Raw genomic sequence first — 48,681 nt, forward strand, 5'->3', positions numbered from 1 at the left:
GATTCATTATTCTACTCAAGCCTCCTCATCATCATTTGAGGAGGCTTTTGTTATTACTGAGAATCGTCAAGTTTTGACTAATCAAGCAGAATTACAAAAGATTTCGACGAACCATTTTTTCAGGTTTGGTAAACTTTGAATTTGCTTGTTCTTCTTCCGCCATTACATCCAATGTTAATTTAACTCCCGTATGGTAAACCCGGTTAATCAAAGTAACCGTAGGATTTTTACCTTTAAAAGTTCAAGTTGAAGCAAACTATAGTACAGTATCAACGCTCAAAACTCAACTACCGCTCCAATGTTGTTCAAGCCATCTGAAGGCTCGTTCAATCGGGTTGTATTTACTGTGGTCAGGTGGATAGTAAGCTAATTGGATGTCAGTTGAAATTTCTGGGCAAATTTAAGAATACGAAACATAAATTGAGTTCGCCGAGAGTTATTTTCCGGTCCATTGTCTTGGTTGATAACTATTTTACGAATGTGAGAAAAACGGTCTAGAACACTTAACCACCAATCTTCCAGTGGCTCAACAATACAATCAGCAGTCAGTTTGGACTGAACGAAAAATAAAAATAGCTCACTCTCTTGAGGCAAAAAAATACCGTAGGGAGTTCAAGTTGGACAATCGGAAAAGTCATGATCCAACGCAACAGTCGGGATATATAGTACGTCTATTCCAGTCTAATTCCCTTTCTGCGATTATTTGTCCCTATTTTATTGATTTTCGATTCTCTTGGTGCGTCCATCCAGAAGCGGATAGCCTTGTTCCTAATGAACTGAGTTGTACGAATAGCTTCCTCAATAGCAGCCGTCTGATTTTTGCTGACTACTGCTTTGTAGTCTAATACTAACACTGCGTTACCACCTCTTTGTTTTAGTTTACTATACTCTAAATACAGAGTATTTTTTGGAGGATATCAAGTGGCTAGACAAAGAAAAATGCAGTTTAATGTCACTGAAGAGGAGTATCAAATCCTCAAGGAATACTCGGAGAAAAAAGAACTATCTATGGCTGAAATCCTTAGAGATTATATTAAAACCCTAGCGCCATCTTCCAAGAAATAGCTCATTCCTCATACATAATCATCTCTGTGTTGCCTGCGGCGATTGAATTGTTTACAGAGAAACAATTCAATCGCCGCTATCCATCCCCTGAGCTATAGACCGATGGGGTTTTCCGCGAATCCTGATAAAATATTCGCGGAAATTCAGGGTAACTTTAAACTTGAGGAGTTCTATAACCACGCTCTTTGAACCCTGTGCTTGCTAATTTGCCAAAATAGAGATGTAGGCTAGAATAACTACGCTTTTAGCATAGTTATTCTAGCCTACACTCAGGAGCAAGGGTCGGCTGGTTTGAAATAAGTAAGAGGAAGGAATGTATGGATAGCAACAACTGGTTGCAACAGTTAATGATGGTGGGTCTTGGCACAACGTCTCTAGTAGGAGAAAAACTGCGCCAAGTTAGTGATGATTTAGTTAAAGACGGTAAGCTAAATCCTGAGCAAGCTAAGGCGGTAATAGATGATATTGCCCAGCAGTTAAAGTCGGAACAGGGAAACTTCGATGTCCAAATGCAACGGCAAATGCGAAATATGATGCAGGATTTGGGGGTGGCTCGCCAGTCGGAAGTGGACGAACTGCGGGGCAGAATTGACCGTTTAGAGCGTCAACTCCGTGATTTAGAAAATAAGCTTTGGCGTTAGAATGCCCTTTGTGATTTAAACTAATTGTGTCCTGTTGGTAATGTTTTTGCCAGGATACCTAAGTAAGGAGAACTGATTTTGAAACCTATTTTCCTCAGCGTGGCGTTCATGCTGGTATGTGTCGTGATTTTGGTTGTGGGGCAAGTAAGCAGTAAACAGAATACTGCCATTGCTGCCCAGTTTACCCAAACACCGCCAGCGCCCACAACTGTAACTGAAAATAATACTCTAATTGCGAGCAATACTATGTCTGATGCTAATGTCGTAACTACCCCCTCTGGATTAAAGTACGTCGAGGAAAAAGAGGGGACTGGGGCGACTCCTCAATCTGGACAAACGGTTGAAGTTCACTATGTCGGCACTCTAGAAGATGGTACTAAGTTTGATAGTTCACGTGATCGCGGCCAACCCTTCAGCTTTAAAATTGGCGTTGGACAGGTAATCAAAGGTTGGGACGAAGGACTTAGCACGATGAAAGTAGGCGGTCGTCGTCAGTTAATCATCCCCCCAGAGTTAGGTTATGGCTCTCGTGGTGCTGGTGGCGTGATTCCACCTAACGCCATTCTGCATTTTGATGTGGAATTGCTGGGAGTTAAATAGGAATTGGGGCATTGGGCATTGGACATGGGGCATTCGCTTCTCCCAATCCTCAGTTCCCAATCCCAATCCCCAATTCAATGGCTAAATTTTTAAATTTTGAAACTTTGTAAATTGGGAATTGAACAAAAGTTTCGCAGTACCTGTAGGTCCGTTGCGATGTTTAGCTATAATTACTTCAGCAATGCCGCGATCAGGAGTATCGGGAGAGTAATATTCGTCGCGGTACAACATGATTACTAAATCCGCGTCTTGTTCTATTGAGTTGTGGACTATAATATTATTCGCAACAAAATTATGCAAACCAGGAACCGTAAGATCAAAGACTTCTTCCTCGCCGCTATATTCAATTGAAAGTATCTCGTCCCAATAAACATCACTTTTGGCAAGAGTAACCAGTTTAGATGATTGAACAACGTTGCCGAGTTTTAAAGCTCTTTCTCGACTTAAATTTACTTTGTAAAGAGTAGAGCCACAATACGAAACTCCAATGGAGGCTTGTAATATCCGTGTGGTGAAGCCTATAGCTTGCATCGCCGGTAGAACCTCTATTTTCCAAACATCCTTCGGAATTATATCTCTATTAGGATTGTGAATAGTATTTTCAAGGTGTTGGAAAATATCTTGGAGTGAACGTAGCTTATATTCTCCGACTGCTCCAACATGAATAATAAATAATTGGAGATCAGGCTTACCAGTGATTATTACATGATATTGATTTCTGCCTTTCCCAACTTGAGGAACTGTCCTGAGTGTTGCGTTAATACCAAGTCTTAACAAAAGTGTCTGTATATCAAAAGCTAGTCTCTGGCTACTAGTTGCATAATATGCAATAGGTCTTAAGTTTTTTCCTGCAAGCAATTTTATACAGCCATCTGTACTCCAAAGGTGTCTTAGAAAGCAACCTATTGACTCTTGAGGTTGTGAGAAAAATTCTTGAGGTACAAATTTTTCATAAGACCTTAAACCAAAAATACCGAGAGAGTCTAGCCATTTGGCTATTGGATTTCTGACACGATGAGTTAGATTTTGTGCTGCGGATAAGTAAACTTGATACCATCCATGTTCAGGTGAAATTCTAGGAACAATTGAATCTCCAAAAACTTCTGTTGCCAAGAAAGCAACATTCTGAGCTAAATCTATCTCTCTGGTGGTGTACTGTATGGCATGACGTGGCAATGTACAACCGTCGCCAATTAAATGCCCTAATAATGCGACTTCGGCATAAGTCATTGTTTGTTTACCAGAACTGCAAAGATGTCTTGGTAAACATAGATGTTGTTTAGGAGTTAATTCATCAAGTCTTTTCCAGCCATTAATTGTTAAAAACTTGTGATTACCTGTAGCACGGATTTTTCGGCCTAATCGAGTTGTTAAAGTAAATAGAGGCTTCGTACCTGTGGAAAAAGCATTGCTAACAATTGCCTTTTCTAGGTGCATTGTAGCTTCGTTCAACGCCCAAACTGCAAAACCAGATTTACCTACTAATTCCCTAATTGGTACTTGCAGTCCGCTATCTGGTAATGTCACCAAACTATCGCCTGCTAAACAACCTGATTCTCTCAAATCTGACAACATCGGACGCTTGTTAGTGCGTGCTTCCACCCCTCGACTCAACTGAGATAAAGCAATTACTGGTACAGATAGTTCACGCGCTAAACCTTTGAGTTGACGTGTAATTTTTGATAATTCTTGTACGCGATTATCGCCTGCTCCTTCCATCAATTGTAAGTAATCTATTACAATCAAACCTAATTCAGTTCCCTGTTCTGCTTGCAGTCTTCTTGCCTGACTACGAATTTGTGTAACTGTAATATTCGGCGTGTCGTCAATATAAATCGGCATCTCGGAAAGGATACCAATAGCACGGCTTAAAGGTTCCCACTGTGTTTGGGACAGGCGTCCAGTTCGCAGATAACTACTTTCAATTTGCGCTTCGCTAGCTAATAATCGTTGCGTCAGTTGCTCTTTTGACATTTCCAAGCTGAAAATAGCAACTGGTAATTTATAAGAAGCGGCGATATTATGAGCAAGGTTCAAGCAAAAGGCGGTTTTTCCCATTGATGGCCTGCCAGCGACAATAATCAAATCAGAACGCTGAAAGCCGCTCGTCATGGCATCTAAATCGTAAAATCCGCAGGGAATCCCAGGTAAGGCGATGCCTTGATTTCGATCTTCAATATCCTGGAAATTATTAATTAGAGTATCAGAAATATGAACTAAACCCGATTGGGGACGCTCTTGAGTGACTGAGAATACTTTCTGTTCTGCCTGATCTAAAACAATTGGTAATTCGGTTTCTGTCTCGTAACCAAGATGTACAATTTCATTACCAGCTTTAATTAAGCGCCGCCGCAGGTATTTGTCCATCACTAACCCTGCTAAGGCGTCGATGTTCACGGCTGACACTGTGCGGTCTACCAGAGTTACTAACTTATTTCTGCCACCAATGTGGGCAAGGATATCATGGTCAGTCAGCCAACTTGTGACTGAGAGTAAGTCTGTGGGTTTACCTTGAGCATGGAGCCTCACAGCTGCTTGATAAATATCTTTGTGAGCGCTAATATAAAAAGCTTCTGGAAGGAGGCGATCGCTAACTCGACTAATCGCTTCTGGATCTAGTAAAATACCCCCCAAAATCGCTTCTTCCGCCTCAATATTTTGTGGTGGGAGGCGTAGTTTACCGCCGTAGGCATCGCTACCATCGCCTTGAAAACTCAATTCTTCAGCCATAAACGATTTTAGTTTTGAGATGAAAGCTAGTCGGGAGTTGGGAGTTGGGAGTTAGGAGTTAAGAGTTAGGAGTTAGGAGTTATTATTCACCTTTGCTTCCCTTGCTCCCTCATCCCCCTCATCCCCCTCATCTCCGCGTCCCCCTCCTGAGTTAGCTAGCGACTACTTGAATATTGACTTGCGCCGCTACTTCCGAATACAGCTTGATTTCGGCTTGATAAGTACCAAGGTGGTTAATATCGGGGATGGTAATACCACGCCGATCGACTTCTTGACCGGTGGCTGCCTTAATTGCATCTACAACATCTTGGGTGGTGATAGTACCGAAAATTGCTTCGTTTTCACCAAGTGGCTTGGCAATTGTCAAGCTGCCAACTTTTTCTAAAGATTCTTTTTGCTCAAGAGCTTGTTGTCTGAGTTCTAATTGCCGTTGACGCTCTTGCTCACGACGGCGTTCTACTTGCTTGAGAATACCAGGAGTGGCATTGGTTGCCAATTTCTGGGGAATCAGATAATTACGAGCGTAGCCAGGAGCTACTTCCACTAAGTCGCCAGATTTTCCCAGCTTACTGATATCCTGATTTAAAACTAACTGCACACGTTTCACCATCGGTTTTTGTTTTTCCTGTAAAATCTGATTAATTTGGGTTTGGGCAGCATAGCTCACAATGTCACTGCTGTATTCCAAGCTTCTTTGCCTAAATACCCTAAAGCTTACAGATCCTAGCGAAAGGAAGGGTGCGATCGCAACTATTAGCGCTAAAAAATTGAAGGAATGCCGGGAGTAGGGAGTAGGGGAGATGAGGGAGATGGACTTTTCTCTAATGCCCAATACCTAAAAGTTATTTCTCATTTCCCGTATCCGCGCAAAGGTTTGCACTGCATCGCCACTCTTAACAGTTAATTGTAATGATGGCTGATCCCAACGTAAAAAGGGATTGGTTCGCTTCTCCACTCCAAGCAACGAGGGTATGGTAGCTTCTCCTCGACTACGGTAAGCCTTTACTTCATTGAAGCGCCTTTGTAAGTCGGTGTTGTCACCATCCACAGTTACGGCAAATTGCAGATTTTTTAAGGTATATTCGTGGGCGCACCAAACGCGTGTATCATCGGGTAGCGATCGCAGTTTACTTAAAGAATCCACCATCTGGGTCGGTGTTCCTTCAAACAAGCGACCGCACCCGCCAGAAAATAAAGTATCGCCGCAAAATAAATCGCCTGTCTCACCAGCTTTTTCGGGGGGAAAGTAGTAAACGATGTGAGCGCGGGTATGTCCGGGAACGAAGATAACTTCAGCTATGCGGTCTGCAAACTGGACGCGATCGCCTGATTGCAAAAACACCTGCTGTCCGGGAATTCTACCACGATCCTCGATTCCCCCGTAAACTATCACTTGCGGGAATTCTTCTATTAACTGCTTATTACCACCCACATGATCGTTATGATGGTGGGTGTTGAAAATTGCTACCAATTCAGCTTTTAATTCTGCCAGTTTCTTTAATACTGGTTGAGCCTCAGCTGGATCGACAACAGCAGCAATACGTTGCTGTGCGTCGTACAGCAAAAATATATAGTTGTCTGAGAGTGCCTCAAGACGGATTACCTGCATTACCTTTACCTCCCTTATAAATGAATATCTAGTCTCAAAAAATATCATTTCTACGTGAAATTTCGGTAGACGAACTAGCCAATATGACGTTAGCTTTATTTAGGCTTTTCTTGAAGCTTGATATCTAAGGTTAACTAAAAATATCCACTTTCTGATAATTGATGACAAATTCAAGGCTGATTCATCCTTCCCCTGAAAAAATTCCCAAGTCAGAGATAGCCTATATTAAAACCATTTCCTAGTCTATAAAACTTTAGTTATCGAATAATTATACTGAGAAAGTTTTGTCAACAAAAATCAAGTAATATTTTTTTTAGCGCCAAATATCCCACATCTGATAAAAATTTCATCCAAAACTATATTAACGTTACAAACCTTCTATGTACAAAGAATCTCGTCAACAGGTAATTTCAGCAATTCGGGATGCCGTGAACAACGTCCGATATCCCAAGCGCATCCTTGTTGTGCGACAGTCAGATCACCAGTCTACATACAATGACTACTTTCTTTATTGGGTCAGTCAAAATGTACCTGAGGCAGCACATCTGTTTGAACTCCATTATCTCCCTTGTGAGATAAAAGACTGGGATCGCTATGCACTATTTATACCTTGGTTACAAGATCCCCTCAAAGAAAGATTTCCGCATATTTATCAATATGCCCAACCAATAGAAGCAGAATGTAAAAAACGCAACATTCCCATTGTTAATTCCATTGATAACCTCTCAAATTCAATTAAATCACTGGCAGCACAGAAGATTGGTAGCGTAGAGGGCATTCACACCGCCAAAACAGTGCCGATTACTGATATAGAAACTTTCAAAAAGACACAAGGAGGATTGTCAACTCCCTTCTTTATTCGTGAAGACTGGGTGCATGGCTGTCAAATCTTTTTCGTCCAAAATCTTGATGAGTTGGAAAACATCCCTTTTGAAAAGATGCTTGCCCCGATTGCAGTAGAATTTCTGGATGTTAGGGGAGAAGATGGTCTGTATCGTAAGTATCGCTACTTCGCTATGGGAGATGAAGGTGTCCCTGGCCCTTTAATGGTTTCCAAATCTTGGGAAGTACGCGACAACGATAATCGCGTAATTAATGAATCAATAATAGCAGAGGATATTGCTTATTTCAGTGGAGAAGACCCGAATCATCATCTTTTGCAGCAGGCACGCAAAGCATTAGGTTTTGATTTTATGGCTTTTGATTACAGCTATGACGAACAGAAAAACCTCATTGTCTGGGAACCAAATCCTTTCCCAGTCATTTGGGGTTCACATGACAGTGAACCTGAGAAAAAGTATGCAATGCCATCAAGAGACCGTATCTATACAGCACTTCTCAAATATTACTTGCAGCGTGCCAACATCTCAATCAAAATACCAACTTAGTTTATTTACCAATACTTAATTTTATCCGGCGTGAATTTTGAACTATACCTTTTCAACAAGAAGAGTGTTTAATCAATGACTCCACTTGTTTCAATCGTTGTTACCTGTTTTAATCAAGCCAGCTACCTAGAACGCTCAGTTAAAAGCGTACTATCACAAACATTTACTGACCTTGAATGTATTATGGTAGATGATGGCTCTACTGATAATACCCAAGAAGTTGCTCAACAATTGATCAGTCTAGATTCAAGAGTCAGCTACTTCTATAAAGAAAATGGCGGAGTATCCTCAAGTCGGAATTTTGGCTTTAAACAGGCACAAGGTAAGTGGATTCAGTTTCTAGATGGAGATGATTGGATTCATCAAGATAAAATTAAATTTCAATTAGATCATTTAACTGCCTTGGATGTTCAAGAAAATACCGTTTTTTATACGGATTATGAACGGGTATTTATAGACAAGGAACAGCAAATTATCAACAGAGAGGAAAATATAGTTGGTTCTTTATCAAGAGAGCAATTGATTGAGCGATTACTCATTCCTGATTTTCTAGCTGATTCTTCATTTCCATTACTTCAGCAATGCCTATTGATGAGTAGAGATGTGCAGGATAAAAAAATATTTGATGAGCGCCTAAAAGCTCTGCAAGATAGAGATTTTACAATAGACCTTTTAATTGCCAATGTTAATTTTGTCTACACACCGATGATCGGAGCATATTATACAAAACATCAGTCTAATAGAACTAATAACTGGTCTTATATGAAAGCTTATTATATTTTGTTATATGAGACAGTGTGTAGTAAACATCATGAATTAATCCCTTTATGCCAAGTAGGTATAGATTTTTTGCTTAAAGAAGCAATTAGAGAAAAAGAGCAAGATAATTTTGCTCGGCTAATTAAAATGTTTTCCCCTCCTTTGTACTTATTAAATAAAAAAATCAAAGTTAATCATAGCTATTTACTCAAGCTAATTTATCAAACTCGGCTAATTATTCCCAGCTTTGTATTATATGAAAAATATAGAGGTCCACGATCGCAAAAAATTATCTCGATTTTTTCGCAGTTCATCAACTTGTTTAAAAAATCAAAACGCAGTTATGCAAATAGTGACTAAAGCAATTAATATATGAAAGGAAAAGTTTCGTTAGTTGTCAGTGACTTGTCTGGGGGAGGCTCAGTTAGAGCGTTTTTACTAGCTCAAGTTCTAAAAAAAATCGACTATGAAGTTGAAATTGTCGGATTTTTATTTGGTCAAGAATTGTATGCTATTCCCCCTAGAGAAATACCAGTAGTTGCTATTGATGGTAAAAACTATCCTGAGTTTTTTACTTCAGCTAAAAAACTTTGGCAAAAACTAGATGGCGACATTATTTATGCAGTCAAACCTAAACCGACAAGTTTTGGTGTGTCTCTACTGCATAAATTAGCTAGTCGTCGTCCTTTGCTTTTAGATATGGATGACTGGGAACTTAGCTGGCATGGAGGTTTTGAATGGAAGTATCGCCCCAGTATTAAGCAATTTGGCAGGGACATTTTTAAGAAAAATGGTGCATTGAGATTTCCCGATCATCCACTTTATCTCCAGTGGATGGAAAGTTTAGTATCTCGTGCCGATGAGATTACGATCGATACTCAGTTTCTTCAAGACCGCTTTGGGGGTGTTTATTTGCCTAATGGCAAAGATACCGCCATGTTTGACCCGGAAAAATATAACCCAGAGGTCAGCAGAGAGCGTTATGGTTTGACAAACTATCGAGTTCTGATGTTTCCTGGTGCGCCAAGACCTCACAAGGGAGTTGAAGATGTCTTAATAGCGTTGGATCAGTTGAATCAGCAAGATTTAAAATTAGTAATTGTAGGAGGCAGTCCTTATGATGATTATGATCAACAGCTGATTCAAAAATGGGGACGCTGGATTATCAAGTTGCCAAAATGTCCTGTAGAGGTTATGCCTGATGTTGTAGCAGCTGCTCACGTTGTAGTTGTTCCCCAGCGAGATAGCATAATTGCTCGTGCCCAATTTCCTCTAAAGTTAACAGATGGGATGGCAATGGCTAAACCTGTGTTATCCACACGAGTGGGAGACATTCCCGAAATTTTAGGAGAAACTGGTTATTTAGTTGAACCTAGTTGTCCCCAACAAATTGCTGCACAAATTCAACTAATATTTGCGGATGTAGAACAAGCAAAAGAGCGAGGTAGAAAGGCTAGAGAAAGATGTTTAGAAAAGTACAGCTTAGAAACTATGGCATCTACCTTATCTGAGTTAATTTCCCGCTTGTAAGGATGGTGCATAGTTATAAATCTCTGATTAATCTAGATTTAACTCAATTGAAAATCTCGTAACAGGCAGAGTATATCTATCATGTAAAAATCGCTCTGCATTGATAGAAGTTGTATCTATAACATTTTTTATTCCCGGTATCAAATTATAAATTTATAATCTAAATCCCCAATGTCTAACAACAAACTACTAGTAAAATTTGCTAAACCTTATCCAGCTAGGATATTTTTTACAATCTTGTTCGGATTTTATAGCGCTTTATTTAACGGTGTGGGTACGACACTGATTGTACCAGTAATTCTTCAAATAGTCGGTCAACCTGTAGATTTAACAGGCGCTCCACCAATTATTAAAGCTATTGTCTCTCCCTTTGATCAGGTTCCGCAAAGTTACCGCCTAGCAGTGATGGCTGGCTCAATTATATTTACAATTATTTTAAAAAATTTAGCTGGCTATGTGGGTACTTTGGTGTCGAGCTCTTTAACACGAACCTTGACATCAGATATGCGAGAAGCCGGCTTGAAGTTATTACTAGATATTGACATAGATTATTACAGCAAAATGAAAGTTGGTGATCTAATCAACAGCCTTGGGGGAGAAATTAGTCGTGCTGCTAGTGCTATAGGCGGTGTGATCAGGTTAATCATACTGGCAATTACGATTTTAGTTTTTGTGGCTTTGTTGCTATCAATCTCCTGGCAGTTGACCATTGTCACTACAATGTTGCTAACTTTGGTGACGTTCGTAAATCAGTATGCAATTTACCGCTCAAGAGATTTCGGTGCCCAACTTTCGGAGATGTCTAAAGCCTATTCCATTTCTGTGTTAGAAATGCTAAATGGAATTCGCCTAGTAAAGGCAACTGGAAATGAAAACAGAGAATATAAACGAATTCAAAAGCTAATTCGTGACCGAGAAAAAGCAGATTTTCAGTCTCAGGTAAATTCTGAGGCGATTACACCAGTTAGCGAGGTGACGGGCATTGTCGCCTTAATAATGATTGTCTTTTTGGGTCGTACCTTATTTGCCGACGAGCTTAGTTCCGTCTCAGCCGTTTTGATTACATATTTATTGTTGCTATTGCGACTGCTACCGTTTATTTCTCAGTTAAATACTCTTCGGAGTAGCTTTGCTAATACTGCTTCTAGTGTGGATATTGTCGCTGATTTTTTACGACAAGATAATAAGCCGTTCATGAGTAGCGGGATAATTCCTTATGAGAAATTAAAAGAGGGAGTGCATTTTAAGCACCTCTGTTTTTCCTATCCTAATCATCAAAATATAGTACTTCAAGACGTAGATTTATATTTACCACGCGGTACTACTCTGGCTTTGGTGGGTAGTTCTGGTGCTGGTAAATCAACAATGGCAGACCTCTTACCGAGATTTTATGACCCGACATCTGGCTGTATTACCCTAGACGGAATAGATTTGCGAGATTTCGATTTGAAATCGGTGCGAAAGGCGATGGGAATTGTCAGTCAAGATACGTTTCTCTTTAATGATTCGGTGCGGAACAATATTGCTTATGGACGACCGGAGGCTAGTGATGATCAAATTCTCACAGCCGCAAAGCGAGCAAACGCCTATGAGTTTATTAGCAAATTGCCCCAAGGATTTGATACGCAGGTTGGCGATCGCGGCGTGATGCTATCTGGTGGACAAAGACAAAGATTAGCGATCGCTCGCGCATTACTCCAAAATCCCGAAATTCTGATTTTAGATGAAGCCACCAGCGCTTTAGATACCGTTTCCGAACGCTTAGTACAAGCTGCACTTGATGATTTGAGCCGCGATCGCACCACCCTAGTAATTGCTCACCGCCTTTCCACAGTCCAAAAAGCCGATCAAATCGCCGTCTTAGACCAAGGAAGTGTAGTAGAAATCGGCACCCATAAAGAACTTTTACAAAAAGGTAGTTACTACTCACGCCTCTACTCAATGCAATTTACTGATCAGCCGGAAATTTCCACCAGAACTAATCCCAGCTTTAACCAAATTTCTCACGAACTGCGGACAAGGCTTAACTCCATGATTGGTTTCCTCGGACTATTAGTTGATGATTTAGTAGAGAATTCCGAAGAGCGGCAGGAATTAATTGAGGAATCATACAATTCAGCCTTAAGAGTTCTCAACGCCATTGATGTCTTCGACGATGTAGTTAACCTGAAAATTAACCAGCAGTTCTCGTCAGATGTAGACCAAAATCAAAATGGAAATAACCAGTATCAAAACTTTAGTTATATATCATCTGAGTTTCACACACGTCTCTATCCCCTCCTGATCTCTCTGCACTTGCTAGTCGATAAATTAGAATCCGAACCCCAAAAAGAAAATCGATTAATTGCAGAATCTTATCACTCTGCTATTTACTTACTAGATACATTAAAGCTTTTTGAGAATAGATAATTTGAGTTAATGCAATTAACAAAAGCATTTTTAACAAAATCTTGAAAAACCTATAATCAAAAACAATGATAAATTATTCAAAAAAAAATCAATATATTTTTTACACCGGAGAGCCATCACTACAACCAGACACAGCACACGAAATTCATGATGTTCTGTGTGCCAATGCAGCAGCTAATTTAGGCTACTCCTCAGTTTTAATCTATCCAGATAAAAAATCTTCTGTTAATCTACTATCGTTAATTTATCCTTATCAACCCAAAAGACCCCACAGAGAATTTATCGAATTTTACGATGTTCAAGAAAAGCTCAAAATTGCTGCATTGCCAATGCCTTGGCCTATTGATAAAATAGGTGGTAAATTTACTAACTCCAATACAGTAGTAACCAAATATTATTTACCGATTCATATCCTGCCTAATGCTAAAGTTATCCACACACGGGATTGGAACTTTGTCAAGGCCGCAGTCAAAAATGAAATTCCTACTATCTATGAACGTCACTACTTTCAAGACCAAAAATTTGAGCCGGAAATTCTCCACAGTCCTTATTTTAAAATAGCCATAACTCAGTCTGAACCCATCCGGCAAAGCTTAATAGAATATGGCATGCCATCGGAAAAAGTCGTTTGGCTACATAACGGATTCAATCAATCATTTTCAGTCAGACAGCCCCAAGAAGCCGAAACATGGCGTCAAGAATTGCTTATAAATGGACGTAAGCATTTAGTTGTCTATTCCGGTGCTTTGTATCCTTTCAAAGGTGTTAATCTCTTAATTGATTCTGCTAAAGAATTGCCACAAATTCAGTTTGTAATCACAGGAGGTACAGAAGCACAGGTGCAAGCATACCAACAACTAGCCAGAGAGAAAAATGTAGAAAACGTTAAATTATTAGGCTGGATACTTCCACGGGAACGATTAGTCAGCTTGTTTCAAGCAGCTGATATTTTAGTTCATCCTCACTGCGCTGGAAAATCAGCAGATTTCACGAATCCAGTTAAGTTTTTTCAGTATATGGCTGCTGGCACTCCTATAGTTGCAACTGAGATTCCACCTTTAATGGAATTCAAGACATCACCTTTAATTGCCAGTTGGTGTACGCCAGATAACCCGCATAAACTTGCCCAATCTATTCAACATACTTTAGAAACCTATCCCAGAAAAATAGAGGGTTATGCAGCTAGTATAGATTTTGCCCAGCAATTTTCTTGGGAGAATAGAATTACCAAAATATTAAGCTACTTAGAAGAAGATCAGCGTCCACCAATTCTGGGATGACGGTACAAAAATTAACTGAAAACTAACTACGAATAAATACGATTTATGACTATCAAAACTGTTGGCATGATTAGCAGCTATTCAGGTCTTGCTAAAACCAGAGATTGGTTATGGCAACAAACCCCGCACTCCTTTGGTGTTTGGGACAACATCCAAATGTTGAAAATAGCGGAAAAGCCAGACTTTCTGTTGCTATATCAGTTTGATTTTCCCCAACCATCCCCACAACCATCTTGGTTAGATATTGTTCGTAAACGACAACAAAAACCAGAAATAAATATAGAATCTCTATTATGTGGTGTGCCGAAAGAGCGGATTATTTATTCTCTCCGCGAACCGCCTTTAAACGAGATTGTAGAAATAAATAAGCGGAATTATCAGGAAGCTCAAAAGTATTGTGGTCATGTTTCTGGCCCCGATGACTTTGCGCCCAATCCCGATTATATGCCTGCTATTTGGTATCATGGCAAATCATTTGAGGATTTAAATGAAATGCCAACGCCGGAAAAAATTGCCCCATGCAGTTGGATTACTTCGGGAATTAACCGGACAGCTAACCATCGCGAGCGCTTAGACTTTTTGAAATCATTGCAAGCCAGCGAGACTAAGTTCGATTTGTATGGGCGGGACTTACCTGCATGGTCACCAACAAAAGGTGAACTTGGTCACAAATGGCATGGAATGGCACCATACTACTACAATCTGGCAATTGAAAACTATGCAGAAAATAGTTGGTATGTAAGTGAGAAACTTTGGGATAGTTTACTTGCTTGGTGTCTACCAATTTATTATGGTGGACCGGCGGCTGATAAATTATTGCCACCCGGTAGTTTTTTGCGGTTGCCCAGTTTAGATGAAAAAGGCATTGCCTACATCCAAGAAGTGACAGCTACACCTGATGCTTGGTATGCTGCTAAAGATGCGATCGCAGAAGCACGTCAAATCATTTTACGCAAATTAAACTTACTTAACTGGTTGTCAAACTTTGTTGCTCAACACTCATAAATTATGAATGGTATTTGTACCCTTGGCAATGATTATGTTTTCGATCAACTGGTGGCTTTGCTCAACAGCATTGATGTTATCTTGGGTTCAGAAACTCCTGTTTGTATCTATCCTTTCGATGATCAAACACAACGAATTGCTAATGAAATAGCTAAACGCCCTAATGTATTTCTTTACGATAATCAAGAATCAATCAATCGCTGGGATCAATTTATGCTAGAGGCCAGTCCTGCTAGTATGAACAAAAATAAATACAGAATTTATGGTGGTCATCGACGATTTTGTGCATTTGATGGGCCTTTTGATCGATTTGTTTATTTGGATGCTGATACTCTAGTGATGAATTCACTAGATTTTATTTTTCAGAAATTAGATGAATATAACTGTGTTGTCTACGATTTTCAGTTTAAACATCCAGATAAAGTTTATAAAATTCCTTCAGTTAAACTACTACAAGTTTTTGATGAAAATCGCATTAAAACAGAAATATTTTGTTCAGGATTTTACGCTTCTAAAAAAGGACTGTTTGAACCAGATAAATTAGATAAATTGTTATCTTATTTAAGAGCAGGTGAGAGGGAAATACTCTATCCAACAGGAGATCAACCAGTTATCAACTATATGTTTATGAGGTCTGACATTCCAGTTTATAACTTTGCCCATCACTTACCAAATCATCAAATTACAGGAAACTCTGTTACTTCTGAACATTTTGAAGAAAAAGATAAAATTCTTTATGACAAAGGTAATCGCCTAACTTACCTTCATTACATTGGGATTCCTCCTAATATCAATCAAGCAGTCTGTGCAGGAGAAAATCTTGAGTTTCCCTATCGAGATTTATTTCTCTATTATCGTTATTTACACGAACCAGAGAAGCGTCCAGTCTTTAAAAATCCTCCGAAGAATTATAATGACGCTCCAACACCAAATTTACTTACAAGAGCTTTGCGAAAACTTAAGTTAATTAACCAAGGATAATTTATGAGTAGGGGCATTTATATAGTTGCTAATGACCGCGTTATTGATAATGCGATCGCTTTACTCAATAGCATTCGTTACTATGACCCAGAAGTGACCGTTTATCTCATACCTTTTAATGAAAATTATCACAAAGTAGCAGAACAGCTTGCTACCTTACACAACGTCCAAATCTTCCCAGATTTAGAACTTATTGATACATTTACGAAACGCATCGGAGAAATTTTTGATCGAGATTTCCTCGCCTTACCCAACAAAATGCGTAAACTAGTGGCGTGGTTTGGGCCTTTAGATGAATTTATTTATATTGATACGGATATTGTCGTTTTTGAAAAAATCGCCGACAATTTAGACAAGCTTTCAGAAGTTGATTTCTTCTGCTGTGATTACCACCATGCTAATGATAAGCTGCGAAATATCTTTTCCCCATTTGTGAAAGAGCAGCAAATTTTTTCCGATGCTCAACTTCAAGACGTTTTCAACAGTGGCTTTTGGAGTTCGAGAAAAGGAATTATTACCGAACAGCAAATGGATGAAGCTTTGCGTGAGTGTGCAGCACATCGAGAATATTTCGATTTTTCGGAAGGAGTTACAGACCAACCAATTTTAAATTATCTTGTTCTCAAACTAATTTCTAAACGTGGAAATCTCGTCAAAATTCCTGGGGGAGGGCCTGGTAGTTGGGCGGGTTCACAAAATTTCCAACAGCAAGACTACGCCCTCTATGACCGAGGAAAACGACTAAAATATCTCCACTGGGCTGGTACGCGGATGAAAAGTGGTTGTCCCTATTGGCAATTGTGGGAACACTATCGCTATCTCCATCAGGGCAAATTGGCTTTCATCCCCAAACTGACTCGCCGTTTATTTCCCTTTGTTGCTGCCCATAGTTAATATTAGGAGTATCCCCAATGAGCGATGGCATTTACATCTTAGCGAATGATGTTGTCTATGATCAATTAGTTGCATTGCTCAATAGTATAGAAGCTAATGCTGGTAGAAAAATCCCTGTTTGTGTAATTCCATATAATGATCAGTTAGACAAAGTAAAGGCAGAGATTGCATCTAGAGATAATGTCACTTTATTTGAAGACTCTGATTCCATAGACTACTGGGATAACTTTGCTACCCAGATATGGAAAAATTACCCTAGAGCACAAAAAACTTGGCGAGAGTGGGGCTTCCCAGAACTCTATGTTCTACCAATGCACCGCAAATTGTGTGCTGTGGATGGTTCCTTTGATAGATTTATTTATTTTGATGCAGATACCTTGTTAATGGGGCCTGTAGATTATGTATATGAAAAATTAGATGCCTATGATTGGGTAGTCAATGATTTTCAGTATAAGTCTGATTTAAAATTTATTTTTGATGGTTCGGCAGAGCAGATGCAGCAAGTTTTCAACTCAGATAACTTGCAATCTAAAGTATTTTGTGCTGGTTGGTTTGCTACTCAGAAAAATATTTTTTCTAAAGCTTTAAGAGGCGACTTACTCGACAAACTAATAGCGGGTGAAGCTGAAGTGATGTGTTGTTTAGGTCCTGACCAATCTTTATTTAACTACATGGTGTTGAAAAGTGCAATTTCCTATTATAACTTTGCTTTTCATGACTGCGAACAAGCAACTGGTAATCACTGGAGTTCTCAATTTGATGTGGTAGATAATATCCTATACGACCAAGGTCGGAGGTTGACATACTTACACTATATGAGTATATCTTCTTCAGCTTTTACGAGGCTTTGTGGGAGTGAAGATGTTGATATTCCTTACCGCGATGTTTTCTTGTATTACCGCTATTTAAAATCGCCTGAAAAACGTCCTCAAAGCTTTACCCACCCTAGCCAGCTAACGCTGATGCAAAAGTCTATTATCAGTTTTATTCAGCAAAAAGTCAATAATATTAAGCTAAAATATCGTAACTTTAAGGATAAAATTACTCAATAATTGTGCAAAAATTAACTTAGAAGTTTTTTATTGAATTAGCTACTATGTGAATCATCTCAACATAGCTTGACAGCAATTTAGCCCAGCTAAAACGCTCATAAATGAACTTATGACGCTGATAAAATTTAGATTTATCTCCATTTTCGGATAGTACTTGACTAATTAAATCTGCCAAACTTCTCTTGTGTGTAAAATCGCCAAAATACCCTTCCTTTTCAAAGATGTAACGGGTGATGCCATAATCATGAACTATACAGGGTAAGCCGTATGACATTGCCTCTAAAAACACCCTTCCTAGTCCTTCGCTGAGGGAAACTAACACGAAAGCATCTGCAATTTTATAGTAGTTTGCAACTTCATTAGAGGCTACGGTTCTCCCTTGAAAATTTTCAGCGCCCAATAAGCTGTTACCTAGTTCAATAATTTCGGTTGAACTTCCATCCTGTTGGCCTAGCAGCAAAAGGTAAGGACGTGGTTCAGGTAAACTAGCAACTTCACGAATTAAATAATCCATACGCTTAGGTTTTTTGCTGATGTAACCTACTGAAAGAATTAAAGGTGTTTTCTCAGGTAGTCCTAGTTTATTTCTTAAAGCCTCTTTTTCAGAAGGCAAAAGTATTTGTAATTCAGCAGGTATTTCCGTCCCATAAGTAACTAGAGTTTGTTTCTGAGCAGGTATCCCTGCTTTTAAACAGTACTGAAGATGCTGAGGAGCAATTTGTTGTATAAAGTCACAGTTGGCAAAAATAGGAGACTTTGATCCGAGTGGCCCACCATTACAAAAAAGTAATTTATAGCTTTGTTTGGTAAAACGCCGCCAATGCGCGAGAAAATTACCAATGTCGTTATCACTAAAGTAAATTACATCTGGTTTCTCTGTTTGGATGTGTGGTATGAGACTCAAAAAAAAGGATATTTGCTCTACAAAATAGTTACTAGTTTTAGTGTATTTAGCTATCCTACAGGCTGTTCTAGTATCACGGGGGAAATTCCACAAAGGAATTTCTTTTGCTTTTGCTTTTCCACCACCTTTAAAAAGGATTATATCTAGAGAAGGCTCTTTTGATAGTGCCTGAAATGCTTGTTCGGCAAAAGACTCATATCCCCGCATAACGTGACCAAGACCTGTACATATCAAAAAGACTTTAAGTTTCATGATTTTAATCTTTAGTTACAAATAATATGTTTCAAAAAATAGATGTGCAATTTCTAGCATTTTTCGGTTGTGGTGCAATACACCCTGATAAGGGAAAGGGGCTAGATTAGTGTATTCCATCCACATCAAAACTGCTGTAATTATTTCAAAGCAGAAATACCTTGCATCTGCTGATTAGCGGTAATAAAAATTAAAGTTACTCAATGCTGCCAGTCTTAAACACAACGAACGATAGTAATAGTCGATAAATCTATCTATCCGACTATCCGATTTCAATTAAACACTATATTTACATATATAATGCGGGTAGTGACTACTGTAATAATACCTATTTTTATCCGATTACCAAATCCCATCTAAGTCCTAACAGATATGAAGACGTGATTAATAGCATCTCTACAAAGCCTTGACAAATCCTGATCCAAAAAGTATAAATGCTCACCAGTGATGGTGAGCATTTAGGTTGATTTGTATATTAGTAAACTGTCCTAGATATCAATACAGTTCAGTCAATAAGAACTTAACCATATTGTTTTAAATCTATGACATAGAATCTAAATCTAAAGATTGCATTCCTTCGCGTTCTATAAATGTCATCATACTTCCCAGCTGCAACCAAACTAATAAACAAGTAAACAGACTAATTGGTAGACCTACTCCTAAAGCTAAAGAGGAGGGGAAGCCAAATATTTCTAAACCTGAAGACAGAAATAGACAAGTACCGCCAGTTATGCCGATAAATGGCACAAGTAATTGTTTGAGTGAGGAACGGGGCTTAGTATTTTCTGTACGTTCGCTTGGCCATTTCTGCACAATAACTTTCAAAGTGCCAGATAATGCCAAACCAGATGTTAATGCTGTCAGAAAGCCAACAAGTAACAGAAAATAAGGGGGTTGCAGAGGAAAATAGTACATGAAAACTCCTGATTTATATTAAAGATTTTTTACTTTTTATTTGTTGATTGGTTTCCAGTAAAAGACTCCAGGAATATAGCTTTTGGGAGGATAGCAGCTGCGCCTTCTTTGGATAACTCTGTTAAAATGCTGATCGCTATATTTAATAAACGATCCGGTTTTAAGTCATCTTTAACGAGATTCCACAGGCGTTGGACATCTTCGGTGTGCAGGCGGTCATCTTCGGTGAGAGCAAGCACCATCTGTCGCCGCAGAAACTTGCCTTCTTCCGATATTAAATATTGGAACCCCATCTGGGCTGTGGGCAATACATCAAAGTTGTTATCAGTACGAGCGATCGCAATTAAATTCTCTAACCGCTGCCACTGAAATTTACCATCTTTGAATAACACATTCAATAATCGCCGCTGTAAGTCGGCCGATTCCCCTGTCAGCAACCGCCGTGCTATATAAGGATAACCGACTTCAACAATTTTGAAATTCGGGTTGAGGCTAAGGGCAATACCTTCTTGAGTCACAAGGGAACGAATAATCAAAGCAAACTTCGCCGGAACTCGGAAAGGATATTCATACATCAGTTCCGAGAATTCATCGGTAATAGTTTTAAAGTTAAAATCCTTGACATTTTTGCCAATAGCGTTTCCTAGCACCGCTTCTAATGCTGGCACTATCGGGCAAATATTCGTGTCTGGAGTCAAAAATCCCAATTTGACAAAATCTTCGGCTAAGTCGGTATAGTCTTTATTCACCAAATGCACTAGCGCATCTACCAGCGTTTCTTTGGTGGTTTCCTCCAACTGATCCATCATGCCGAAATCAATGTAAGCCATACGTCCATCAGGCATCGCAAACAAATTGCCGGGATGGGGGTCAGCATGGAAGAAGCCGTATTGTAAGAGCTGTTGCAATCCTGAAGTTACACCAATTTGGATGATCCCTTCTGGGTCTAAACCTGCTTCACGAATGCGTTTAGTGTCTGTCAGCTTGAAGCCATTAATCCATTCCAGGGTTAAAACGTGGGTATTGGTGTAACGCCAGTAAATGCCTGGAACTTTTACTTGCGGGTCGTTGCGGAAGTTGAGAGCAAATTTTTCGGCGTTGCGGCCTTCATTAATATAGTCAATTTCCTCAAATAACTTTGTGCCAAACTCGTCCACAATTAAAGTTAGGTTGTGACCGAGATTTAAAGGCAACCAGGGAGCTAGCCAACCTGCTCCCCAACGCATCAGATATAGGTCACGTGTGATTACTGGGTGTAAGTTTGGGCGTTGCACTTTGACTGCGACTTCTTCACCACTGACCAGACGACCACGGTATACCTGACCCAAGCTAGCAGCAGCTACTGGGTTAGGTGACAGTTCGCTAAAACTTTCGTGAATCGGGCGGTCTAGTTCAGTTTCGATAATCTGGTAAGCGATCGCATTATCGAAAGCTGGTAACTGATCTTGTAACTTGATCAGTTCTTCTAAAAAATCTTTGCGTATCAGGTCAGGCCGGGTGGAGAGGGCTTGACCAACTTTAATAAAAGTCGGGCCCAGTGCGGTGAGCAGTTCTCGCAACTGGATAGCTCGTTTACCCTTGTTCTGCTCAACTTGATCTTGCCATTCGTCCCACTTCAGACTGAGTATAAATCCTGCAAAAGACCAGATAATTCTCAGCAGTCGCCCCCAAGCTAACCAGGGACGGTAACTATAGTAGCGAGCGATCGCATCTGGATTATAGAGTTGTAGCTGAGTAGGTTGAAACTGACCCACGCCTTTATTTGCCTCTTCAACTGAAAAATTTACAATGATTGTTTTTCTCCTAAGCCACAAGTTAGTTGCAAGTTTAGGATAGCGGTAGTCTTTTATCTAAAACAACTAGAACTTTACCCTTTGGGGATAGTGTTCGAGACGTTTTTAGCTGATGTTACTGCCTAGATTTATTTATCTTTATTCTTAATTATACTTTATAAAACTACAACTAATTACTCCAGTTTCCGATGATTTTATCTTTTCTTAATTATACTTTATGTAAATATAAATATTTAATATGCAAATTTCCGGAGCATATGAGAACACAGTAACCGTGTTTGCTATCAGCTACATCAAAAATAAACTTTTGCCAGAGAGTGTAGATTTAGAAGCTTTTTGATTGATTATATTATGCAAATTTATCATTAAGATTATAGCGTTAAGTACAGCTTTGGTAATTGGTAGTGATTTTGCCACAATTACCAATTACCAATTAGCTACTTTTAATTATCATGTAGTGCTATTTAGATTTGGCCTCCAAGTTTTCTAAACGGCTTCTCAATTCTTGGTTTTGTTGTTTGAGTTGGTCGAAATCTTCACGCAATTGACGCAGGGTTTTTTCGGAACCAATGTTCTTTTGCACCTTAGAAATTTCTTCTTCAGCATAGCGACGTACACGCCCATCGGCTGTTTGTTCAGCTAGCGATCGCAAAACCCCCACTGCTTTAGGTATTTCCATTTGTCCTAATGCTGCTGCTACCGCCACTTGCGTTAAAAAGAAGGTTTCTTTGGCTAGTTCGGTTAATTTTTCTAAAATCCGTTCCAAATTAACCGGACTTTGACCTACAGAAATCTTTCCTAAAGCGCGAATTGTGGCTAAACGTAGGGGTTGTGGTACACCAAGTTTGGTATATTCGATCAGTAGATTTAAAGCTGCTTCCGAGGTTTTGAATTCAGCTAAACCGGCGATCGCACCACTCCGCACAACTTCATTCAAACTTGCCTTTTCTTCTAAAACGGATTTTAGCAGCTTTAATACCTTGTCTTCCTTGGGTTTATCCTCCAAGTTTGCCGATGCGATCGCCCCGATCACCCGAGAAGCTGCTGCTTCTACGTAGTAGCTAGGATCGCCTTTTTGCACTAATCCTTTCACAACTTTATAGCTTTCAGCAGTTTTGATTTGAGCAAGTGCTTCCACTACAGATCGTCGCACGTAAGCATTTTTATCTTTTAACCCCAGAACTAAGCCATCAAAGGCTTGGTCTAAATTAATTTTGGCTAGTTGTTTCGCCACTTCCACACGCACACTCCACAATCGCTCATTTTTGAGCGTCGCAGATAGGGCAATAGTCGCTTCTAACCCGCCTTTTTTCGCCAAAGCTTCTGCTGCATAGATGCGCGAAATCGGGTTAGGATCAAATTCTAACTGTGCTTTTAACTCCGATATTGGATACTCTAAAGCTACTGTTTTCAGGTAATTATTCCCCACATCAAAACTGATAAATTGGGGCTTATTTTCTAGGGGAAAATAGAAGCTTTGTTCACGTTCATTCACCCGCACGACAAAAGTTTTTAGTTGTGAGTTATTTTTAACTCCTAACTCCTGTACAGACGCGATTAATCGCGTCTCTACTGACTGTTGCGTATAGCCAAAACCAATAGGTATTTTTAGATCAAACAAATCCTTACTGCCATTTTTATCTTCAGCAGCTTGGGTTTGAGTTACCGTAATTTTTGCCAAATTAGCATCCCCATCCCAAGAGTAAGCTACTTTAAAATCGGGATGACCACCACGATAAACGTATTGGTCAAAGAGGAACAAAAGATTATGTCCGGTAGCCTTTTCAATCGCCCTGAGTAAGTCTACTGTTTCTACGGTTTTGTGGGCATTATCTTGGATAAATGTTTGAATTGCCTGCCAAAACAATTCATCTCCCAATTGCGCCCGAACCATGTGATAAACACAAGATCCTTTTTCGTAGATGTGGCGATCGTAAAGTTCAATAGCTTCTCGGTAAATATGTGTTACCATTGGGCGGCGGTAACGGCTGCTATCTTCACTGAAGTAACGACCAGCTTGCAATAAACGATAGCAAGCTGCTTCTTCTGGACTATATTCTTCTTCTGTCCACATCACCTCAGAATAGGAAGCCATCCCTTCCTTAATCCAAGCATGAGACCAATGCTTAATTACCACCAAATCACCAAACCACTGGTGCGCGAGTTCGTGGACAACTAAACTTTCGGTGTTGCGGTTATCTAAGGCGGCGCGTTCATCCAGCAAGCATCTATCTGTTAACAGGGTTGTGGAGGTGTTTTCCATCCCGCCAAAGATGAAGTCATCGACGCAAACTTGGGCGTATTTCGGGAAAGCATAGGGATAACCATACTTTTCGCTCAAAAATTCGATCATCCGCGGAGTTTTGCCCATGCTGCGTTTAGCATCTTCCTCCCGTCCCTTTTCTACGTAGTAGGTGACTGGTTTCCCCTGCCACTCGTCCCGAATTTCAGCAAAATCACCTACTGCCAAAGTCATCAAGTAGGTAGGATGAACTTGTTGCTGTGACCAATGGTAGATTTTGTAATCACCATCTTCTGTGGTGTCAATCAATTCGCCGTTGGAAATAGCTACCAGAGGGTTGGGAACACGCACGCGAATTTCAGAAGTAGACAATTGTCCGGGATAGTCAAAGCAGGGGAACCAAAAGCGAGAGTCTTCGTCTTCTCCCTGAGTCCAAACTTGGGTGGGCTTGTTTGGGTAGTGCTTGTCTGGTTGAATAAAATAAATACCGCGTTGCGGTTTTACTACTGAGTAGGCGATCGCAATCAGCAAGCGTTTACCAATCTGGGTTGCTTGCGAAAGTTGAATGGAAAGCTGTTCCCCGTCATAGTCAAAATTTTCTCGCACCTGATCCACTTGCACAGACTCGATATTCAGGTTAACAGCATCCAAAGTCAAACGGTCAATCCCATTACGGATTGGCAAGAGGCGAATGTTACAGCTGCCCTGATAGCTTTGCTTGGGGATATCCAAGCTGAGATCGAGAAAAATATGCTCTACCTGTCCGGGGCGATCAGGGTTGTAGTGTGGTCTTGCTCCCGGTAACTCAAAAGGCTTGTGTCCCTTATCATCTGTATCAAAATAAGACTTCGACATTGATCCTTACTGACCTTGTAATTCTGAAAACTCTGGCTTGAGTGGATGTAGTTAAGCAAAATTGCGGTGTCTAAATATATTTCCCTCAACAGGGCATTACGGAGGTGATAACTCCCCTTTGGGATTGGGGGATTGAAATTAATCTCACCCGAATTTCCGAAGATCGGCTGCCGATCTTTGGACTTTTTCCATATCCCTACCGCATTTACTTTTCCTGATATTTTGCACTTTTTTGTCATCGGGTCAAGAGTCTCTTGCACCTCGATCGATTCTCGTTAACTACAAAAACTCCTAATTATTCTTATAACTTAGGATAGCTTGCTACTGCTAAACAGGCTATTTTGTTTGAGATGAACAGCATAGCATTTGCGGATTCGCTCATCATCCCTTTGAAGTATTTTTTGAGAGTAATTTTAGACCGCTAACTTATAGCACTACTAATTTTATCAGTAAATACCGATCAATGAGCGAAAATTATGAACAAATCCGCAAATACAATGACACTTGTATAAATCTCGACGACAATCTGAGCAAAATGAGGATAACAAAATGCCTGAAAGTAAATCAAAGTTTTTCATTCCTGCTGTTGGTGCTGCTGTAGTTGTAGCTGGAAGTATAGCGGCTTACACGTATTTTAAAAGCCCATCAGGAGGTAGTTCCGACGCTCTAGACAGTGCGAAAGTTGTACCTTCAACAGCATTGATGGCAACTTATATTACTACTGACTCTCAAGGCTGGGCAAAGTTACAGCAGTTTGGCACTCCAGAAGCACAAAAGTTAGTGGCAAAAGGTCTGGAAAATTTCAATAAGCAAGTGTTCAGTAACAGTAACCTTTCTTATGAAAAAGACATAAAGCCTTGGGCTAGTGGTGTGATGATTGCTGTACTGCCAGCAAATCCTGTCAAGCAGGTGCAGTTAAACGTGCCATCTGGGGCACTTAATGTACCAACAAATTTACAGCAGAAACCGAATATCCTGATAGTGGTGGGAATCAAAGACAAACTCAGCGCCTTGAATTTTGCGAATAAATTGAAGTCAGAAAAAGGGGTGAAATTCCAGGAATCTGACTACCAAGGTCAAAAAATTATCGAAACTACACAAAATGGCAAGCCTACATATAGTGTAGTTTTAAATAATACTCACTTGGTATTAGCCCCGGAAAAGCAAGCTGTAGAAAAAGCAATTGACACCTTTAAGGGACAGTCTTCTTTTGCCAGTAAAGAAGATGCCAGCAGCATTCTCAACCAAGGAGTGGATGTTAAAAACAGCCTCGCCCAAATTTATGTACCAGACTATGCAGGCATGGTACAGCAATTATCAGCCGCAAGTCCGCAGGCAAAGCAGTTACCTGCACAAACCCTGACGCAACTTAAGCAGATAAAATCTGTGGTAGCGGGTGTTGGTGTTGATGATGCAGGAGTGCGGCTAAAAGCGATCGCCAATTTAGATCCGCAACTAAATAAATTTCAGTATCAATCAACTCCTGGGAATATAGTCGAGCAATTTCCGATTGATACCTTTGCTCTGATTAGCGGAAGTGGCATCAGCCGTGGCTGGGAAACGGTAGTAGAACAGTCCAAAGATTATCCCCAAATGAAGCAAGCTTTGGAACAAGTGCGATCGCAACTGAAATTTGTGAATATTGACCTGGATAAGGATATTTTTGGCTGGATGAATGGGGAATTCGCCTTTGGTGCGATTCCATCAAATCAAGGGGTGTTAGCAAGTGTTGGTTTTGGAGGTGCTTTAGTATTTGATACTAGCGATCGCAAAACTGCCGAAGCCACTTTCACAAAATTGGATATCCTCGCCAAAACCCAACAAATCAACATCTCCAACAGAAATATTGGTGGTAAAGATGTAACTGAATGGCAAATTCCCCGACAAGGAGCTTTATTGGCGCATGGTTGGCTGGATCAAGATACTTTATTTGTAGCTCTTGGTGGCCCAATTGCTGAGGCAGTGAGCGATCGCAAAAATCAATCTCTTGACAATAGCGACGCCTTCAAAGCCGTTACTGGTTCTTTGCAAAAGCCCAACGCCGGCTATTTCTACCTGGATATGGATAAAACTAAAACTGTGCCCCTGATCAATAGTTTTATCGGGAGGAACGCCGATACCATCACCATCCTGGGTTCCATTCGTGGTTTTGGTGTTACCGCCACTAGCCCGAATAAATCCACCAGTCAATTGGAGATGTTGTTAGCTCTCAAGCCTAATACTGTAAAATAGGGCATTGAGCATTGAGCATTGGGCATTGGGCATTGGGCATTGGGCATTGTTTATTCTCCTCGTCTCCCTCATCTCCCTCGTCTCCCTCATCCCCCTCATCCCCCTTGTCTCCCTCATCCTAGCCACTCGACAGGAAAGAAGAAGCTATGAGTCAGGAACCTGAAATAACAGCCAATGATGAGATGAGACCTGAGTACGATTTCTCAGGCGGTGTTCGTGGCAAGTACTATGAAGCTTATGTGCAATCAAGTAATGTTGTGGTTCTTGATCCAGATGTAGCAGAGATATTTCGAGATTCGGCTTCCGTCAATGAAGCATTGCGATTGCTTGCGAAGATTGCGAAGTCTGTCGCGATCTAACAATCGCTTTGCAGCCGACTGAAGGAAGCCTCTGGTGCTGAGTTCAAGGTTATTTGCAGCCCCTGAACGCAGCTCGCCAATCTCCAGATGTCAAGTTTCTATTTACTTCTAGACTGCTGTCCAGCAAGTATGTCATAAGTAGAAAAGGCTGTTAACTGCAAACTGATTTATGACTGCTGCTGTAAACACTAATCTTGGCTTTGCTTCCCGCTTGGTGAATGGAATATTGGCAATCAAGCCTTTAGCCAACCTAGCCAAACATCAAGCTAGACAAATGATGATTAAACGTGCCGAGACAATTGGTGTGCCTTGGACGCAAGAAGTCGAGACACTACAGGCGCTTGATTGGAATGCTGATCTAGCTCAAGTAGAAAATCCCCAGCTTTCCTACCCCGATTACTACGTCACCTCATTCCATGCCTACGAAACCGGAAATCTCAGTTGGCAAGCCGCTTTTGAGGTAGAACCTGCTGCTTACGCTGTCCACGCTAAGATTTGGCAGGACGCTGAAGCACAAGGCGATCCGATGCTGCGCCAAAGTTACCACAATATCCTCAAAAGTCAAATCCCTAACGAGCCGCAAAATATCTTAGATGTAGGGTGTAGTGTTGGCTTGAGTAGTTTTGCCTTACAAGCAGTTTATTCTCAAGCTAAAATTATCGGCTTGGACTTATCTCCCTACTTCTTAGCCGTTGCCAATTACCGCGCCCAACAACGTCAAGCTAAAATCAACTGGCTTCATGCCCAAGCTGAATCTACTGGACTACCTGATGCCTCTTTTGATTTAGTTTCCATTTTCCTGATGTGCCACGAATTGCCCCAATCAGGAACCCGACAGATTTTAGCTGAAATGCGGCGTGTGCTGCGTCCGGGTGGCTACTTGGCAATCATGGACATGAATCCCAAATCTGAAGTTTACCAGAAAATGCCAGCTTACATTTTGACGTTGCTTAAAAGTACTGAACCGTATTTAGATGAATATTTTGCTTTGGACATTGAGCAGGCTATTGTTGAAGCGGGTTTCCAAACTCCCACTATCACTAACAATACTCACCGTCACCGCACAATAATTGCTCAGGTGAGTGGTTGATTTATCTCTACTGCTATGGGCAGCAATACCACCGTTGCTGCTGCTAGGCTACTACTACTATCGGGTGCCATTTGCCCCACCTCTGGTAAAGTTGCTGATGTTCTTTATCATCGGGGTAATATCTGGGATCTTAGCCCTGAGCCTCGAATGGATTTTTGAAACTGTCGCCAACTCTTTTGTAGACTGGCATCAGATCAAGCGATGTCTGCCGACAAGCCGCTGCGCGTCTACGCTTCCTGGTATAGCCTTGCGACAGCTGGTAGAAGTGGGTTTAATTGAAGAAGGCTGCAAGTTGATAGCAGTTGTTGTCCCAACCTGCTATCTACAACGCAGGTATCGATTACTTCAGTCTACCGTTTTCTTGTTCACTATAGCCGTTGCCCTTGGATTTACTGCCGAGGAGAACTGGATTTACCTTTTCCACGATACCGCATCAATTTTTGACCGTATTATTGGCACGCCAGTACATGCCATGTTTTCTGCGCCTTGGGGGTATGCCTTGGCAATATACATTTCCTCGCACACTCGGTTAAATCGAGACAGGAATTTCATTTTTAGGGCTTGGCTAAATTCTCTAATCTGTCATGCCCTAGTTAATGTCCTATCTAGTGCTTGGCGTTACTCACTACCCCTGCATTTCCTTAGCTATGGTTTATTTCCATTTCTATTGTGGATGTTTTGGCGGCTAGAACAATTACTCCGAAAAGTGCAAGGTAAACCCGCCATTACCCTGATTTTGCACCGTACACCCCAGCGGCGTTACTGGCAGAGGAGTTTAGTGCTGTTTGCCCTGGTGCTGGGTGGAAATGCTATTTTTGGGCTGTTTCTCTTAGTCAGGATTCTTAGTCCTTTGAGTCCGTCGAAACTTTTTGATCGTGATATTTTATGGTTTATATTTAGTCGCTTTTTATTAAATCTCTTTTTTGGAGTTTTAGCTTGGGGCATTTATCGCTATTTGCGACATTCCGCCCGTCGTCGGTATTTTTAAAATATGATTTAGGAAAATGCTAGGGGGTTTCTATGCAAACAGCTCCAGTGCGTTGGACGACTGCTGATCTAGAGTTCTTTGCTAGCGATCGCAGGAATCGCTATGAGATTATTGATGGAGAACTATTTGTGACTAAAGCGCCTAACTGGGATCATCAAACGAGCTGCGCCAATATTGTTACAGTTCTTAAGATTTGGTCAGATGAAAATGGTTTAGGTCAGGCTGCGATCGCACCTGGAATTATTTTCTCAGATTCTGACAATGTGATCCCTGATGTGGTGTGGGCAAGTCATGAACGTTTAAAATACTTGCTAGATAAGGCTGGACACCTGACAGGCGCACCAGAGTTAGTAGTAGAGGTTTTATCTCCCGGTGCAAAAAACGAGAACCGCGACAAGGAAACAAAGCTAAAGTTGTACTCGGTGCAAGGGGTTCAGGAATATTGGATTTGTGATTCTATACAGAAGAAAGTTGAAGTTTATCGTCGTGAACAGGCTGCATTAAAGTTAGCAATTACTTTATTTAGTCAAGATGAATTGACAAGTCCTTTGCTACCTGGTTTCAACTGTTTAGTTAGTAAACTTTTCTAGTTGGGCATTGGGCATTGGGATGATATAAATTCCCTATGTCCTATGCCTAAATTTTCAATTACCTAAACTCGTGCTAATATTGGCTGATTCATGGCTGCACTGGCTGAATCTGATTCTGACTCAGTACAGTAGATTTCGCAGGAGTTATTGGGACTTTCAATCAATTTTACTTTGTAAAGTTTAGCTCCCAATTCCTGAATAGGCGATCGCAGTAAATTACTAATGTAAAGTGCGATATTCTCAGCAGTGGGCACAACTTCGGCAAAGTAAGAAATATCTTTGTTTAAAAAGGTGTGATCGAATGGCTCAATCACATAATCTTCTACCACTTGATTCAGCGCACCTAAATCAATAATCATGCCAGTACGTGGGTCAATTTTACCTTTGACAGTTACTTCTAAATGATAGTTGTGTCCGTGACCGTGGGGACGAGCGCACTTACCATAAATCTCAGTGTTTTCTTCGTTACTGAGGTTAGGATCAGCTAGCCGATGGGCGGCGCTAAAATGAGTACTGGTGGTGAGGTAGGCTTCCATTGTGTTTCCCATATAATCTGCCCAAAGTTCAGGATGTTCAAATAATTGCACACGGACTAGAGGCAAATGGGGTGCTAGACGCTGCCAGATAATCCGTGCAATATTCTCAGTGGTGGGTAGAGTTTCTTGAAATTCTGCCCACACATCGTTGAGATAAGAGAAGTCCAATTGACTGCTAACTTCCCGTTTGATTACGTGTTTCACATCAGACAAGTTCAGCACCATGCCATATCTATCCAATTCCCCAGCTAGGGATATAAATAAGACATAGTTATGTCCGTGTCCAGGAAATCTAGAACAAGCACCAAATTTTTTAATATTCTCGGCTTCACTCAATTCTGGCAACCAATAGCGATGACTTGCTGAAAACTGGGCGCGGCGATTAACAATACATTGCATGAGTACAGTAGGAGCAGAATTTAAAATTTCTTAATCTTTTTCTGTTTCCAGGATAAACTAATTTCTCTGTCAGTGGTTAGGGAAATCAATACTTCGGACAATTTTAGAACGATACTGAAAGCCTTACAGGGTATGCTCTGGCAAAAACGACGCATTTTTTCCAGGTTAGCCTAAACCCAATGCTGAAAAAAATATCCCGTTCTAGGAGTGGTTAGAGTTTCAGCGATTTGACCATACTTAACTCTGTGCGAAGTATTGGCAATAATAGACCTTTCCGAAAACAGGCAAAGCCGATCGTAAATAGGACTTACGCAAAACTACGCGCACTCTGAGGCAATTCATCTAGCTTTAGCTGACCGCAGGGTATTGCCCTTACCTCAAAATCAGGGTTTTAGCTATTGTTTGCGTAAGTTCTGGTAAACTCACTTTCAGCAGGCGATCGCAGAATTCTAACACAGCGCAAGACATTATTATTGAAAATTTCATCCCTCTAAAAAAATGCTAGATTTAGCAAATTTTTCGCTAATCTCGCAAATCTAAATTCTTTGCAAAAAGTCTAATCTTCAGGTTCAATCCCCACAGCCCGCAATTGTGCTGCTAGTCGTTCGGCGCGTTGGCGTTCTTGTTCAGCACGTTGGCGTTCTTGTTCGGCACGTTGGCGTTCTTGTTCAGCTAATTCTGTACCCCAGAGTAAAAGGTTTCCTTGTTCATCCCACCACCGCAACCATTTTCCTGTGCGGTTTTCACGCATACCTTGCCAGATGCCAAGGTAAAGATTCATTTCCCCTATCCAGTAACGTTGGTTTTCGTTGGAGGTTTGTACAATGTACCTGCCTGTATTGTTATCTAAGCGATAAACTTCTAAATTGCCGCTATCGGGTTCAAAAATGGCGTAGTTTGGAGCTTTTAAGACGCACTCGTAAAAAAACCATTTACCGGGGGGATAGGTGGGTTTAATGGAATATTCCCCGCCTTCTGTATCAGAAAGGAATTCCATCACAATTACGGGGATGTCTCCTTGTAGTTGCGGGGTATAACTGCGTATTACTTCTTCTCTATCAACACCGATTTTCGGAATATACGCCCAGTCTGGAGCTTTAACGACGATTTTGCCATTTAATGTGGCGCAGATGCCGTAATTAGTTGGTGTGAGCGCATTGGGTGGGAGTTTTCCGGCAAGTTCTAAGCTTTGTGTAAGTGCAGCTGCTAAGGCTGGTTGGTTGATGTTGTCCACTGGATCATCTGGCAGTTTGTAATCATCGGGTAGTTTTTCCCAAGTGATTTGATAGTCTTGGCTTAGGGTTGTCATGCTGGATTCTCCTTTGCTGTGGTATTTTACTGTATTCATCCCCCCAACAGCTGAAAAAGCAAAGCTATGGTTACTCATCTTCATCGGGTTCTAAATCGTCATTTGTTAGTTCCTGATGTGGGATAGCGGCGATAATTGCATCTATTACTTTAGATACTGGTAATATTTCAATATTAAGGTCGGGAAATTTGGTTCCTTTTGGGACGATCGCTCGTTTAAATCCCAACTTTGCAGCTTCTTTCAACCGCAGTTCCATTTGGGAAACCGATCGCACTTGTCCCCCTAACCCAACTTCACCGATTAATACTGTACCCGGATCAACGATGCGATCGCGGAAACTGGCAACGATGGCGATCGCTATTCCCAAATCTACCGCCGGTTCTTCCACATTCAACCCACCCGCAGAACCAACGTAAGAATCTAACTTGGACATCGGAATTCCCACCCGTTTTTCTAAGACGGCGAGAATTTGCACTAGGCGGTTGTAGTCTACACCAGTTCCAGCCCGGCGAGGGGAAGGGTAGCTAGTGGGACTCACCAAAGCTTGCAACTCGACAACGATGGGGCGAGTACCTTCACAAGCAACTACAATCGCTGTACCAGGAGCAGGATCGTCACGGTTGCCTAAAAATAGCTCTGAGGGGTTGGCAACTTCCCGCAATCCATCTGTCACCATTTCAAAGATGCCGATTTCGTGAGTTGCGCCGAAGCGGTTTTTGACTGTCCGTAATAACCGATGGGAGGCAAAGCGATCGCCTTCAAAATACAACACCGTATCAACTAAATGTTCTAAAACTTTCGGCCCAGCGATCGCTCCTTCTTTGGTGACGTGTCCTACAATCAGCATCGTCACATCTTCGTGCTTCGCCACCTTCATCAGTGCTGCGGTACATTCCCGTACCTGAGCCACCGAACCTGGTGCAGAAGTCAGCGCCGGAAAGAACACCGTTTGGATACTATCAATCACCGCCACGTTTGGTTTTAGAGAGTCTATTTCGCGTAAAATTTCTTCTAAATCTGTTTCCGGCAGTACATATAAATCTGCACCTATACTGTCAGGATCTATGGGAAGTGTAGTCTCTACTACTGTAACATTCTCCTCATTCACCACACTGAGGTTTTTTGATACTCCCAAGCGAGAAGCTCGTAATTTTACCTGTTGTCCCGATTCTTCACCAGTTACGTAAAGGATGCGATATTTTTGCGCTAATTGATTTGATACTTGCAATAATAGAGTAGATTTACCGATACCAGGATCACCACCAATCAGCACCATAGAGCCGGGGACAATCCCACCCCCAAGTACGCGATCCAATTCTCCATAACCAGACTCCCAACGGGCAATTTGGCGATCGGTAATTTGGTCAAATGTTAAGGAGGCTCGCGCTTTCGCTGGTTTAGCGTGAGATTTGCCATTGGTGTGAGTTGATTGCCAACTACTCACTCCCCCCCGACTGGGTACATCTACTGAGGATTGAATAGAAATTTGTTCTTCCAAAGAGTTGTAAGTGCCGCAAGCTGGACATTTACCAAACCACTGGGGGGATTCTGCTCCACAATCGTTACAAACAAAAAAGGTTTTTGGCTTTGCCATTCTTAAATATTATTAAATAATCTTAATATTTACTTAATTCTTGAAAAAAACTAAAATCTAATCATAGTAGTATTTAGAGCTTTTTCCAAATCAATTGATGGAATGATATCTTAATATTATGGTATTAAAAATTAATCATGTAAATTTTTAGTGAAGGAGCCTGGAGAAACTTGGAAAGCCATAAAGAAAAAATCTTGGTGGTAGACGACGAAGCCAGCATTCGCCGGATTTTGGAAACGCGCCTTTCCATGATTGGCTACGATGTAGTGACGGCTGGCGACGGGGAAGAAGCTTTAGAAATTTTTCGCAAAACTGATCCTGACTTGGTAGTTTTGGATGTAATGATGCCAAAGCTAGACGGGTATGGTGTATGTCAAGAATTACGAAAAGAATCAGATGTGCCCATTATTATGCTAACAGCTTTGGGGGATGTAGCCGATCGCATCACTGGGCTAGAATTGGGTGCTGATGACTACGTAGTTAAACCATTTTCCCCCAAGGAGCTAGAAGCTCGAATTCGCTCAGTGTTGCGGCGGGTAGATAAAACCGGTGGTTCTGGCATTCCTAGTTCTGGGGTGATCCATGTCGCTATTATTAAAATCGATACGAATAAGCGACAAGTTTACAAAGGTGATGAGCGGATTCGATTGACGGGTATGGAGTTCAGCTTGTTAGAGTTGTTAGTGAGTCGCTCTGGAGAAGCTTTTTCTCGTTCGGAAATTTTACAGGAAGTTTGGGGTTATACACCAGAACGCCATGTGGATACCCGCGTAGTAGATGTACATATATCCCGTTTGCGGGCAAAGTTAGAAGATGATCCTAGCAACCCAGAATTGATTCTCACAGCGCGGGGTACTGGTTATCTTTTCCAGAGGATTATTGAACCAGGGGAGGAGTGAGGAAATGAGGGAGCAGGGGAGGCAGGGGAGGCAGGGGGAGAAGGGGAGGCAGGGGAGGAGAACTTATTGATTAATGCTCAATTCCCAATGACTAATGACTAATGACTAAACCTGATCCTAATCGAGTTTTGCGGCGTCTACCCCTTGTCGTAGGTGGGTTAGGCGCTGTGCTTTTGCTGATTAACCGTTTATTGACAGTGGAACTAACTCAATCCCAAGCGCGTGGTGATGTGGTGGGCGTGATTTTGAGTGCGGTGTTAATTTTGACGGGTTTAATTTGGCAGCAAGTTCAGCCGCGATCGCCTGATACTGTAGAACTAATTGGAGAAGAAGGTTTTGTACTAGCAGCAGATTTACCAGAAGCCGTGAAAACTGAGTTAGCCTGGGCATCTCATTTATTGTTGACTAATACAGTAACGCGATCGCTTGTGGTTTTTTATCAAGGTAAAGTTTTGTTGCGTCGCGGCATTCTAGGTACTAAATCTGAGGTTGTACCAGGAGTAATCTTAAAACAAGTACTCGAAAAACAAAAGCCAATTTATCTAGTTGTGCTAACAGTATATCCAGGTAGGCTGGAATTTGATTATTTACCAGAAAATACTCAAGGTGTAATTTGTCAACCTATTGGCAACCAAGGTGCGCTGATTTTGGCAGCGAATGCTCCTCGGAGTTATACCAAACAAGATGAAAACTGGATTGCCGGAATTGCTGATAAATTAGCCGTTACTCTTAGTACTTAGTACAGAACACCACAAAAAGGGTATGGAATTTAATCATTTGTAGGTTGGGTAGAACGAAGTCGAACCCAACATCAAGTCTCAATATTTCCGAACCCCTTTTACAGTGACGTGTACTTAGCTGATTCGCTAGTTTAGAATTTAATCTAAAATCAGCAATCCAAAATCTAAAATTCAATCACCAAGAAGTCAAAAAATTCCACCCTTCCTTTTCTGACGGTGTATTTCCTTCTTTTTCTTCGGCTTCTTCCGGTGCCTTTAAATTTTGCTGTTGAATTAAATTATCATATTCTCCTGAATCAACCCATTTTAATAACTCACCAGCCCGCATAACTACCCACGAAAGTCCTGATTCTGTATAGCTTAATATTTTGGTGACTTTATCCACACTATCTAAGTTATTCGATGCAAACTCACGAGCTTGGACGAGGAAATCTTCGATCACAGGAGGAGTCAAGTAGTCATGTGGCAAACCTGCGAGTTTCATCAGTGTAGTAGTTGCTACGTCAATATCTTGACAAGCAAGCATTGCAGCCCGATCAGCAGTGAATCTAGCCATCATTCGCCAATTATACAAACCCAGTTCCATTCCACCAGCTACTAAGCCACCTACCCCCAGTGTGGTACTGCTCAACAAATTTTTCAAAGTTGGCATCACAATTGCCATTTGGTGATACACCATATGCTGGCTCTTGATGCGAGCGACTTCGTGTCCGAAAACGTAAAGCAACTCATCTGCGTCAAGCCACTCCATTGCATCTAAATTGATCCCAACAAGAGGTTTTTCCACCCCAACAATGTAGGTTTGAATATGACCGGTGCCTCGAAACAGATACAATTCAGGAAGTGGAGCAACATCAAGAATTTGGCAGGTTTCTACAAAAGTCTGATGCAATTGGGGAAAATTACGGGGCGAAATTCTGATTTCACTACCAAGGCTTTGCAGTCTGAGTAAGCGATCGATGCCGTATTCATTAACTTTTTTGAGTAGCAGGGAGACACCGGGCATATTTTGCAAAGAAGCCAAGGCTTTGCGATCAAAGGGGTGTTCGTACGCTGCTGAACTCAGTCCAGTTAAAATTTTTCTCGTCATGGGTTTTGAGGTTTATCTTGGAGTGTTTAGGAAGTTCAGTTACTCAGTACGAACGGCTTGTGCTATCACTACGCCTGTGGTTATGGGTTTGGGTTAGTAAACGGTACAGATACAATATATAGTAGGGGCGCACAGATGTGCGCCCCTACTACTAGGAAATTTAGAAATTTACAATTTTATCTATGCAAATTATTTATTGGCTATTACTTGCCGTAATGGTTGTGGGTATTATCGGTGCGGTAGTTCCAGCTATTCCTGGGAGCAGCTTAATCTTAATTGCAATTATCGTCTGGGGAGTCGTTAGTAGTTCTTTTGCAGCGATCAAGATTCCCCTAATTGTGACAATTATTGTTTTACTTCTCAGTGTGGGAGTGGATTTTTTAGCTAGCTATGTGGGAGCAAGACAAGCTGGAGCTAGCAAGTGGGGGCAAATTGGCGCAATTGTCGGTTTGGTAGTGGGATTTCTGGGATTATTACCAACGTTACCTTTTGGGGGGCCACTGTTAGGAATTTTACTAGGGCCGCTTGTGGGAGCAATTATTGGTGAGTATCTTTACCGACGTGAATTCGGGTTAGCCGTTAAGGCGGGTATTGGAATTGTCGTCGGATCTTTGGTTGGAAATTTGATTCAAGGGTTATTAGCGATCGCCGCAGTTGTAGTTTTTGTAATCACAACTTGGCCACAGGTATTTGTCTCTTAGAATTAGACGGTGCTTTACGCTGTCGTTAACGTACTCTACTGCGTTCTAAAAGATTAGCCCTTTCCTTGTAATTAAGGAAAGGGCTAAATTAATCTTAAAATATTTCGTAATTTTCCGGTTGAATTACGAACTTGTACTGAGCGCAGCCTCTCGTAGAGAAGTATTACGAATTAATATCCGCCTTCTTCTTCGTATTCTGGCTGTCTTTCCTTAACCTTCTTAGGAATATTCACCGGCTTCGGTGCATCTTCCCAAGCATCGCCCTCTACGTCGTCATAATCATCGTATTCATCAACATAAGGCTTACTGATAGGCTGGGCATCATATTTTAGCGGTTCCGGTTGTTGATACCTGTCGTTACCCGTAGCCTCGCTCCAATTGTCTTCTTCCTCGTCTTCTTCGTATTGAATAGATTCATACTGACGCGCCTTCATTACCTGACGCTGTGGCCTTTCTTCTTCCACATAGTCTTCATTCCATTCCTCTTCCCGCGCTACGGGTTGGGGGGCGCGAACTCTCTGCTTGGGTGGCTGCAATGGCATTCCAGCCGGCAGTTGATTGCCTGGTGCAACTTGGCGCGGTGGAGTATAGCCGTATTCTTCTTCTGTATCGCGCTCCCAAGGTGCTTTGCCGATACCCAGACGCTCTAGTAAACCAACTGTCAACTGGTTCACCCGTTCTTCGGCTCCCTCAAAGACAATCAAGCGATTCGGGCCAGTGCTGACAATTTCATCTACTGAGAACTCGTAAGTACTCAGAAATTGATCGGGAATTTGGGGCAATCCTAAAGAAGCAATAACTATGGATTTAAGCTTCCCGGTTTCGGCGTTGAACTTGAAGCCCCGAACTTTGCCTAATACTTCACCTGTTTCTGTAATTACTTCCCAGCTAATCAGATTACTGAGAGATTCAACTTCGATATCTTCAATTACATCTTCGTTATCAACCAGGATGACATCACCAATCTGGTTGACGTTGTTGAGGTACATATAGCGCGGTATGCCCGAAATAGAGATCAGGCTGTCTCGCAAACCAAGAGCCACAACCTCTCGTTGATCAATATCAACCCAGACTTGACTGATGATGCCTAGCCGCTTACCGTTGTCGCGGGTAATCACCTGGGTATTTAATATGTCGGAACGCCTAATTATCTGTTCAGAGGTCATTCTATACCGAGTCCTGATCTCGAATCCGGTTTAACGCGATGTGCAACTTATTCTTGAAACCCCTCTCAAAACCTTTCACGCCAGTTGCTACGGGGCGAACCCCCGCAACGCACTGGCTCCCCCACTGGGAGAGAGGCTTTGATTTTTGCTCCCCTTCCCTAAAAGGGTTGGAGTTGGGGGTTACGTTTGAGAGAAAGTCGCGCATGGCGTGGTTTATCTATACACTATTATTAACAAAAATTCAAGCAGATGTATTGGATGATTGTAACTTAATCCCCAAAACTTGAGTGTAAGCTCCTCGTGCTTGAGTAACGCCAATTGTGCGTTCGGCTGATTCTATCATCGGACGACGCAAACTTACAACTATAAATTGCGCTTGTTGTGACTGTTGTTTAATCATTCTAGCTAATCGTTCTACGTTTGCCCCATCCAAAAACATATCTACTTCGTCAAAAGCGTAAAATGGCGATGGGCGATAGCGTTGCAGGGCAAAGATAAAGCTCAAGGCTGTGAGTGATTTTTCTCCCCCAGACATGGAAGATAGGCGTTGTACAGGTTTGCCTTTGGGGTGCGCGACTAAATTCAGTCCACTGGTAAAGGGATCTTCGGGATTTTCGAGTTGTAGGTAGCCATCGCCGTCTGAAAGAATCGCAAAAATCGATTGAAAGTTTTCATTGACAGCATCGAAAGCTTCTTTAAAGGCAAGTTGCCGCAATGTGGTAAAATTTTCAATCCGCAAAAGTAGTTCGGTGCGTTCCCCTTCTAAGGTTTGCAACTTTTGCGTGAGTTCCTGGAGGCGGTTTTGGGTGCGTTCGTGTTCTTCCAACGCCAGCATATTCACAGGTTCCATTGCCTGTAAGCGTTTGGTAAGCGATCGCAATTCTTTCTGCAATTCTTCCAAGTCTACCTGATTTGGAACTTCCGGCAAGGGATTTGGTAATTCTGCTCCTACATCCCGCAACTGATTTTGTAATGCAACTAATTCCTCCCGCCGCTTCTGTTGGGTTTCTTGGAGTTTTTCGATTTCCCATTGCAATTGTTGTTGGCGTAAAAGATGTGATCGCACTTCTAGTTCTGTGGCGTCGCGTTTTTGTTTCGCTTCTCCTAAATTTTGTTCCAGAAGACTGAGGTTGGCGCGGGTTTGGGTGATTTGATCGTCTATCGTTGTGGTTTGGCTGGAGACGCGATTCATCGCGTCTCTACAAGAGATTTGTTGGGTTTCGTATTCGGTGATTCGCGTTTCTGCTTCTTGGATTTTTTCTTGCAAACGTTGTTGCTGATTTTCTAAATTTTTTAATCTTTGTTCAGCTTCGCGTAATGCTGTCTCCCGTTGTTGCAATTGTTGCTCTTGGATTTTAATTGTCGCCTGGATTTGTTGCCATTCGCTGGGAGTTTGAGATGCTTCCAACTCTGCTAAAGCGTGTCGCAATTGTTGCAACTGATTTTCTTGTCCCGGTAATTCCCGCTCTAAAATTTCCAATCGGGATTGAGCAGTGGCTAACTTTTGATTATTTTGGACTCGTTGCGATCGCGTCCCCTCTAATTGCGCTGTTAAACTCTTAATATCTTTCTGCAACTGTTCCCTTTGCAACTGCTGTTCACGCCGCGCCTGACGCGCTTCTGTGAGTTCTTGGGTGAGTTTTTTGGTTCTGGTTGATAAAGTTGCGATCGCTTCAGTACAACGCTCTAAAACCCGCTCAATATCCAGCAAACGACTTCTCAAAGCGATCGCTTCATCAGATTCCGCCGCTTCCGCATTCCCAAACCGCAACGCCGAACGCTGAGTATTACTACCACCAGTCATTGCACCGCTAGTTTCTAGAAGTTCCCCGTCTAAGGTGACGATGCGATACAGTCCTAAGTTTTTTCGCGCCGTCTCAAGGTTGGCAAATACTACCGTGTTACCGAAAACATAGCTGAATACATCTTTGTAACGGCGATCGCAATCGACTAAATTAACAGCATAGTTAACGAAACCGTTAGCAAAACGCAGCGTTGCATCTTGAGTAAATTTGGGAGCGTGAATTTTATTCAGTGGTAAAAAAGTCGCCCTCCCAGCACGTTTCTGTTTGAGGAGTTCAATTCCGGCTGCGGCGATGCTGTCATCTTCAACTACAATATGTCCCAAACGTCCACCAGCAGACATTTCCAAAGCTAGCTGATGGCGAGGTTCCACCCTTCCCAACTGCACAACTAAGCCACAAAGTCCAGGCATTCCCGATTGTAAAATGACTTTACTAGCTTGGGTTCCTTGGACTTCTTGCTGTGCTTGCGCTTGCGCCTCTATTTTATCCAACTGGCGTTGTTTTTCCCGTTGTTCTAGCAAAAGTCGCTTTTGGGTTTCCTGTTGGATTTGCAATTCTTGTTCTGTGGCTGAAAGATTTTCGGCTAAATTTTGGATGGGTTCGCTAGAGGCGTTAAATTCCGTTTCAACTCGATTACATTCAGCTTGTTTTTCGGCTAATTCGGGTTCATCGCGTTCAATTAACTGAGTTTGCTCTTGGATTAGCTGCTGTAACTGGTGATTGCGTTCCTTGAGTTGTGCTTGTTCGGTGCGTTGCGGTTCCAGAGTTTGCAGCAAAGTTTCAATTTGACGGTTGAATGCTGTTTGTTGCTGCACCCACGCTTCCGAAGCCGAAGCAATTTCTGCGGCTGCTTCGCGGGAGGTTTCTAGAGATTGCTGTGCTTCATCTCTTTGGTGCTGGGAAGCGGCGATGAATCGCGTCTCTACAATTTGTGTTTGGGCAATTTCTTCTAGGGAAAGACGATGTTTTTGAATTTCTTGTTGAGTTTGAGCTAGACGTTTGGCAGTTTCTTGAGAAGCTGTTTCTAATTCCGTTAGCTGACGCTGGAGTTGTTTACGTTCTGCTTCTTGGGTGGCAAGTGTAGATTGTACCGCCAAAAGTTCATCTTCTCCCAAGGCTTTTACATGGGCATTTAGTTGTTCAAGTTCAGCAGTTTTTTGGACAATTTCGGAATTTAGGTTTGTGAGTTGGGTAGTTAGTTCAGTAGAATTGCGATCGCCACTTTGAATTTCGTTAACTAACTTTTCTTGTTGTGCTTGTAGCGATCGCCATGATAAAACAGCTTCCCACGATTGTTTAGCCAGAAATTCCGTGCGAAGCTTTTGATATTTCTCAGCTTTCGCCCGATCTTGGGAAAGGCGATCGCGCTGTGCAGTTAATTCCGTCTCGATAATCCGACAGCTATCTTCCTTTTCCTTCACCTCATCTAAAGTTGATTTAGCTTGGATAATTTTGCGATCGAACGCCGCCACCCCAGCCAATTCATCAATAATTTCCCGACGTTCCCGCGTATTCATCGAGATAATGCTGGTGACATCCCCTTGCAGCACCACGTTATAGCCTTCAGGATAAACCCGCAGGTTACTTAGTTCCTCATGCAATTGCGTCAGCGTGCAAGCTTCACCATTGATATAGTAATTCGATGTGTAAGTCCCTTGGTGAGTGACTCGCAGCCTTCTAGTGACACTCCATTCTCCCGATTTTGGATTTTCTTCCTCTGCTTCCTCTGCTTCCTCCCTTGGTGCCTTTGCGTCTTTGTGTGAGATTTCATCCGACAAATCAAACGTTACCGTGACGCTAGCCTCAATAGAAGCCCGTCCTTTAGCCGTTTGGGTGTTATTTACCAAATCCGGTAAGCGATCGGCTCGCATTCCCTTAGAACTGGAGAGTCCCAGACAAAATAGCAGCGCATCTAAAATATTAGATTTACCCGAACCATTTGGCCCAGATATGACAGTACATCCCGGTAGCAAAGGGACTGAAGTAGTGCCACCGAAGGATTTGAAGTTCGTAAGTTCCACGCGCTTGATATGCACCATAGGCGCTGGTTCACTGGGCTAATGAAGAACAAGTGTATCAACTAATTAGAAATTCGCAAGAGGGTAGGGGGGATAATTCAGGATTATCTAACGGCAGAGGGGGGAAGGAGAATTGTGGTTGAGAGAAAAGCACAATTCTGCTAGATATAGCATGAGCATGAGATTTAACAGCAATTAGATCAACTGATTCCAATCTTATTTTAGATAACTAACTGAAAAACTGATTCAACAATTTGGCGATGCCTGCGGCGGGCAAAGCGATCGCGATCAGTTCATTACCATTTATTGCAAGAGTATTTTACAAATATGTAAGATGATTTTAGGGTTAGATAAATAATCAGCTAAATTATGCAACTAGAAGATTACTTCGACTTTCAGCGTCCTGATGATATTCGACTCAAAGGTACAAGAGTAGGAATTGAAACCATACTCTATGATTTCATCCATCGCGCTCAAACTCCAGAAGAAATTTCCCAAAGTTATCCATCAGTAACTTTAGAGCAAGTATATGCAACTATTCTCTATTACCTGCATAACAAGGAAGCAGTCAGTGCTTACATAGCTGATTGGCTAGAGTGGAGTCACAGAATGCAGGAAGAACAGCGACGCAATCCGCCGCCTGTTGTAATAAAACTGAGGAAAATGATCGCTGAAAGAGATGCAATCAAAAAAACACTGGATAATGACTCTCAAATATCTGCTGGATGAAAATGTTGCCCCTCTTTATCAGGTTCAACTCAAACGACAAATCTTATAAAGGCTATAAAGGAATAAATTTATGACTACTACTTTAGATGCAAGAAATCTCAACCTGGAAGACGTTCAACGCTTGCTAAAATTTGAAGAACAGTTAAATGGTTCAATTACATCATTACTATGCCTGGAATCTCTCACAGACTTTGAACAACAAGAACTGTCACAAATCAGCAATCTATTTCGTAGTTACTATGCAGCAGGGAAAATCTCGGAAGGACAAATAAAATTTCTCTTTCTCGCACCATTAATGAAATTAGCTGGTTTTTATCATTCTAGTATTAAGATTACCTTAGAAGAAAATATTGCTGACATCTCCGTTGAAGATGAAGATACAAACATCAAAGGACGGATGGATATTTTAGCTGTTAGTAAAACTCAAGAAAGAATAGTAACTACGCCTTTTTGGATATTAGTGATTGAATCTAAAAATAGTAGTTTTAATGCTTTGGAAGGCTTGCCACAATTGCTTACCTATGCATACAAAAGTCTAGAAAATCAAACATCAGTTTGGGGTGTGACTACCAACGGAATGGATTACCAGTTTGTATATCTACAGCAAGGAAATCCTCCAATTTATCAATTATTGCCAAAACTAGATATAACTCGCTCTGAATCTTCAATCGAATTATTGCAAGTATTCAAATCAATATGTCAGTTGTAGTTCAACTATCTCCGAATTGAGTACTTGAAGCGATCGCTTGGAAAGTGGCGGATTTGATTTGGTGAGACTTTCTTGGCAGAAGATATCCAAATGCCTTTTATAGATGGGAGTTGAAAATTAGCTGAACGCAACCATCAACCCCCCGAAGTATTAAACAGTGCTTGTCTGTAGGATGGGAGACTTCACCTGACGTTGACGCGTGATAACCATCTGGATGGGACGATCTGGGCCTGTCACCAAACCACGGCGTTTAGCTCGTATTTCACCTTTATTAACTAGTTCTAATTCATTACTAGAAAGGATTTGAGCAAGTGCTAGCTTCATTTCCAACTGGGCAAATGCTAGCCCAATACAGCGCCTAGCACCACCCCCAAAAGGCAAATATTCATAGGAAGAAAATTGTCGTTCTAAAAAGCGTTCTGGCTTAAACTGCTTCGCTTGAGGATAAATATCTTCCCGTTGGTGGGTCAGATAAATAGAACCAAGTAGGACTGTGCCGGGTTCTAGTTCGTAACCGCCCAACGATATAGATGTTCTGACTACCCTCGGAAAGGTTAGCATAGCTACTGGGTAAATCCGCAATGTCTCGGAGTAAACAACGTTGAGATAGGGTAACTTGAAAATGATGCTGGGGTCTGGGTCATCGCCCAAGCTATCTAATTCTTGTAGTAGCTTTTGGCGCACTGATGGTAGTTTGTGAATCCAGTATAATGCCCATGCTAAGGCTGTAGCTGTGGTTTCGTGACCGGCGATTAACAGAGTGATCAATTCATCGCGCAACTCTTGATCGGTCATGGGTTTACCTGTTTCATCCCTAGCAGCCATGAGTAAGCTAAGAATATCCGTGCGTGATGAATCTCCTCGTTCTCGACGTTCCCGAATTTCCTCGTAGATGAGTTCGTCAGCTTCTTGCTGAAGGCGCATCTGTTTTCCCCAGAAGTTAATCGGGCCAAAATCCCTTTGCAAAGCTGGAAAATAAAGCAAAGCCACACTTAACCGAGAACTGGTCTTTTCTAAAAGATCGCCCAAAAAGTTCTGTAGTTTTTCGGCACGAGGGCCTTCATGTAGCCCAAATACAGCTTGCATAATCACCCGCAGGGTAATAGCTTGAGTAACAGACCGAATATTAAAGGGTTTGCCTATCTGGTATTGGCTGATGACTTGCTTGGTGACATCGGTAATCACCTGACTATAATTCCGCATTCTTTCGCCGTGAAAGGGAGGCATTAACAACTGGCGTTGACGCTGGTGTTCTGCGCCGCTAATGCTAATTACAGAATGCTTGCCCAGCAAAGGTTCAAACACCTTATTCAAATCGCCAGGGGCTTCTAATTCCTTGGTATCATTTGTCAAAATTTGCTGTTGCGCTTGGGGATTGCTGACAATTATCAGAGGAGGCAGATTTTTGTCTAATCTGAGAGTAAAAATCTCGCCATAGCTTTTGGCACAAGCTTCCATAAATGACATCGGACTAACAATCCAGCGCAGCATCTGTACAACTGCTGGAGTTTGCGGCCCATTTGGGAATTTCATAAATTTTTTTCCTGCTTAATATTTTTTTCCTACTTCAACTAACTGAAATCTTGGTTGCGTGACCATTTAAAGTACTTATTCTAACGTTGCAAAAAAGCAATAAACTGTTACAACCTCGAAGATGTAAAATTTTTGTTAAATTCAACAAGCATCTACAGTTTCATCTCATCGTTATAAGGTACTCAGCATGACTGCAATCTCCCCAAAGGCATCTTCAGCGCTTCCCGATTTTTCTGAAGGTATTCAATATTTTGGTGAAGCGTTACCAGATTTTGAAACTTATGGTGCAACACCTGCTATCGAGTCGGGCAAAATAGCGATCGCATCTCCTACAGATCCGAATGCAGTATATCAAACTTTACTTGCTGCCGATGCTCTTCGCTACCTGACTTTACAAGTTACCGGTAGTAAGGCTTCTGGGCATCCCGGCGGATTTGCCAGCCAAACAGAAGCTTACGCATCTCTTGTCATGCTGGGATATAAGAACATTCTCACCGAAGTCGGACACCACGCCCCTGGATTTTATAGTGCCATGTTCTTGGATCGATCGCTAGAGGATATGGGAATTTTTACAGTTCAACAATTGCGCGATCGCTTCCGAGAAAAGCACGGACTTTTAGGACATCTTTCTGGTTACATCCCTGGTATTCTCGCACCTGCGGGACCTTTGGGACAAGGGCAACACTTTGCAATGGCGGCTGCACTGTTGCACAAAGATAAGTTGTTCCCCTTTACAGTTGGTGATGGTGGATTGGGTGAGCCTTATATTATAAGTGCGATCGCACATTTCCATACTGCTTATCCTGCTGTCACCAACTTCTTACCGGTGTTGGTATGGAACGGTTACAGCCAAGAACATCACAGTATGGTTTCCCTAAAAACCAATGAACAGATGCAAGCATATTGGCAAGGTAACGGTTTTGATGAAGTGGTGTTAGTGGATGCCAAAGATTTCGACGATCAAAACCAGCCAGGGGATTACGTTGATAGTACCGCCTTTTCCTTTGAGAAACGCCTAGCATTTACGCAAGCAGTACTTTCGGGTGTAGATCAAGCAGCGCGATCGGCATTGGGCGGCAAGCTTACCGTCTTCATTATTAAACAACTTAAAGGTGCAGGAGTCCACGCGCGGGGTGCAAAATCTCACAACCTTTATCCTAAAGATACGCTGGATGCGCCGCATATTATCAGTGCATTGCAAACCCGTGCTTTGTCTGCGGAAGCTTGGCAATTAGTCAGAACAAATGTAGAACGTGCAGGCGGTGGACCAGCAGCAAAGACTGTGGTGACAGAATTTGAATTCTCATTACCAGAATTAGGCGAATTACCTTTAGAAGAATATGCAGTTGGAGGTGAACCAAAAGTTTCCACAACCGCAATGGGACGATTAGTAGGAATAGTTGGAAAGAAAGATCAGAATTTCCTAGTCACCAACGCCGATGGGAATGAAGCATCAGGAATTGCCAACATCAACCAAGCATTAAAAATTATTCACCCCACAACCGACGACTTATATTATCAAGCACCAAATGGACAAGTTTATGAACCATTGAGTGAAGATGCTTGTGCCGGTTTAGCTGCGGGTTTGGCCTTAATGGGTGCAAGAACTTTGTGGTGTTCCTACGAATCTTTTGCCATCAACGGATTACCAATTTGGCAAACAGTGACGCAAGCAATGGCAGAATTGCGCCGTCAAACTCCCTCGACTATTACTTTATTCACAGCAGGCGCATTAGAGCAAGGGCGTAACGGTTGGACTCACCAACGTCCAGAAATTGAAGCTTACTTTGCTTCGTTGATGCGAAATGGAAATGTTTTCCCATTATTTCCGCCTGATGCTAACAGTATTCAAGTCTGTTATGACTGGGCGTTGAAAAGTAAGAATAAGGGAATTGTGATTACAGCTAGTAAAACGCCGTTGCCAATTCGCACAACTTTAGAACAAACTCGTCAAGGGTTGCGCGATGGTGCAGTGCTATTACATGAAGTCGCTGGCGATAAACAAGTTGTATTTGCTGTAATTGGCGATTTAACATTAATGCCAGTATTTGAAGCTGCTGCCTTCTTAGAAACTGAAGGTATTGGTGCGAAGATAATTACTGTGATCAATCCTCGGCAATTGTACCGTAGCCATGATACTGCGTGGGATACTTGTTCTCAACCTGATGGCGGTTTCTTGGATGATGCGAAATTTGCCGAATTATTTGATGGTGATGCGCTAATTGCTGTGACAGGTGGTGCTGCGGCGATGCTGGAACCGATTCTGTTACGGAGTACAGTGAAGCGTGATACTTTTGCGTGGAAGCGTGGGGAAACTACAGCCAGTGCTGGCGAGTTGATGGCGTTTAATGGATTGACTGCTGAGGCGTTGACAAAACGTGCGATCGCGTTAGTGCATTAAATCTGGAATAATTTCCACTTTTATCGCATTTATACGTATATAAACGCTGAAAGTAGCGTTGGAATGCGTATATTTGCGTTTTTTTATTGAAGAGAACTTAGCAGACAGAAACAATGGGGGTAAATTTGCTGAAATCCGTTAACAAAAGCTGGTTTAGGAGTCGCAAAAGTTAGTTTACGAGTCACAAAAGTTAGTTTACGAGTCGCAAAAGCTGGTTTACGAGTCACAAAAGTTAGTTTACGAGTCGCAAAAGTTAGTTTACGAGTCACAAAAGCTGGTTTACAAGTCGCAAAAGTTAGTTTACGAGTTGCAAAAGTTAGTTTACAAGTCGCAAAAGTTGATTTTTGAGCTAGAAGCAGAATACTTTTATCTGGAAGCGTGAGGAAATTACAGCGTGACTGTGGAGACTTGAAAAAAAGTGCGATCGCATTAGTCCATTAACAGTAAGGTTTTATAGATTAAAAGTTCTAAATTAGTTAAAGCAAAAGTTATATATAAAATTGCTATATTACAAAATCTTTATACCTAACATCTGCTTTGTATTTATATGGATTCAAATTGAAATTAAAATAAATATTAAATCAATAATTGAGGATAGCAAACCATATTTTCATTTATTTTTCTTAAACCAAATTTTATACTTAAGCCAAAATCACTACTTTCAAAAATATTAATTTGATCAATTCTATAAAATCCATCTTTGAGTGAATCTCCTAAATTTAGAGAAACTAAGACAGCATCTCCAGGACGCAAATATACTTCTTTAGCAATAGGCTGTACCTTGAGATATACAAAAGTGTTGAATGTTAAGAGAAATCCGATAAAAACAGCCCAAAATATGTTAAATTTTGGGCGGAAGATTAAAGTATATCTATTTGATAGTGATGAT

39 protein-coding genes and 1 pseudogene are annotated in these 48,681 nt (G+C 41.5%); 23 read left to right on the forward strand and 17 right to left on the reverse strand.

Annotated elements, in window-relative coordinates; genetic code table 11:
• Nucleotides 1-283 precede the first annotated feature (283 nt).
• Nucleotides 284-594 (reverse strand): annotated as a pseudogene (locus tag HWQ38_RS17690) (hypothetical protein).
• Between the two features lie 77 nt (nucleotides 595-671).
• On the reverse strand, nucleotides 672-854 hold the full coding sequence (locus tag HWQ38_RS17695) for a hypothetical protein (RefSeq protein WP_366933315.1): 183 nt from the start codon (nucleotides 852-854) through the stop codon (nucleotides 672-674).
• 67 nt (nucleotides 855-921) lie between these two features.
• Here HWQ38_RS17695 and HWQ38_RS17700 point away from each other — a divergent pair, with 67 nt between their 5' ends.
• From HWQ38_RS17700 to HWQ38_RS17710, 3 genes are all read left to right on the forward strand, one after another.
• Entirely contained in the window at nucleotides 922-1,065 is a 144-nt protein-coding gene (locus tag HWQ38_RS17700; RefSeq protein ID WP_292795791.1) for a hypothetical protein, read from the forward strand.
• Between the two features lie 317 nt (nucleotides 1,066-1,382).
• Nucleotides 1,383-1,706 carry a phasin family protein gene (locus HWQ38_RS17705; RefSeq protein ID WP_100901084.1) on the forward strand — a complete coding sequence of 108 codons (324 nt, stop codon included), beginning with the start codon at nucleotides 1,383-1,385 and terminating at the stop codon, nucleotides 1,704-1,706.
• 78 nt (nucleotides 1,707-1,784) lie between these two features.
• Nucleotides 1,785-2,306 (forward strand): FKBP-type peptidyl-prolyl cis-trans isomerase, encoded by a 522-nt coding sequence (locus tag HWQ38_RS17710; RefSeq protein WP_292795797.1) that lies wholly within the window; start codon nucleotides 1,785-1,787, stop codon nucleotides 2,304-2,306.
• A gap of 81 nt (nucleotides 2,307-2,387) precedes the next feature.
• On the opposite strand, the gene HWQ38_RS17715 is transcribed toward HWQ38_RS17710, so the two are convergent.
• From HWQ38_RS17715 to gloB, 3 genes are all read right to left on the reverse strand, one after another.
• Nucleotides 2,388-5,036: a replicative DNA helicase gene (locus HWQ38_RS17715; protein ID WP_292795800.1), complete on the reverse strand. Its 2,649-nt coding sequence runs from the start codon at nucleotides 5,034-5,036 to the stop codon at nucleotides 2,388-2,390.
• Between the two features lie 151 nt (nucleotides 5,037-5,187).
• Nucleotides 5,188-5,646, reverse strand: coding sequence for a 50S ribosomal protein L9 (gene rplI / locus HWQ38_RS17720; protein ID WP_292795893.1), 459 nt, complete (start codon nucleotides 5,644-5,646; stop codon nucleotides 5,188-5,190).
• Nucleotides 5,647-5,871: 225 nt separating this feature from the next.
• Nucleotides 5,872-6,645 (reverse strand): hydroxyacylglutathione hydrolase, encoded by a 774-nt coding sequence (gene gloB, locus HWQ38_RS17725; protein ID WP_292795802.1) that lies wholly within the window; start codon nucleotides 6,643-6,645, stop codon nucleotides 5,872-5,874.
• A 380-nt stretch (nucleotides 6,646-7,025) separates the two neighbouring features.
• On the opposite strand from gloB, the gene HWQ38_RS17730 reads away from it, so the two are divergent.
• From HWQ38_RS17730 to HWQ38_RS17770, 9 genes are all read left to right on the forward strand, one after another.
• Entirely contained in the window at nucleotides 7,026-8,033 is a 1,008-nt protein-coding gene (locus HWQ38_RS17730; protein WP_292795805.1) for a hypothetical protein, read from the forward strand.
• Nucleotides 8,034-8,108: 75 nt separating this feature from the next.
• Nucleotides 8,109-9,152 (forward strand): glycosyltransferase family 2 protein, encoded by a 1,044-nt coding sequence (locus HWQ38_RS17735; protein ID WP_292795807.1) that lies wholly within the window; start codon nucleotides 8,109-8,111, stop codon nucleotides 9,150-9,152.
• A 12-nt stretch (nucleotides 9,153-9,164) separates the two neighbouring features.
• The gene (locus HWQ38_RS17740) at nucleotides 9,165-10,322 is read left to right on the forward strand and encodes a glycosyltransferase family 4 protein (protein ID WP_292795810.1); all 1,158 of its coding nucleotides are present in this window, start codon (nucleotides 9,165-9,167) and stop codon (nucleotides 10,320-10,322) included.
• Nucleotides 10,323-10,493: 171 nt separating this feature from the next.
• Nucleotides 10,494-12,731, forward strand: coding sequence for an ATP-binding cassette domain-containing protein (locus tag HWQ38_RS17745; protein WP_292795813.1), 2,238 nt, complete (start codon nucleotides 10,494-10,496; stop codon nucleotides 12,729-12,731).
• 65 nt (nucleotides 12,732-12,796) lie between these two features.
• Nucleotides 12,797-14,011 (forward strand): glycosyltransferase, encoded by a 1,215-nt coding sequence (locus HWQ38_RS17750; protein ID WP_292795816.1) that lies wholly within the window; start codon nucleotides 12,797-12,799, stop codon nucleotides 14,009-14,011.
• A 45-nt stretch (nucleotides 14,012-14,056) separates the two neighbouring features.
• The gene (locus HWQ38_RS17755; protein WP_292795819.1) at nucleotides 14,057-15,016 is read left to right on the forward strand and encodes a glycosyltransferase family 10; all 960 of its coding nucleotides are present in this window, start codon (nucleotides 14,057-14,059) and stop codon (nucleotides 15,014-15,016) included.
• A gap of 3 nt (nucleotides 15,017-15,019) precedes the next feature.
• Complete coding sequence (locus tag HWQ38_RS17760) at nucleotides 15,020-15,997, forward strand: Npun_R2821/Npun_R2822 family protein (RefSeq protein WP_292795822.1); 978 nt, start codon at nucleotides 15,020-15,022, stop codon at nucleotides 15,995-15,997.
• A gap of 3 nt (nucleotides 15,998-16,000) precedes the next feature.
• Nucleotides 16,001-16,891 carry an Npun_R2821/Npun_R2822 family protein gene (locus tag HWQ38_RS17765; RefSeq protein WP_292795824.1) on the forward strand — a complete coding sequence of 297 codons (891 nt, stop codon included), beginning with the start codon at nucleotides 16,001-16,003 and terminating at the stop codon, nucleotides 16,889-16,891.
• A 17-nt stretch (nucleotides 16,892-16,908) separates the two neighbouring features.
• Nucleotides 16,909-17,943, forward strand: coding sequence for an Npun_R2821/Npun_R2822 family protein (locus tag HWQ38_RS17770; protein ID WP_292795827.1), 1,035 nt, complete (start codon nucleotides 16,909-16,911; stop codon nucleotides 17,941-17,943).
• 16 nt (nucleotides 17,944-17,959) lie between these two features.
• On the opposite strand, the gene HWQ38_RS17775 is transcribed toward HWQ38_RS17770, so the two are convergent.
• From HWQ38_RS17775 to HWQ38_RS17790, 4 genes are all read right to left on the reverse strand, one after another.
• Entirely contained in the window at nucleotides 17,960-19,099 is a 1,140-nt protein-coding gene (locus HWQ38_RS17775; protein WP_292795830.1) for a glycosyltransferase family 4 protein, read from the reverse strand.
• A gap of 540 nt (nucleotides 19,100-19,639) precedes the next feature.
• Nucleotides 19,640-20,014, reverse strand: a complete 375-nt coding sequence (locus HWQ38_RS17780) for a hypothetical protein (RefSeq protein ID WP_292795832.1) — start codon at nucleotides 20,012-20,014, stop codon at nucleotides 19,640-19,642.
• Between the two features lie 29 nt (nucleotides 20,015-20,043).
• Nucleotides 20,044-21,768, reverse strand: coding sequence for an AarF/ABC1/UbiB kinase family protein (locus HWQ38_RS17785; protein WP_292795835.1), 1,725 nt, complete (start codon nucleotides 21,766-21,768; stop codon nucleotides 20,044-20,046).
• 499 nt (nucleotides 21,769-22,267) lie between these two features.
• Complete coding sequence (locus HWQ38_RS17790; RefSeq protein WP_292795837.1) at nucleotides 22,268-24,904, reverse strand: M1 family metallopeptidase; 2,637 nt, start codon at nucleotides 24,902-24,904, stop codon at nucleotides 22,268-22,270.
• 549 nt (nucleotides 24,905-25,453) lie between these two features.
• Between HWQ38_RS17790 and HWQ38_RS17795 the strand changes: the two genes are divergently transcribed.
• The 5 genes from HWQ38_RS17795 (at nucleotide 25,454) to HWQ38_RS17815 (ending at nucleotide 30,163) form a co-directional block, all read left to right on the forward strand.
• On the forward strand, nucleotides 25,454-27,136 hold the full coding sequence (locus tag HWQ38_RS17795) for a DUF3352 domain-containing protein (RefSeq protein WP_292795839.1): 1,683 nt from the start codon (nucleotides 25,454-25,456) through the stop codon (nucleotides 27,134-27,136).
• A 146-nt stretch (nucleotides 27,137-27,282) separates the two neighbouring features.
• Nucleotides 27,283-27,495 carry a hypothetical protein gene (locus tag HWQ38_RS17800; RefSeq protein ID WP_292795841.1) on the forward strand — a complete coding sequence of 71 codons (213 nt, stop codon included), beginning with the start codon at nucleotides 27,283-27,285 and terminating at the stop codon, nucleotides 27,493-27,495.
• Nucleotides 27,496-27,664: 169 nt separating this feature from the next.
• A complete protein-coding gene (locus HWQ38_RS17805) occupies nucleotides 27,665-28,585 on the forward strand; it encodes a class I SAM-dependent methyltransferase (protein WP_292795843.1) in 921 nt (306 codons plus the stop codon).
• Nucleotides 28,578-29,573: a PrsW family glutamic-type intramembrane protease gene (locus tag HWQ38_RS17810; protein WP_292795846.1), complete on the forward strand. Its 996-nt coding sequence runs from the start codon at nucleotides 28,578-28,580 to the stop codon at nucleotides 29,571-29,573. Before HWQ38_RS17805 ends, HWQ38_RS17810 begins: the two co-directional genes overlap by 8 nt.
• Before the next feature lie 32 nt (nucleotides 29,574-29,605).
• Nucleotides 29,606-30,163 (forward strand): Uma2 family endonuclease, encoded by a 558-nt coding sequence (locus HWQ38_RS17815; RefSeq protein WP_292795848.1) that lies wholly within the window; start codon nucleotides 29,606-29,608, stop codon nucleotides 30,161-30,163.
• 62 nt (nucleotides 30,164-30,225) lie between these two features.
• Here the strand turns inward: HWQ38_RS17815 and HWQ38_RS17820 are convergent, their stop codons facing one another.
• From HWQ38_RS17820 to radA, 3 genes are all read right to left on the reverse strand, one after another.
• A complete protein-coding gene (locus HWQ38_RS17820; RefSeq protein ID WP_292795850.1) occupies nucleotides 30,226-31,098 on the reverse strand; it encodes a 6-carboxytetrahydropterin synthase in 873 nt (290 codons plus the stop codon).
• A 556-nt stretch (nucleotides 31,099-31,654) separates the two neighbouring features.
• Nucleotides 31,655-32,407, reverse strand: coding sequence for a Uma2 family endonuclease (locus HWQ38_RS17825; protein ID WP_292795853.1), 753 nt, complete (start codon nucleotides 32,405-32,407; stop codon nucleotides 31,655-31,657).
• Nucleotides 32,408-32,477: 70 nt separating this feature from the next.
• Entirely contained in the window at nucleotides 32,478-34,001 is a 1,524-nt protein-coding gene (gene radA, locus HWQ38_RS17830) for a DNA repair protein RadA (RefSeq protein WP_292795856.1), read from the reverse strand.
• Nucleotides 34,002-34,171: 170 nt separating this feature from the next.
• Here radA and rpaB point away from each other — a divergent pair, with 170 nt between their 5' ends.
• Nucleotides 34,172-34,900, forward strand: a complete 729-nt coding sequence (rpaB, locus tag HWQ38_RS17835) for a response regulator transcription factor RpaB (protein ID WP_292795858.1) — start codon at nucleotides 34,172-34,174, stop codon at nucleotides 34,898-34,900.
• Nucleotides 34,901-35,001: 101 nt separating this feature from the next.
• Nucleotides 35,002-35,640: a cofactor assembly of complex C subunit B gene (locus tag HWQ38_RS17840; protein ID WP_292795861.1), complete on the forward strand. Its 639-nt coding sequence runs from the start codon at nucleotides 35,002-35,004 to the stop codon at nucleotides 35,638-35,640.
• A gap of 175 nt (nucleotides 35,641-35,815) precedes the next feature.
• Here the strand turns inward: HWQ38_RS17840 and HWQ38_RS17845 are convergent, their stop codons facing one another.
• Nucleotides 35,816-36,730 (reverse strand): M48 family metallopeptidase, encoded by a 915-nt coding sequence (locus HWQ38_RS17845; protein ID WP_292795864.1) that lies wholly within the window; start codon nucleotides 36,728-36,730, stop codon nucleotides 35,816-35,818.
• Nucleotides 36,731-36,912: 182 nt separating this feature from the next.
• Here HWQ38_RS17845 and HWQ38_RS17850 point away from each other — a divergent pair, with 182 nt between their 5' ends.
• Nucleotides 36,913-37,431: a DUF456 domain-containing protein gene (locus tag HWQ38_RS17850; RefSeq protein WP_292795867.1), complete on the forward strand. Its 519-nt coding sequence runs from the start codon at nucleotides 36,913-36,915 to the stop codon at nucleotides 37,429-37,431.
• 170 nt (nucleotides 37,432-37,601) lie between these two features.
• On the opposite strand, the gene HWQ38_RS17855 is transcribed toward HWQ38_RS17850, so the two are convergent.
• Nucleotides 37,602-38,597 (reverse strand): PRC-barrel domain-containing protein, encoded by a 996-nt coding sequence (locus HWQ38_RS17855; RefSeq protein WP_292795870.1) that lies wholly within the window; start codon nucleotides 38,595-38,597, stop codon nucleotides 37,602-37,604.
• A gap of 241 nt (nucleotides 38,598-38,838) precedes the next feature.
• The gene (smc, locus tag HWQ38_RS17860; RefSeq protein WP_292795872.1) at nucleotides 38,839-42,441 is read right to left on the reverse strand and encodes a chromosome segregation protein SMC; all 3,603 of its coding nucleotides are present in this window, start codon (nucleotides 42,439-42,441) and stop codon (nucleotides 38,839-38,841) included.
• A 348-nt stretch (nucleotides 42,442-42,789) separates the two neighbouring features.
• Here smc and HWQ38_RS17865 point away from each other — a divergent pair, with 348 nt between their 5' ends.
• Together HWQ38_RS17865 and HWQ38_RS17870 are read left to right on the forward strand one after the other, a co-directional pair.
• Nucleotides 42,790-43,149 carry a DUF433 domain-containing protein gene (locus HWQ38_RS17865; RefSeq protein ID WP_292795873.1) on the forward strand — a complete coding sequence of 120 codons (360 nt, stop codon included), beginning with the start codon at nucleotides 42,790-42,792 and terminating at the stop codon, nucleotides 43,147-43,149.
• A 70-nt stretch (nucleotides 43,150-43,219) separates the two neighbouring features.
• Nucleotides 43,220-43,858 carry a restriction endonuclease subunit R gene (locus HWQ38_RS17870; protein ID WP_292795875.1) on the forward strand — a complete coding sequence of 213 codons (639 nt, stop codon included), beginning with the start codon at nucleotides 43,220-43,222 and terminating at the stop codon, nucleotides 43,856-43,858.
• A 150-nt stretch (nucleotides 43,859-44,008) separates the two neighbouring features.
• Here HWQ38_RS17870 and HWQ38_RS17875 read toward each other — a convergent pair whose 3' ends face one another.
• On the reverse strand, nucleotides 44,009-45,391 hold the full coding sequence (locus HWQ38_RS17875) for a cytochrome P450 (protein WP_292795878.1): 1,383 nt from the start codon (nucleotides 45,389-45,391) through the stop codon (nucleotides 44,009-44,011).
• A 187-nt stretch (nucleotides 45,392-45,578) separates the two neighbouring features.
• Here HWQ38_RS17875 and HWQ38_RS17880 point away from each other — a divergent pair, with 187 nt between their 5' ends.
• A complete protein-coding gene (locus HWQ38_RS17880) occupies nucleotides 45,579-47,792 on the forward strand; it encodes a phosphoketolase (protein ID WP_292795881.1) in 2,214 nt (737 codons plus the stop codon).
• Nucleotides 47,793-48,368: 576 nt separating this feature from the next.
• Here HWQ38_RS17880 and HWQ38_RS17885 read toward each other — a convergent pair.
• The coding region (locus tag HWQ38_RS17885; protein ID WP_292795884.1) for a hypothetical protein at nucleotides 48,369-48,681 on the reverse strand (313 nt) is incomplete at its 5' end.

The sequence above is a fragment of the Nostoc sp. NMS7 genome (genome assembly GCF_017115085.1).
Lineage (GTDB): Bacteria > Cyanobacteriota > Cyanobacteriia > Cyanobacteriales > Nostocaceae > Nostoc.

Bases quoted from the DNA above. Each gene is read 5' to 3' on its own strand.
- HWQ38_RS17705 (WP_100901084.1), top strand. From the start codon at position 1,383: ATGGATAGCAACAACTGGTTGCAACAGTTAATGATGGTGGGTCTTGGC.
- HWQ38_RS17715 (WP_292795800.1), bottom strand. From the start codon at position 5,036: ATGGCTGAAGAATTGAGTTTTCAAGGCGATGGTAGCGATGCCTACGGC.
- rplI (WP_292795893.1), bottom strand. From the start codon at position 5,646: ATGGTGAAACGTGTGCAGTTAGTTTTAAATCAGGATATCAGTAAGCTG.
- gloB (WP_292795802.1), bottom strand. From the start codon at position 6,645: ATGCAGGTAATCCGTCTTGAGGCACTCTCAGACAACTATATATTTTTG.
- HWQ38_RS17730 (WP_292795805.1), top strand. From the start codon at position 7,026: ATGTACAAAGAATCTCGTCAACAGGTAATTTCAGCAATTCGGGATGCC.
- HWQ38_RS17735 (WP_292795807.1), top strand. From the start codon at position 8,109: ATGACTCCACTTGTTTCAATCGTTGTTACCTGTTTTAATCAAGCCAGC.
- HWQ38_RS17740 (WP_292795810.1), top strand. From the start codon at position 9,165: ATGAAAGGAAAAGTTTCGTTAGTTGTCAGTGACTTGTCTGGGGGAGGC.
- HWQ38_RS17745 (WP_292795813.1), top strand. From the start codon at position 10,494: ATGTCTAACAACAAACTACTAGTAAAATTTGCTAAACCTTATCCAGCT.
- HWQ38_RS17750 (WP_292795816.1), top strand. From the start codon at position 12,797: ATGATAAATTATTCAAAAAAAAATCAATATATTTTTTACACCGGAGAG.
- HWQ38_RS17755 (WP_292795819.1), top strand. From the start codon at position 14,057: ATGACTATCAAAACTGTTGGCATGATTAGCAGCTATTCAGGTCTTGCT.
- HWQ38_RS17760 (WP_292795822.1), top strand. From the start codon at position 15,020: ATGAATGGTATTTGTACCCTTGGCAATGATTATGTTTTCGATCAACTG.
- HWQ38_RS17765 (WP_292795824.1), top strand. From the start codon at position 16,001: ATGAGTAGGGGCATTTATATAGTTGCTAATGACCGCGTTATTGATAAT.
- HWQ38_RS17770 (WP_292795827.1), top strand. From the start codon at position 16,909: ATGAGCGATGGCATTTACATCTTAGCGAATGATGTTGTCTATGATCAA.
- HWQ38_RS17775 (WP_292795830.1), bottom strand. From the start codon at position 19,099: ATGAAACTTAAAGTCTTTTTGATATGTACAGGTCTTGGTCACGTTATG.
- HWQ38_RS17780 (WP_292795832.1), bottom strand. From the start codon at position 20,014: ATGTACTATTTTCCTCTGCAACCCCCTTATTTTCTGTTACTTGTTGGC.
- HWQ38_RS17790 (WP_292795837.1), bottom strand. From the start codon at position 24,904: ATGTCGAAGTCTTATTTTGATACAGATGATAAGGGACACAAGCCTTTT.
- HWQ38_RS17795 (WP_292795839.1), top strand. From the start codon at position 25,454: ATGCCTGAAAGTAAATCAAAGTTTTTCATTCCTGCTGTTGGTGCTGCT.
- HWQ38_RS17800 (WP_292795841.1), top strand. From the start codon at position 27,283: ATGAGTCAGGAACCTGAAATAACAGCCAATGATGAGATGAGACCTGAG.
- HWQ38_RS17805 (WP_292795843.1), top strand. From the start codon at position 27,665: ATGACTGCTGCTGTAAACACTAATCTTGGCTTTGCTTCCCGCTTGGTG.
- HWQ38_RS17815 (WP_292795848.1), top strand. From the start codon at position 29,606: ATGCAAACAGCTCCAGTGCGTTGGACGACTGCTGATCTAGAGTTCTTT.
- HWQ38_RS17820 (WP_292795850.1), bottom strand. From the start codon at position 31,098: ATGCAATGTATTGTTAATCGCCGCGCCCAGTTTTCAGCAAGTCATCGC.
- HWQ38_RS17825 (WP_292795853.1), bottom strand. From the start codon at position 32,407: ATGACAACCCTAAGCCAAGACTATCAAATCACTTGGGAAAAACTACCC.
- radA (WP_292795856.1), bottom strand. From the start codon at position 34,001: ATGGCAAAGCCAAAAACCTTTTTTGTTTGTAACGATTGTGGAGCAGAA.
- HWQ38_RS17840 (WP_292795861.1), top strand. From the start codon at position 35,002: ATGACTAAACCTGATCCTAATCGAGTTTTGCGGCGTCTACCCCTTGTC.
- HWQ38_RS17845 (WP_292795864.1), bottom strand. From the start codon at position 36,730: ATGACGAGAAAAATTTTAACTGGACTGAGTTCAGCAGCGTACGAACAC.
- HWQ38_RS17850 (WP_292795867.1), top strand. From the start codon at position 36,913: ATGCAAATTATTTATTGGCTATTACTTGCCGTAATGGTTGTGGGTATT.
- HWQ38_RS17855 (WP_292795870.1), bottom strand. From the start codon at position 38,597: ATGACCTCTGAACAGATAATTAGGCGTTCCGACATATTAAATACCCAG.
- smc (WP_292795872.1), bottom strand. From the start codon at position 42,441: ATGGTGCATATCAAGCGCGTGGAACTTACGAACTTCAAATCCTTCGGT.
- HWQ38_RS17865 (WP_292795873.1), top strand. From the start codon at position 42,790: ATGCAACTAGAAGATTACTTCGACTTTCAGCGTCCTGATGATATTCGA.
- HWQ38_RS17870 (WP_292795875.1), top strand. From the start codon at position 43,220: ATGACTACTACTTTAGATGCAAGAAATCTCAACCTGGAAGACGTTCAA.
- HWQ38_RS17875 (WP_292795878.1), bottom strand. From the start codon at position 45,391: ATGAAATTCCCAAATGGGCCGCAAACTCCAGCAGTTGTACAGATGCTG.
- HWQ38_RS17880 (WP_292795881.1), top strand. From the start codon at position 45,579: ATGACTGCAATCTCCCCAAAGGCATCTTCAGCGCTTCCCGATTTTTCT.